Origin of the sequence: Amycolatopsis pittospori, from assembly GCF_013870525.1 — a bacterium.
Lineage (GTDB): Bacteria > Actinomycetota > Actinomycetes > Mycobacteriales > Pseudonocardiaceae > Amycolatopsis > Amycolatopsis pittospori.
Genome location: NZ_JACBXD010000051.1, coordinates 1 through 55,989 on the forward strand (window position 1 = coordinate 1; position 55,989 = coordinate 55,989).

55 protein-coding genes, 2 tRNA genes and 1 other RNA gene are annotated in these 55,989 nt (G+C 68.7%); 34 read left to right on the forward strand and 24 right to left on the reverse strand.

From position 1 onward, the window contains the following. Positions 1–1,300 (reverse strand): DNA polymerase III subunit gamma and tau (locus H5J31_RS25585; protein ID WP_181775184.1); only part of this gene is annotated, 1,300 nt, incomplete at its 3' end. Between the two features lie 83 nt (positions 1,301–1,383). Between H5J31_RS25585 and H5J31_RS25590 the strand changes: the two genes are divergently transcribed. Next, entirely contained in the window at positions 1,384–2,217 is an 834-nt protein-coding gene (locus tag H5J31_RS25590; protein ID WP_181775185.1) for a spermidine synthase, read from the forward strand. A gap of 104 nt (positions 2,218–2,321) precedes the next feature. Here H5J31_RS25590 and ffs read toward each other — a convergent pair. Continuing rightward, an RNA gene (gene ffs, locus H5J31_RS25595) (signal recognition particle sRNA small type) lies at positions 2,322–2,416 on the reverse strand. Positions 2,417–2,461: 45 nt separating this feature from the next. On the opposite strand from ffs, the gene H5J31_RS25600 reads away from it, so the two are divergent. Then, complete coding sequence (locus H5J31_RS25600) at positions 2,462–3,364, forward strand: serine/threonine dehydratase (protein WP_181775186.1); 903 nt, start codon at positions 2,462–2,464, stop codon at positions 3,362–3,364. A 3-nt stretch (positions 3,365–3,367) separates the two neighbouring features. On the opposite strand, the gene H5J31_RS25605 is transcribed toward H5J31_RS25600, so the two are convergent. Together H5J31_RS25605 and H5J31_RS25610 are read right to left on the reverse strand one after the other, a co-directional pair. Next, positions 3,368–4,843: a sensor histidine kinase gene (locus H5J31_RS25605; protein WP_207898779.1), complete on the reverse strand. Its 1,476-nt coding sequence runs from the start codon at positions 4,841–4,843 to the stop codon at positions 3,368–3,370. Next, positions 4,821–5,570 carry a response regulator transcription factor gene (locus H5J31_RS25610; RefSeq protein WP_236005386.1) on the reverse strand — a complete coding sequence of 250 codons (750 nt, stop codon included), beginning with the start codon at positions 5,568–5,570 and terminating at the stop codon, positions 4,821–4,823. Before H5J31_RS25610 ends, H5J31_RS25605 begins: the two co-directional genes overlap by 23 nt. Before the next feature lie 173 nt (positions 5,571–5,743). Here H5J31_RS25610 and H5J31_RS25615 point away from each other — a divergent pair, with 173 nt between their 5' ends. The 4 genes from H5J31_RS25615 (at position 5,744) to H5J31_RS25630 (ending at position 9,055) form a co-directional block, all read left to right on the forward strand. Continuing rightward, positions 5,744–6,385 (forward strand): hypothetical protein, encoded by a 642-nt coding sequence (locus H5J31_RS25615; protein WP_181775187.1) that lies wholly within the window; start codon positions 5,744–5,746, stop codon positions 6,383–6,385. Positions 6,386–6,946: 561 nt separating this feature from the next. After that, entirely contained in the window at positions 6,947–8,122 is a 1,176-nt protein-coding gene (locus H5J31_RS25620) for a sensor histidine kinase (RefSeq protein ID WP_181775188.1), read from the forward strand. Next, entirely contained in the window at positions 8,119–8,772 is a 654-nt protein-coding gene (locus H5J31_RS25625) for a response regulator (RefSeq protein WP_181775189.1), read from the forward strand. Before H5J31_RS25620 ends, H5J31_RS25625 begins: the two co-directional genes overlap by 4 nt. A gap of 67 nt (positions 8,773–8,839) precedes the next feature. Next, positions 8,840–9,055, forward strand: a complete 216-nt coding sequence (locus H5J31_RS25630) for a hypothetical protein (RefSeq protein WP_181775190.1) — start codon at positions 8,840–8,842, stop codon at positions 9,053–9,055. On the opposite strand, the gene H5J31_RS25635 is transcribed toward H5J31_RS25630, so the two are convergent. Continuing rightward, positions 9,048–9,518 carry a nitroreductase family deazaflavin-dependent oxidoreductase gene (locus tag H5J31_RS25635; RefSeq protein ID WP_181775191.1) on the reverse strand — a complete coding sequence of 157 codons (471 nt, stop codon included), beginning with the start codon at positions 9,516–9,518 and terminating at the stop codon, positions 9,048–9,050. The two genes, H5J31_RS25630 and H5J31_RS25635, sit on opposite strands and share 8 nt — an antisense overlap. Before the next feature lie 117 nt (positions 9,519–9,635). Between H5J31_RS25635 and H5J31_RS25640 the strand changes: the two genes are divergently transcribed. Continuing rightward, positions 9,636–10,325: a TetR/AcrR family transcriptional regulator gene (locus H5J31_RS25640; RefSeq protein ID WP_407925061.1), complete on the forward strand. Its 690-nt coding sequence runs from the start codon at positions 9,636–9,638 to the stop codon at positions 10,323–10,325. Here H5J31_RS25640 and H5J31_RS25645 read toward each other — a convergent pair. Together H5J31_RS25645 and H5J31_RS25650 are read right to left on the reverse strand one after the other, a co-directional pair. Then, positions 10,309–10,932 (reverse strand): TetR/AcrR family transcriptional regulator, encoded by a 624-nt coding sequence (locus H5J31_RS25645; RefSeq protein ID WP_181775193.1) that lies wholly within the window; start codon positions 10,930–10,932, stop codon positions 10,309–10,311. The two genes, H5J31_RS25640 and H5J31_RS25645, sit on opposite strands and share 17 nt — an antisense overlap. Positions 10,933–10,941: 9 nt before the next feature. After that, complete coding sequence (locus H5J31_RS25650) at positions 10,942–11,136, reverse strand: hypothetical protein (protein WP_181775194.1); 195 nt, start codon at positions 11,134–11,136, stop codon at positions 10,942–10,944. A gap of 168 nt (positions 11,137–11,304) precedes the next feature. On the opposite strand from H5J31_RS25650, the gene H5J31_RS25655 reads away from it, so the two are divergent. Continuing rightward, positions 11,305–12,828, forward strand: coding sequence for a 3-hydroxyacyl-CoA dehydrogenase (locus tag H5J31_RS25655; protein WP_181775195.1), 1,524 nt, complete (start codon positions 11,305–11,307; stop codon positions 12,826–12,828). Between the two features lie 59 nt (positions 12,829–12,887). Here the strand turns inward: H5J31_RS25655 and H5J31_RS25660 are convergent, their stop codons facing one another. The 5 genes from H5J31_RS25660 to H5J31_RS25680 form a co-directional block, all read right to left on the reverse strand. Beyond that, entirely contained in the window at positions 12,888–15,710 is a 2,823-nt protein-coding gene (locus H5J31_RS25660; RefSeq protein WP_181775196.1) for a PQQ-dependent sugar dehydrogenase, read from the reverse strand. A gap of 88 nt (positions 15,711–15,798) precedes the next feature. Further along, positions 15,799–18,453 (reverse strand): PQQ-dependent sugar dehydrogenase, encoded by a 2,655-nt coding sequence (locus H5J31_RS25665; protein ID WP_181775197.1) that lies wholly within the window; start codon positions 18,451–18,453, stop codon positions 15,799–15,801. A gap of 115 nt (positions 18,454–18,568) precedes the next feature. Next, on the reverse strand, positions 18,569–19,222 hold the full coding sequence (locus H5J31_RS25670) for a L,D-transpeptidase (protein WP_181775198.1): 654 nt from the start codon (positions 19,220–19,222) through the stop codon (positions 18,569–18,571). 117 nt (positions 19,223–19,339) lie between these two features. Further along, a complete protein-coding gene (locus tag H5J31_RS25675) occupies positions 19,340–20,224 on the reverse strand; it encodes a serine/threonine-protein kinase (protein WP_181775199.1) in 885 nt (294 codons plus the stop codon). Then, positions 20,225–21,883 carry an N-6 DNA methylase gene (locus H5J31_RS25680; RefSeq protein WP_181775200.1) on the reverse strand — a complete coding sequence of 553 codons (1,659 nt, stop codon included), beginning with the start codon at positions 21,881–21,883 and terminating at the stop codon, positions 20,225–20,227. A gap of 77 nt (positions 21,884–21,960) precedes the next feature. Here H5J31_RS25680 and H5J31_RS25685 point away from each other — a divergent pair, with 77 nt between their 5' ends. From H5J31_RS25685 to H5J31_RS25710, 6 genes are all read left to right on the forward strand, one after another. Further along, positions 21,961–22,707 (forward strand): PP2C family protein-serine/threonine phosphatase, encoded by a 747-nt coding sequence (locus H5J31_RS25685; protein ID WP_181775201.1) that lies wholly within the window; start codon positions 21,961–21,963, stop codon positions 22,705–22,707. A 72-nt stretch (positions 22,708–22,779) separates the two neighbouring features. After that, a tRNA-Ser gene (locus tag H5J31_RS25690) sits at positions 22,780–22,867 on the forward strand. A 137-nt stretch (positions 22,868–23,004) separates the two neighbouring features. Next, on the forward strand, positions 23,005–23,265 hold the full coding sequence (locus H5J31_RS25695) for a hypothetical protein (RefSeq protein ID WP_181775202.1): 261 nt from the start codon (positions 23,005–23,007) through the stop codon (positions 23,263–23,265). Between the two features lie 3 nt (positions 23,266–23,268). Further along, positions 23,269–23,514 carry a hypothetical protein gene (locus H5J31_RS25700; protein ID WP_181775203.1) on the forward strand — a complete coding sequence of 82 codons (246 nt, stop codon included), beginning with the start codon at positions 23,269–23,271 and terminating at the stop codon, positions 23,512–23,514. A 12-nt stretch (positions 23,515–23,526) separates the two neighbouring features. After that, complete coding sequence (locus H5J31_RS25705) at positions 23,527–26,268, forward strand: FtsK/SpoIIIE domain-containing protein (protein WP_181775204.1); 2,742 nt, start codon at positions 23,527–23,529, stop codon at positions 26,266–26,268. Then, a complete protein-coding gene (locus H5J31_RS25710) occupies positions 26,261–26,632 on the forward strand; it encodes a hypothetical protein (RefSeq protein WP_181775205.1) in 372 nt (123 codons plus the stop codon). Before H5J31_RS25705 ends, H5J31_RS25710 begins: the two co-directional genes overlap by 8 nt. A gap of 71 nt (positions 26,633–26,703) precedes the next feature. Here H5J31_RS25710 and H5J31_RS25715 read toward each other — a convergent pair whose 3' ends face one another. After that, positions 26,704–29,184: an endonuclease/exonuclease/phosphatase family protein gene (locus H5J31_RS25715; RefSeq protein ID WP_328701606.1), complete on the reverse strand. Its 2,481-nt coding sequence runs from the start codon at positions 29,182–29,184 to the stop codon at positions 26,704–26,706. Between the two features lie 195 nt (positions 29,185–29,379). Here H5J31_RS25715 and H5J31_RS25720 point away from each other — a divergent pair, with 195 nt between their 5' ends. Both H5J31_RS25720 and H5J31_RS25725 read left to right on the forward strand, forming a co-directional pair. Then, positions 29,380–30,717 carry a BNR-4 repeat-containing protein gene (locus tag H5J31_RS25720; protein WP_181775206.1) on the forward strand — a complete coding sequence of 446 codons (1,338 nt, stop codon included), beginning with the start codon at positions 29,380–29,382 and terminating at the stop codon, positions 30,715–30,717. 125 nt (positions 30,718–30,842) lie between these two features. Beyond that, positions 30,843–31,025, forward strand: a complete 183-nt coding sequence (locus H5J31_RS25725) for a hypothetical protein (protein WP_181775207.1) — start codon at positions 30,843–30,845, stop codon at positions 31,023–31,025. 186 nt (positions 31,026–31,211) lie between these two features. Here the strand turns inward: H5J31_RS25725 and H5J31_RS25730 are convergent, their stop codons facing one another. Then, on the reverse strand, positions 31,212–31,664 hold the full coding sequence (locus H5J31_RS25730) for a limonene-1,2-epoxide hydrolase family protein (protein WP_181775208.1): 453 nt from the start codon (positions 31,662–31,664) through the stop codon (positions 31,212–31,214). Positions 31,665–31,757: 93 nt separating this feature from the next. On the opposite strand from H5J31_RS25730, the gene H5J31_RS25735 reads away from it, so the two are divergent. Then, complete coding sequence (locus H5J31_RS25735; RefSeq protein WP_181775209.1) at positions 31,758–32,312, forward strand: DUF305 domain-containing protein; 555 nt, start codon at positions 31,758–31,760, stop codon at positions 32,310–32,312. A gap of 42 nt (positions 32,313–32,354) precedes the next feature. Beyond that, positions 32,355–32,442 (forward strand) — tRNA-Ser (locus H5J31_RS25740). A 49-nt stretch (positions 32,443–32,491) separates the two neighbouring features. Here H5J31_RS25740 and H5J31_RS25745 read toward each other — a convergent pair. The 3 genes from H5J31_RS25745 to H5J31_RS25755 form a co-directional block, all read right to left on the reverse strand. Further along, complete coding sequence (locus H5J31_RS25745) at positions 32,492–32,698, reverse strand: CsbD family protein (protein ID WP_181775210.1); 207 nt, start codon at positions 32,696–32,698, stop codon at positions 32,492–32,494. Between the two features lie 84 nt (positions 32,699–32,782). Further along, on the reverse strand, positions 32,783–33,235 hold the full coding sequence (locus H5J31_RS25750) for a nucleoside deaminase (protein ID WP_181775238.1): 453 nt from the start codon (positions 33,233–33,235) through the stop codon (positions 32,783–32,785). A gap of 23 nt (positions 33,236–33,258) precedes the next feature. After that, complete coding sequence (locus H5J31_RS25755) at positions 33,259–33,741, reverse strand: tRNA adenosine deaminase-associated protein (protein ID WP_207898780.1); 483 nt, start codon at positions 33,739–33,741, stop codon at positions 33,259–33,261. A 76-nt stretch (positions 33,742–33,817) separates the two neighbouring features. Here H5J31_RS25755 and H5J31_RS25760 point away from each other — a divergent pair, with 76 nt between their 5' ends. From H5J31_RS25760 to H5J31_RS25800, 9 genes are all read left to right on the forward strand, one after another. Beyond that, positions 33,818–35,047 carry a M20 metallopeptidase family protein gene (locus H5J31_RS25760; protein ID WP_181775212.1) on the forward strand — a complete coding sequence of 410 codons (1,230 nt, stop codon included), beginning with the start codon at positions 33,818–33,820 and terminating at the stop codon, positions 35,045–35,047. 33 nt (positions 35,048–35,080) lie between these two features. Then, positions 35,081–35,551 carry a heme-degrading domain-containing protein gene (locus H5J31_RS25765; RefSeq protein WP_181775213.1) on the forward strand — a complete coding sequence of 157 codons (471 nt, stop codon included), beginning with the start codon at positions 35,081–35,083 and terminating at the stop codon, positions 35,549–35,551. A gap of 156 nt (positions 35,552–35,707) precedes the next feature. Continuing rightward, on the forward strand, positions 35,708–36,796 hold the full coding sequence (locus tag H5J31_RS25770; protein ID WP_181775214.1) for a chitinase: 1,089 nt from the start codon (positions 35,708–35,710) through the stop codon (positions 36,794–36,796). Between the two features lie 198 nt (positions 36,797–36,994). Next, on the forward strand, positions 36,995–37,918 hold the full coding sequence (locus tag H5J31_RS25775) for a dihydrodipicolinate synthase family protein (protein WP_181775215.1): 924 nt from the start codon (positions 36,995–36,997) through the stop codon (positions 37,916–37,918). 451 nt (positions 37,919–38,369) lie between these two features. Beyond that, entirely contained in the window at positions 38,370–39,398 is a 1,029-nt protein-coding gene (locus H5J31_RS25780; RefSeq protein ID WP_181775216.1) for a fatty acid desaturase family protein, read from the forward strand. Beyond that, complete coding sequence (locus tag H5J31_RS25785) at positions 39,395–39,574, forward strand: RGCVC family protein (RefSeq protein WP_181775217.1); 180 nt, start codon at positions 39,395–39,397, stop codon at positions 39,572–39,574. Before H5J31_RS25780 ends, H5J31_RS25785 begins: the two co-directional genes overlap by 4 nt. A 9-nt stretch (positions 39,575–39,583) precedes the next feature. Beyond that, positions 39,584–39,742 (forward strand): DUF6307 family protein, encoded by a 159-nt coding sequence (locus H5J31_RS25790; protein WP_181775218.1) that lies wholly within the window; start codon positions 39,584–39,586, stop codon positions 39,740–39,742. A gap of 156 nt (positions 39,743–39,898) precedes the next feature. Then, the gene (gene lysA, locus H5J31_RS25795; protein ID WP_181775219.1) at positions 39,899–41,242 is read left to right on the forward strand and encodes a diaminopimelate decarboxylase; all 1,344 of its coding nucleotides are present in this window, start codon (positions 39,899–39,901) and stop codon (positions 41,240–41,242) included. Between the two features lie 168 nt (positions 41,243–41,410). Next, positions 41,411–41,905 carry an Lrp/AsnC family transcriptional regulator gene (locus H5J31_RS25800; RefSeq protein ID WP_181775220.1) on the forward strand — a complete coding sequence of 165 codons (495 nt, stop codon included), beginning with the start codon at positions 41,411–41,413 and terminating at the stop codon, positions 41,903–41,905. Positions 41,906–41,985: 80 nt separating this feature from the next. Here H5J31_RS25800 and helR read toward each other — a convergent pair whose 3' ends face one another. Both helR and H5J31_RS25810 read right to left on the reverse strand, forming a co-directional pair. Further along, a complete protein-coding gene (helR, locus tag H5J31_RS25805) occupies positions 41,986–44,190 on the reverse strand; it encodes an RNA polymerase recycling motor ATPase HelR (RefSeq protein ID WP_268880662.1) in 2,205 nt (734 codons plus the stop codon). Positions 44,191–44,370: 180 nt separating this feature from the next. Further along, complete coding sequence (locus tag H5J31_RS25810; protein ID WP_181775221.1) at positions 44,371–46,185, reverse strand: LamG-like jellyroll fold domain-containing protein; 1,815 nt, start codon at positions 46,183–46,185, stop codon at positions 44,371–44,373. A 77-nt stretch (positions 46,186–46,262) separates the two neighbouring features. Between H5J31_RS25810 and H5J31_RS25815 the strand changes: the two genes are divergently transcribed. Beyond that, complete coding sequence (locus tag H5J31_RS25815; RefSeq protein ID WP_181775222.1) at positions 46,263–46,823, forward strand: hypothetical protein; 561 nt, start codon at positions 46,263–46,265, stop codon at positions 46,821–46,823. Between the two features lie 28 nt (positions 46,824–46,851). On the opposite strand, the gene H5J31_RS25820 is transcribed toward H5J31_RS25815, so the two are convergent. Further along, a complete protein-coding gene (locus H5J31_RS25820) occupies positions 46,852–47,325 on the reverse strand; it encodes a DUF6328 family protein (protein ID WP_181775223.1) in 474 nt (157 codons plus the stop codon). Continuing rightward, positions 47,270–48,232, reverse strand: coding sequence for a DMT family transporter (locus tag H5J31_RS25825; RefSeq protein ID WP_181775224.1), 963 nt, complete (start codon positions 48,230–48,232; stop codon positions 47,270–47,272). The genes H5J31_RS25820 and H5J31_RS25825 overlap by 56 nt, the downstream gene beginning before the upstream one ends. A gap of 139 nt (positions 48,233–48,371) precedes the next feature. Between H5J31_RS25825 and H5J31_RS25830 the strand changes: the two genes are divergently transcribed. Beyond that, on the forward strand, positions 48,372–48,923 hold the full coding sequence (locus H5J31_RS25830) for a superoxide dismutase family protein (RefSeq protein ID WP_181775225.1): 552 nt from the start codon (positions 48,372–48,374) through the stop codon (positions 48,921–48,923). Here H5J31_RS25830 and H5J31_RS25835 read toward each other — a convergent pair. Together H5J31_RS25835 and H5J31_RS25840 are read right to left on the reverse strand one after the other, a co-directional pair. Then, complete coding sequence (locus H5J31_RS25835) at positions 48,920–49,321, reverse strand: TIGR03667 family PPOX class F420-dependent oxidoreductase (RefSeq protein WP_181775226.1); 402 nt, start codon at positions 49,319–49,321, stop codon at positions 48,920–48,922. The genes H5J31_RS25830 and H5J31_RS25835 overlap by 4 nt on opposite strands. A 44-nt stretch (positions 49,322–49,365) precedes the next feature. After that, positions 49,366–51,375, reverse strand: a complete 2,010-nt coding sequence (locus H5J31_RS25840) for a DUF2339 domain-containing protein (RefSeq protein WP_181775227.1) — start codon at positions 51,373–51,375, stop codon at positions 49,366–49,368. A 484-nt stretch (positions 51,376–51,859) separates the two neighbouring features. Between H5J31_RS25840 and H5J31_RS25845 the strand changes: the two genes are divergently transcribed. From H5J31_RS25845 to H5J31_RS25855, 3 genes are all read left to right on the forward strand, one after another. Continuing rightward, complete coding sequence (locus H5J31_RS25845; RefSeq protein ID WP_181775228.1) at positions 51,860–52,237, forward strand: HicB family toxin-antitoxin system; 378 nt, start codon at positions 51,860–51,862, stop codon at positions 52,235–52,237. Between the two features lie 37 nt (positions 52,238–52,274). After that, positions 52,275–53,420, forward strand: coding sequence for a tRNA dihydrouridine synthase DusB (dusB, locus tag H5J31_RS25850; protein ID WP_181775229.1), 1,146 nt, complete (start codon positions 52,275–52,277; stop codon positions 53,418–53,420). Positions 53,421–53,500: 80 nt separating this feature from the next. Next, positions 53,501–53,992: a DUF4232 domain-containing protein gene (locus H5J31_RS25855; RefSeq protein ID WP_181775230.1), complete on the forward strand. Its 492-nt coding sequence runs from the start codon at positions 53,501–53,503 to the stop codon at positions 53,990–53,992. Between the two features lie 46 nt (positions 53,993–54,038). Here H5J31_RS25855 and H5J31_RS25860 read toward each other — a convergent pair whose 3' ends face one another. Beyond that, positions 54,039–54,338: a DUF6355 family natural product biosynthesis protein gene (locus H5J31_RS25860; protein ID WP_181775231.1), complete on the reverse strand. Its 300-nt coding sequence runs from the start codon at positions 54,336–54,338 to the stop codon at positions 54,039–54,041. A gap of 119 nt (positions 54,339–54,457) precedes the next feature. Between H5J31_RS25860 and H5J31_RS25865 the strand changes: the two genes are divergently transcribed. Continuing rightward, positions 54,458–55,291 (forward strand): alpha/beta fold hydrolase, encoded by an 834-nt coding sequence (locus tag H5J31_RS25865; RefSeq protein WP_181775232.1) that lies wholly within the window; start codon positions 54,458–54,460, stop codon positions 55,289–55,291. A gap of 67 nt (positions 55,292–55,358) precedes the next feature. Continuing rightward, complete coding sequence (gene idi, locus H5J31_RS25870) at positions 55,359–55,961, forward strand: isopentenyl-diphosphate Delta-isomerase (protein ID WP_207898784.1); 603 nt, start codon at positions 55,359–55,361, stop codon at positions 55,959–55,961. Positions 55,962–55,989: the final 28 nt, after the last annotated feature.

Here is a 55,989-nt window from a genome sequence, read left to right on the forward strand (position 1 = left end):
GTTGCGAGGGCCGCTGGAACTCGCGGACGGGTTCACCCGACGGAGCGACCTGAGCCGGAGCCGGAGCGGCCTGGGCCGTCTGGACGTTCTGTACGGGCGGCGCGGCCTGAACGGCGCCACCGGCAACGGGCGCCGGAGCCGAAGCGGCACGACGCTCAAGTCGTTCGAGACGGGCCAGCAACGCGTCGGCGCCTTCGGCGACCGACGGCAGCAACATGCGCGCCGTCAGCAGTTCCAGCACCAGCCGCGGCGAGGTCGCGCCGCGCATCTCCAAGAGTCCATTGTGGACGATGTCGGCGTAGCGGGAGAGCGTGGCCGGCTCCAGTTTGCCCGCCTGCTCCTTCATCTTCTTGAGCTCGTCGTCCGGCGCGGAGACCAGTCCGCGCTCACCCGCGTCGGGCACCGAACGCAGCATCACCAGGTCGCGCAGGCGGTCGAGCAGGTCGGTGGCGAACCGGCGCGGGTCGTGCCCGGCCTCGGCGAGCCGCTCGACGGTGCCGAACACCCCGGCCGCGTCGTCCGCGGCCAGCGCGTCGACCATGCCGTCGATGAGCGCGACGTCGGTGACACCCAGCAGGGACACCGCCCGCGAGTAGTCGACGCCGTCCGGCCCGGCGCCGGCCAGCAGCTGGTCCAGTACCGACTGCGTGTCACGCGCCGAACCGCCGCCCGCGCGAATGACCAGCGGATACACCGCGGGCTCGACCTTCGCGCCTTCGTCGGCGACGTTGCGTTCGAGCAGCTCCCGCATCGAGCTCGGCGGGATCAGCCGGAAGGGGTAGTGGTGCGTCCGCGACCGGATGGTGGGCAGCACCTTGTCCGGTTCGGTGGTCGCGAAGATGAAGATCAGATGCTCGGGCGGCTCTTCCACGATCTTCAGCAGGGCGTTGAAACCCTGCGTGGTGACCATGTGCGCCTCGTCGATGATGAAGACGCGGTAGCGCGAGTCGGCCGGGGCGTAGAAGGCCCTGTCCCGCAGCTCACGGGCGTCGTCGACACCACCGTGGCTGGCCGCGTCGAGTTCGGTGACGTCGACGCTGCCCGGCCCCTCGGGCGCGAGGTTGCGGCACGAGTTGCACTCGCCGCACGGGTCCGGCGTCGGACCCTTCGCGCAGTTCAGTGACCGCGCCATGATGCGCGCGCTCGACGTCTTTCCGCAGCCGCGAGGGCCGGAGAAGAGGTAGGCGTGGTTGATACGACCGGCGGCCAGCGCGATGCGCAGCGGGTCGGTCACATGCTCCTGCCCGACGACCTCGGCGAAGGTAGCCGGACGGTACTTTCGGTATAGAGCTAGAGCCACGGCGTTGAATCTAACAGTGGTGCGAAGCGCCTCCTTTGAGGGCGGCGGTGGGGGCACGGATGGATACCGGGAGGGCACGACAGGTGAGACCAGCACCGACCCCCGGCAGGTATCCGGTCCGCTTCGGCATGGCCGAACTGCTCCGCGACGCCGACCGCCCCAACGCCTGGATGATCACCGTCGACGGCGTCGCGCAGTCGCACGTCAACCTCGACGACCCCACGGATCTCGAGTTCGACTACATCCGCCGGATCGCCGACGTCATCGACTGCCTCGGCGAAGGACCACTCGACGCGCTGCACGTCGGTGGCGCGGCCTGCACGCTCCCCCGCTACGTCGCCGCGTCGCGGCCACGCTCGCGCCAGCTGGTCTTCGACGCCGACGGCGAACTCGTCGCGCTGATCCGCGAGCATCTGGGTCTGAAGGGACTGAAGGTCCGTGTCGGCGACGGCCGTGAAGGCGTCTCCGCGAGGTACGACGCGTCGGCTGACCTGGTCGTCGTGGACGCTTTCGAGCGCGGAGTCTTCGCCGGTGGGCTCGCGACGGTGGAGTTCACGAACGAGGTCGCCCGGGTGCTGCGACCGGCCGGTACCTACCTCGCGAACGTCTCGGACGGCCCCAACCTGCCGTTCCTTCGCCGCTTCCTGGCGACACTGGCGACGTCGTTCCCGCATATCGCCCTGCTCGCGGAACCCGGCGTCCTGCGAGGCCGCCGCTTCGGGAACGTCGTGGTCGCCGCGTCGCGGATCGAACTGCCGGTCGTGGCCCTGACTCGCCGGGCCGCGTCGTCGCCCTACCCGGCGCGCTGCGTGGCGGGCGAGGACCTGCGGGAACTTCAGGGGAAGGCCAAACCGATCACCGACGCGGTTCCGATGCCCTCACCGGTGCCCCCGAAAGACGTCTTCGGGGTCTTTTAGCAACGCCCCAGAACCCGGTCACCTGGGCACCCGAGCCACCCAACGGCGGGGGTCCGGGGGGGGCGAAGCCCCGCCGGGCGGGTTTGGGGTTGCACCCCAAAAAATTGAGGGGACCCCGCGCACCCGTCAGAGCTTGCTTATCCTTGCTGCCTTCCGGCCCTGGGGAGGTTCACAAGATGGACGCCGCGCGGGGTCCGAGGACCAGTGTAGTCACTCCTGCTCCGGGGTGGAGGACAGTGGGGGTATGAGTAGTTCGTTCACGGCTCCGACCTGGGCCGATGTCCGTAAAGCCGCCGAAGCCGTCCGCCCGTTCGTGCGACGGACGCCACTGTTGCGCGCCGAGGTCGACGGGCGGCCGCTGGTCCTCAAACTGGAGCATCTGCAGCGGAGCGGGTCGTTCAAACTGCGGGGCGCGGTGAACGCGCTGGTGAGCGGGCAGTTGCCGGAGCGGGTACTGACGGCGTCCGGCGGCAACCACGGGTTGGGAGTGGCGACGGCGGCTTCGCTGCTGAATCTGCCTGCGACGGTGTACGTGCCGGAGTCGGCTCCGCTGGCGAAGGCCCAGAGGATCGAAGCCGCGGGCGCGAAGCTGATCCGGCACGGAGCGACCTACGCCGAGGCGGCCGCGAAGGCGCTCGAAGCGGCATCTGAGCCGGGTACGCGGTACCTACCCGCGTACGACGATCCGACCGTCGTCGCCGGTCAGGGGACCGTGGCGGCGGAGATCGTCGAGGACGCGCCGGACGTCGACGCGATCCTGGTCGCGGTCGGCGGTGGTGGTCTGGTCGCCGGGACGTCGCTGGCCGGGGTGCCGACGTTCGCCGTCGAACCGAACCGGTGCCGCGCGCTCAACGCCGCGCTGGAGGCGGGTGAGCCGGTGGACGTCGAGATCGACTCGGTGGCCGCGTCCGCGTTGGGCGCGACCAGGATCGGGAGCGTCCCGTTCGGGGTTCTCCGGGATCGGGTGACGTCCGTGCTGGTCAGCGACGCGGAGCTGCTCGCCGCGCGAGACCGGCTCTGGGAGGAGTTCCGCCTCGCCGTCGAGCCGGCCGCCGCGGTGCCGTTCGCCGCGTGGCTGGCCGGGCGGACCGAGGGTGACCTGCCTTGCGTGATCCTGTGCGGCGCGAACAGCGAGTGGACCCCCTGAGCCTCAAGCGGCCCGGAACCGGACCTGGAACTCCGTCCGCCCCGGACGGCTGGTCACCCCGACCTGACCGCCGTGCGCGGCGACGACGGCCGCGACGATCGCCAGCCCGAGGCCGGTACTGCCCGCCGCCCGCGACCGCGAATCGTCGCCGCGGGCGAACCGTTCGAAGACGTCCGGGAGGATCCGCGGCGGGATCCCCGGCCCAGTATCGACAATGGACAGTGTCACCACCGAGTCCATGATGGACAGAGAGGTGGTGACCTCGGTGCCTGCCGGGGTGTGCGTGCGAGCGTTGCCCAGGAGGTTGATCACCACCTGGTGCAGCTGGTCCGCATCGCCGGTGACGGTGATCGGTTCGGGCGGAACCTCCAGCAGCCATTTGTGCTCGGGGCCAGCGACGTGCGCGTCGGCGACGGCGTCCGCCACCAGCCGCGAAAGATCGACCGGTTCGTGCACCACCGGACGTCCGGAGTCGAGCCGCGCGAGCAGCAGCAGATCCTCGACCAGACCGGTCATCCGCGTCGATTCCGATTCCACCCGGCCCATCGCGAAGGCGATGTCCGGCGGCACCTCGGAACCGGACCGCCGGGTGAGTTCCGCGTAGCCGCGGATGGCCGCCAGCGGCGTCCTCAGTTCGTGACTGGCGTCCGCGACGAACCGTCGTACCCGGCTTTCACTGGCCTGGCGCGCGGAAAGCGCGTGGGAAATGTGGCCGAGCATGCGGTTGAGCGCGAAGCCGACCTTGCCGACCTCGGTCCGCGGATCGGTGTCCACTTCGGACACTCGTTCGGACAGCGCGACCTCGCCGCGGTCCAGCGGGAGTTCCGCGACCCTGGTCGCGGTGGCGGCCAGGCGGTCGAGGGGTTTCATGGTGCGCCGCACGGTCACCGCGCCGAGCGCGCCCGCGACCAGGATGCCGCCGATCGCGACGCCGCCGAAGATGAAACCCAGGTTCCACAACGTATCCGTGACGTCCTTGGTGGGCAGTCCGGTGATCGCGACCCCGCCGCCCGATGTCGTCTTCGCCACCACACGGTATTCCCCGAGCGAGGGGCCGAGGTCCACGCTGCGCGGTTTGTCGTCGAGCCCCGAACGCAGCAGGGTGCCGACCTGTACGGGGCTGATCTCGTCGTGCGGGAACGGATCGGTGATCTTGGCGTCGTAACTGGACCTCAGCACCGCCGCGAGCACCCGCCCGTCCGGGAACACGTTCACGAACAGCGATCCGGTGCTCTGCCCGTACGCGCGCAGGCCCTCCGGTACGCGGTCGCCGCCCGGACGGCCCGGGGGCGGCGGACGGCTGCCGCGTTCGCTGGTCTCGGCGATCCGCGCGTCGAGCTGGCCCATCAGGAAGTCCCGCAGCGCCAGTTCGGTCACCACGCCCACGACCAGGCAGACGAGCGCCAGCAGGCCCGCGACCTGCGCGATCAGCCGCCGTCGCAGGGACCACGGCCGCCTACCCCGCGGGCTTGAGGACATACCCGGCGCCCCGCATCGTGTGGATCATCGGCTCCCTGTCGGCGTCGATCTTCTTGCGGAGATAGGAGATGTACAGCTCGACGATGTTGGCCTGGCCGCCGAAGTCGTAGCTCCACACACGATCCAGGATCTGCGCCTTCGACAGCACACGCTTCGGGTTGCGCATGAGATAGCGCAGCAGTTCGAACTCGGTCGCGGTCAGCGGCACGAGATCGCCGCCGCGGTGCACCTCGCGGCTGTCCTCGTCCAGGGTGAGGTCGCCGACGACCAGCGTCGACCCGCTCGGCCCGGCCACCCCGCCCGCGCGCCGCAACAGCGCGCGCAGCCGCAGCGCGACCTCCTCCAGGCTGAACGGTTTGGTGACGTAGTCGTCGCCGCCCGCGGTGAGTCCGGCGATGCGGTCCTCCACCGCGTCCTTCGCGGTCAGGAACAGCACCGGCAGGTTCGGCACCTCGGACCGCATGCGGCGCAGCACCTCCAGGCCGCTCATATCCGGCAACATGACGTCCAGGACCACCGCGTCCGGCCGGAATTCCCGCGACACGCGGACCGCTTCGGTGCCGTCGGCCGCCGTGCGGATGTCCCAGCCCTCCATCCGCAAGGCCATCGACACGAGTTCGGACAAGGTCGACTCGTCGTCGACGACCAGCACCCGCACGGGGCTGCCGTCGGCACGGCGCAGGCCGGCCTTCGCGGAACCGGACGAAGGGACGCTCACACTGGTCATGCTGCCATCTTGGGCGGCGGCGTTGAGCCTTCCCTGTGTCCCTCCTGTGCGTTTCCTGTGAACGATCACCCGGCCGGGGAAGGTCACAGCCCGTGCCCACCAGCGGCACAGCTTCCGCACAGCGACGGCGCCGAGCATGGCCGCATCGAGCAGGAGCACACGGAGGCGACCAGATGACCGAACCGACCAAACCCGGAGAGCCGGCCGGCCCCGCCGAGCCCGCGACGGGAGAAAGCGCCACCTGGGGCGCGCCCGCCCCGGCCGACGCCCCGAAGAAGTCCTGGTCCGGCCGCAAGACCGCGGTCGCGGCCGGGGTGGCGGTGGTGATCGCCGCCGGTGGCGGTGCCGCGATCTGGGCCGGGACCGCCGCGAACGGCGCCGAACAGGGCCAGGGCGGGATGATGATGGGCGGCCCGGGCGGCGGCCGGATGATGGTCGGCGGCTTCCCCCGCGACGCGCTGCACGGCGATTTCGTCGTCTCCGACGGCAACGGCGGCTACAGCACCCAGCGGCTGCAGACCGGCGAGGTCACCGAGATCAGCGCGACGTCCGTAAGCCTGACCAGCAAGGACGGCTACAAGCAGGTGTACACGATCGACTCGTCGACGAAGAAGACCGGCGACCCCAAGACCGGCGAAACGGTGACGGTGACCGCGAAGGTCTCCGGGGACACCGCGACGGCGACGACGATCGGGCAGGCCGGGCAGATGCAGCAGCGCGGCCAGAACGGCGGACAGCCGGGGCAAGGCGGCCAGGGCGGGCCGCCGGGGCAAGACGGGCAGGGCGGTCAGGGTGGTCCTCGCCGCGGTTACTGACGTGATCGCAGGGACGGCACACGTGACTGGACGGACGACAAGCGTGACTGGACGGACGGCACGCGTGATCGGGCGGACGGCGGACACGACGATTTGCCCGCCTTGATCGCGTGCGAGGCGTCGCCACCGCCGCCCGCTTCCGCGACCCGGTCGTACAAACCCCAGGCGGTGGTCGATTTCCCGGTACCGGCGCTCCGGTCGTCCGGAGCATGATGGGAGGAAGGCGAACGTGTCGTGTCTCGAGCGAGGCGGTGGCCCGCGCGGCGTACTCGCGTGCTCGAAGACGGATCTCGCGTGCCGGAAGACGGATCTCGCGTGCTCGAAGCCGTAAACCCCAAGTGCGGTGACCAAGCACGCGAGTCACGTCTCCAAGCACACGAGATCCGGCCCCGAGCACACGAGACACGCGCCCGCGCCCACCCTCACCCCGGCGAACGGGCCCGCCCACGACCCCGTCACCCACCGGGCCCATCGGGTGTTGCGACCGAAGCCGACCACCCCACCCTTGCCTAACCGACCAAGGAAAACCCCTGTCCACCGAAATAGGGCAGAGTTGAGCGGGTGCGGGACATCAGTGGTTCGCTGGCGAGGCAGGCCTGGGCGGTCGCGGCCGTCTGCCTGGTCGCCGACGCCGGGCTGTTCCTCATCGCCGGGCCACCGCTCTCGGCGGGCTGGCAGGCGTGGGTGCTCCTGATCGGCGGCGTCCTCGCCAACGCCGCGCTCGCCGGGCCGTCGCGGTACTCCGGCTGGGTTTCGGGCGCGCACGGCGCACTGCTCATCGCCGCGCCGATCCTGTTGTTCCCCTTCGACCACTACCTGCAGCCCACCAACGCGGGGGTGCTGATCGCCGGCTATCGCGCGGGTGCCTGGCTGGCGACCAGACCCGCGCTCGCCGCGCTGGCCGCGATGATCGTCGGGCTCTTCGGCTGCAACATCATCCCCGCCGACCGCGGGGACCGGGACTGGCGGCTGCTGCTCATCGACGTCGGCGTCAGCGGACTGCTGCCGTGGATGGTCGGCCGGTACACGACCGCCCGGCGCGCGTACATCGCCGATCTCCAGCGCGCGGAGGAGCAACGGCGGCAACACGAAGCCGAGGCCGTGCGCCGCGCCGTCGCCGAGGAGCGGACCACGATCGCGCGCGACCTGCACGACGTGATCTCCCACCACGTCAGCGCGATCGGCGTGCACGCCGGCGCCGCGCGACTCGGCCTGCCGGACGGCGAACCCGCCGCGCGGCGTTCACTCTCGGCCGTCGAGTCGTCCAGCCGGGCCGCGATGGCCGACCTGCGGCGCCTGCTGGACCTGTTGCACGGCAAGGAGAACGGGGACGCGCAGCGACAACCGGGGCTGGACAACCTCGACGAACTGCTCGACAACCTCCGCACCGCCGGACTTCCCGCGCGGCTGACGAGTCACGGCGGACAGCGGGATCTGCCGGGCTCGGTGGACATCGCGCTCTACCGCATCGCCCAGGAGGCGCTGACGAACGCGCTCCGGCACGGTTCCGGCGGGACCGTGGAGATCGACCTCGCCTATCGGCAGACCGAGGTCGTCCTCGCGATCACGAACGAGATCGGCCGCCTGCCCCGGAAGGCGCCCGGCGAATCGACGAAACGCGGTCTCGCCGGGATCCGCCAGCGGGTGGCGTTGTTCGGCGGGCAGGCGGAATGCGGACCGCTCGACGACGGGCGGCACTGGCGGGTTCGAGTCGGATTTCCCTTGGAGGCCGAGTGATCCGGGTTCTGCTGGCGGACGACCACGCGATGTTCCGGTCCGGGATGCGCGCGGTACTGGACACCCAGGCCGACTTCGAATGCGTCGGCGAAGCGGCGGACGGCCGGGAAGCGGTGGCCCAGGCGGCCGCCCTGCGCCCGGACGTCGCCGTCCTCGACGTCCGGATGCCCAAATTGGACGGTCTGGCCGCCACCGAGGCGATCATGTCCGCGCCGGGCAATGACACCCGCATCCTCGTGCTGACGACCTACGACTCCGACGAGTACGTCTACCGCGCCCTTCGGGCCGGGGCGAGCGGGTTCCTTCTGAAGAGCCTCGCACCCGAGGAACTCGTTTCCGCCATGCGGGTGGCCGCGCGCGGCGACGCGCTGATCGACCCGTCGGTGACCCGGCGACTGGTGTCGACCTTCGCGACCAGCATCGAACCCCTCGACGAACCGGCCGATCTGAGCAGGCTCACCTCACGCGAACGCGAAGTCCTCCTGCTGGTCGCGGACGCCTCCAGCAACGCGGAGATCGCCGCGCATCTGCACGTGGGCGAAGAGACCGTGAAGACCCACGTTTCCCGGATCCTGGCGAAGCTCGGACTGCGTGACAGGGTGCACGCCGTCGTCTACGCCTACCGCAACGGCTTGGTCGGCGGCCGATGATCGGTTCGCCGGACGGGCCCACCGGTGCCAGAATCCCCGGAGAGCACGTCGAGGCGGGGAGCTGCGGATGAAGCGCTGGGTCACGCTCACGATCGGTCTGGTCTTCCTGCTGGTGGGCGGCGTCTGGGTACTCCAGGGCGCCGGCGTGCTGACCGGCAGCTTCATGACCGGGCAGAAGCTGTGGTTCCTGATCGGGCTCGTCGCGTTCCTGGTCGGGGTGGTGCTGGTGGCGGCCACCGCACGCCGGTCCCGGCGGACGCCTTCGGACGAAGACGTCAGCTGATCTTGAAGATCGGGTAGCCGGGCGCGATCTCCAGAAGCTTCTCGTCGGACGCCTTCGCGTCGACACCGTCGAAGAACACGCCGACCTCGAACTTCCAGCGCTTGAGGTAGGCGCGCAGGATCTCGGGCTTCTCGGCGTCGGCGAGTTCGGTGTAGGTGAACGTCTCCGTGCGGCGTCCGACGCTCAGCTGCCCCTCGCCGGCGGCGCGCAGGTTGCGCACCCACTGCGTGACGCCGCGCGGCGCCACCAGGTAGCGCTCGCCGTTCAGCTTCAGCAGGTTGACCGGGACCGACCGCAGCTCACCGCTCTTGCGGCCGCGGACCGAGAGCACCCGGCTGCCCATGACGCTGACCCCGAGCTTCGTCAGTTTGAGCACCATCTCGTTGAACGCGTTCGTCGCCTTCGCGGGCTTGATGTAGCGCGTGGTGGCGGGGGTCGTGGCGGTCGTGTCGATGGTGGTCATCTCGTCTCCTCGAGCTCCGGGAGAGCAGTGCTCTCTGTTAAGAGCAGTGAACACCAGAGCGGCGCACACTGTCAAGAGCAGTGCTCTCATTTAGGTGCGATGCTCTATAGTGAGAGCGTGCCCGCCACCCAGACCGCACGTGAACGCGCCCGTGCCGAGCTCACCCGCGAGATCAAGGACGAAGCCCGCCGACAGCTCGCCGAGGTCGGCGCGCTCGGCCTTTCACTCCGCGCCGTCGCGCGGGAGCTGGGCATGGTCTCGTCGGCGCTCTACCGCTACTTCTCCAGTCGCGAGCAGCTGCTGACCGCCTTGATCGTCGACGCCTACAACGCGGTCGGCGAGGCCGCGGAGAAGGCGGACGACCCGAAGAAGACCCCGCTGGAACGGTGGGAGTCGATCTGGCACGCGGTCCGCGCCTGGGCGAAGGCGTACCCGCACGAGTACGCGCTGATCTACGGCTCGCCGATCCCCGGCTACCAGGCACCGCAGGACACCGTCACCCCCGCGAGCCGGGTCGCTTTCGCTCTCGTCGCGGTCCTGCGCGACGCCGATCTCCACGTCGAGACCGAGGTCGGCGAGATGCCGGTCGAGCTGCTGCATCAGCTCGACGCCGTCACCGGGATCCTCAAGGTGAACCTGGCCCCCGAGACGGCGTCCCGGCTGATCATGGCCTGGACGCAGCTGTTCGGGATGATCAATTTCGAGCTGTTCGGGCAGTACGTCGGCTCGGTCGACCCGCCGGGCGCGTTCTTCGCGCACGGGGCGCGTCAGATGGCCGAGTTCACCGGGATCAGGATGACCGGCTGAGCGCGGTCCAGGAGCGCATCAGCAGTTGGACGGCGTCCACCACGTCCTCGTCGCCGGTCCCCTCGGGACTGAGGAAACGCTGAAGCAGGAGTCCGTCCTCGAGCGCGTGCAGGATCAGCGCGAGGAAGGCCGGGTCAGCGGGCGGCTCCACGCCCCGCGCGGCGAGTTCGCCCCTGACCGACGTCTCCAGCAACGCCCTTGTCGACTTCTCCCCTGCACCGACGAGCGGCCGTGCCTCGGGATTCCGGAGGGCGTAAAGGGCCAGCTCGGTACGCAGCGTCAGCCAGCCTTCGAGGTGTTCGGCGCGTTCGACGTTCCACGCGCGCAGCCGGTCCATCATCTCGGCGAAGGAGCCCACGCCTTCCCTCAGCGCCGTGACCTCCTCGGCCTCGCGCTGGGTCCGGCGTCGCAGCAGCTCGACGACGAGCTCGTGCTTGCCGTCGAAATTGCCGTAGAAGGCGCCGCGCGTGAAGCCGGCCCGTTCGGCGATCTGCTCGACGGACGTGCCGTTGACGCCGCGTTCGGCGAACAGCTCGGCGGCCGCCGTGAGCAGGCGCTGCCTGGTCTGCTCGCGGCTTTCTTCCCGCGTCAAGCGTTTCGCCGTCACATGGCGATCCTAAAGTTCGCGGCTGCTCTTACGTCCGCTCACCCACACTCCGCCCGCGAGGACGGCGACGGCGACCACGACGGCCAGCGCGGCGAGCGGCCACAGCGCCTGGCTCGCGAAGAAGGCGGCGACGGCACCGAAGAGCACTGCGACGAGGAGCAACGGCGTGGTCCGGACGGCTGCGGCGGCGGGGACGGTGGCCATGGGAGGTTTCCCTTCGAGGGTGGTGCGCGGAACACTCGGTTTTCGCGAGTGGGACAGCGCCGGATCGGTGGCCTTACGCCGAGTAGGGCACGGATCACCCTTCCGGGCGAGAAACCCACGTGACGGCTAACGTCACGCCGGACGACATCGAAGGAAAGGCGGCTCGCGGTGGAGAAGTGGGCGGAGCAGGTCGGCAGGATCCGGGTCATCGGCACCGGGGTGATGGGCCGGGGCATCGTCCAGCTCGCCGTGACGGCGGGGCTCGAAGTCGAACTCGCCGACGCCCAGCCCGAAGCGGTCGGCAAGGCCATCGATCACGTCGGCGCGATGCTCGGGAAGCTCGCTTCGAAGGGCAAGATCACCGAGGAGGCCGCCGCTTCCGCGAAGGAACGGCTGATCGCGGTCGACGGCCCGCTGGCTCCGGCCGACGGCGTGGACCTCGTCGTCGAAGCGGTCCGCGAGGATCTGGAGATCAAGCGCGCGCTGTTCGCCGAACTGGAACGCGTCTGCGGGCCGGACACCGTGTTCGCGACCAACACCAGTTCGCTTTCGGTCACCGAGATCGCCGCCGCGCTGACCGACCCCGGCAGGCTGCTCGGCCTCCACTTCTTCAACCCGGTCCCGCTCATGCGCCTGGTCGAGATCGTGCCCGGCGCGCGGACCGTCGGCTGGCTGCCGCCCGCGATGACCGAACTCGTCCGCGGCTGGGGGCACGAACCCGTGCTCGCCCGCGACGCGCCGGGCTTCCTCGTCAACCACGCCGGCCGTGGGCTGGGCACCGAAGCACTGCAGATCCTCTCCGAAGGGATCGCGAGCCCGGCCGAGGTGGACCGCATCGCGCGTGACGTGCTCGGCCTGAAACTCGGCCCGTTCGAACTGCTCGACCTCACCGGTCTCGACGTCTCGCACGCCGTCCTGGAGAGCATCTGGAGCGGCTTCCACGGCGAACCCCGGCTGCGGCCGTCGTGGCTGACGCGGCCCCGCGTCGCGGCCGGCCTCTTCGGACGCAAGAACGGCGAGGGCTTCTACGAGTACGTCGACGGCGCGCAGCGGGCCGAGCCGGAGCCGTCGGCGCCGGAAGCACCCACGACGCCGGTGTGGGTCGACGACGAACGTCTCGGCGCGCTGCTGTCGTCGGCGGGGATCCAGGTCGTGCACACGGCCTACCCGGACGCCGTCCTGATCGTGAGCCCGATCGGTGCGTCCACTGTGGACACCGCGCTGGCCGCGGGACTCCCGGCGGAACGGGTCGTCGGTGTCGATCCCTTCGGCGGCTACGCGAAACGCCTGACGCTTTCGGTCCACCCCGCACTCGACCCGGCCGCCGGCCGCACCGCCTGGGGCGCGCTCGCCGCGACCGGCCTGCCGGTGACCGTCGTCCGTGACGGACCCGCGCCGATCGCGCAGCGACTGCTCGCGTCGATCGTCAACACCGCCTGCTTCATCGCCGGGCAACGGCTCGCGACGCCGGAGGACATCGACACCGCCGTCCGGCTCGGCCTCGGCTACCCGCGCGGCCCGCTGACCTGGGGCGAGGAGGCGGGCGCGGAACTCGTGCTGCGAGTCCTGCGAGGACTCGTCGCGAGCACCGGCGACCAGCGCTACCGGCCGAGCGGCTGGCTCACCGAGCGGGTCGCGCTCGGCCTGCCGCTCACCTCCGCGGGCACCTCACCGGCCGATCTCCTTCGGTAGCAACGCCGAAAGGCCCCGTTCCCCAACCGGGAACGGGGCCTTTCGCCTATCGCGTCCGCTTACCAGGGCCGGTCGGTCACCGAGCCGTTGGAGGCGTTCCAGAACACGTAGCCGCCCTGGAAGTTGTTCTGTCTGCCGCCGTTGACGACCATTTCGGAGCTGGTCGGGTAGCGCAGGTACGAACGCTCCCAGCCGAGAGCGGCCCAGCGCTTCCGGATCTCACCCCATACGCCGTGCGCGTCGGTCGCCATGGACCAGTAGATGGAACCGGCCTTGGTGAAGTGGGTGTACCGGCCGACGTTGTCCGGTGTCGCCTGCTCGTCCGTGGTCGGGTAGCCCATGGGGCCGGCCTCCCAGCCGAGCGCCTCCCACCTCGCGCGGATCCGGCCGAAGATCGCCCTCGCGTCCGTCTGGACGGTGTAGTAGATCGACGCGGCCTTGCTGAAGTGGTTGTACCGGCCGAGGCCGTCCGGCGTGCCGCCCTCATCGGTGCTCGGGTAGCCCAGCGGTCCCCGCTCCCAATCGAGCGACGCCCACTTCTGCCGGATCCGGCCGTAGATCGGGTGTGCCCCGGTGTTCACCGTGTAGTAGATCGACGTCTGCAGGACGCCGGGCCAGACCGGGAAGTGGTTGAACCGGCCGACACCGTCCGGAGTGGACTGTTCATCGGTCGCCGGCGGCCCGAACTTCGCGTGCCCGCCCGCCGCGAGGTACTTCTTGAGGATCTCGCCCTCGATCTGCTTGACGCCCGTGTCCTTGGACCAGTACAGACGGCCGCGTTCGTAGGTGCGGAAACGGACCGTGCCGTCGACGGCCTCGGGTGCCGTCGGCGCGCCGAGTCGTTGTGCCACAGCGGGTTCGTCGCGGTAGCGCTTGTCGATCGGCGTGATGTAGTTCGCCGTGAGCGTCAGGTCGGTCGTGCCCATGGTGACCTCGGTCAGCCGCCCGGTCGCTCCGTTCGACCAGCCGGTGAACGTCGACGCGCCGTCCGACGCGACCTCGGCCGCCTGGATCTCCACCTTCGCGCCCTCGACCACCATCGCCGACGCGGCGCCGCCTTCCGGCGTGATGCCGAGTGCCGCGGCCACGGTGCTGGTCAGCGTGAGGCGGTGCTCACGCGGCTTCGCGATGTAGGTCTTGGACACGGTGACACCGGCGCTGTCGGTCGCCGACGCGGTGATCTCCAGGTTGGAGTCCGTGTGGTCGGTGAACGGCATGGCGAACTCGGGGCCGGTGGCGCCGTGGTCCGGATGCGCGTGGCAGACCGCGTTCTCCGGGCAGTGCCGGATCAGCGTGGTCCAGGTGACCGGCAGGTCGCCGTCCTCGGTGTCGGTGATGGTCGCACCGACCTTGACCTCCTCGCCGACCGCGAACAGGCGGTCGACAGGGTGGGTCAGGGTGAGCTTCGGCGAGTGGTTTCCGGGTGCCACGGCGATGTCCGTGCTCCCGGCGGCCTGCAGGGTGTCCTTCACCGTCAGCTTGGCGGTGAACTTCTCGGTGCCCGCCGCGTAGGTGTGGCTGACCTTCGCCCCGGTGCCGGTGGTGCCGTCGCCGAAGTCCCACGTGTAGGTCAGCGGGTCGTTGTCGAAGTCGTACGAACCGGTGCCGTCGAAGGAAACGGTCCGGGTCTCCGGGTTGGTCTCCGAGGTCGCGACCGCGACCGGGGCCTTGTTCCCGGTGGTGTAGCTGAGCCGGCGCAGCGAACCGCTGTAGAGGTCGGCGTACACGATGTCGCCGTTGGCCGCGGCCGCGAACTTGACCGGACCGCCGATGTCGGTGAACTTCGGCGGCGACTCCGGCTGGCGGACGACGCGGCCCTGCGTGTCGTACTTGGCCGTCCACAGCTTCTTCATGGCGTAGTCACCGAAGAAGTACGCGCCCCGGTATTCCTCGGGGTACGACTCTCCATTGTAGACAATGCCGGCGGTGATGCTGTTGCCGTTGTCGGCGCCCTCGCCGTGGCGGACGGCCAGCATCGGCGGGGTGTTCACGGCCGACGCGCACTGCGCCATCGTGGAGAAACCGTCGGTGGGCTGGTTGCCCTCGAAGCAGGGCCAGCCGAGGTTCCCGCCCTTCTGGACGAAGTTGATCTCTTCCCAGGTGCCCCACCCGACGTCGCCGACCACCGGGAGGCCGGTACTCGCGTCGAGGCTGAACCGGAACGGGCTGCGGAAACCGCTCGCGAACACCTTCGAGCGCAGGGAGTTCGGGTTCCCGGCGGCGTAGTACGGGTTGCCCGGCACACCGGCGCCGTCCGCGGTGATGTGGAAGACCTTGCCGTAGATCTTGTCGAGGTCGTACACGTTCAGCGCGAACGGGTCCGCCGCGCCCTGGAAGCGGGAGCTGTCCCCGGTGGAGACCCACACCGTGCCGTCGGGGGCGGCGACCACACCGGTGATGCCGTGGATGTCGGTGTTGGCGGGGCCCTCGATGAGCACCTTCTCGCCGGTCAGTCCGGTCGGCTGCGCGGTGCCGGACACCGTCCAGCGCGAGGCTCGCAGGGCGATACCGCCGGCGACGTTCACCGCGCGGGCGGTGTAGATCTGCCGCGAGGTGGCGTAGTCGGGTGCGATCGCGATACCGACCAGCCCCAGGTCACCGGTGCTGCGGGTGTCGGTCAGGTTCGCGACGGTCTGGACCTGTCCGGTGGTCGAGACCCAGGCGACCTTGCCACCCTTCCCGGTGGTCAGGATCGAGCCGTCGGGCAGGTAGGCGAAGTCGGTCAGGTCGAGTGCGGCCTGGCCGCTCGGCTGGTCCCGAAGGACGAAGCCGGGTGGCAGCGTCGGCGCCGCGGAGGCGGCGGTGGACATCAAAGGTACGAGCAACGTCGCCACCATCAACGCCACGACGGCGTGACAGAGCGCACGGAATCTCGAAGGCATGCAGAGGGCCCCTTTCCCCAGTCGAACGTCTCATCGACGGGGTCTAGGTGGGCATTTCACTCCTTCGAGTGCCTTTATCGAATTGTGATCACCACCGCCGGTCGATCACCTGCCCCGTGGTCCGGTTCCAGGTGATGTATCCGGCCTGGAAGCTGCTCTGCCGTCCGATCTGGATGCTGAACTCGTCCGTCGCCGGATACCGCAGGTAGGACCGCTCCCAGCCGAGGGCGGCCCAGCGCTGCCGGATGGCGCCGTAGATCGCATGGGAGTCGGTGGCCACCGTGTAGTAGACGGAACCCGCCTTGCTGAAGTGGTTGTAGCGGCCGACCCCGTCGGGCGTCCCGAGTTCGTCGGTCGTCGGGTAGCCCAGCGGCCCGTTCTCCCAGCCCAGCGCCGCCCACTTCACCCGGATCCGGCCGTACACCGGATGCGCGCCGGTCGCCGGGGTCCAGTAGATCGACGACTGCAGCATGCCGGGCCAGTTCGGGAAGTGGTTGTAGCGGCCGACGCCGTCCGGGGTGGACGTTTCGTCGGTCGCGGGCGGGCCGAACTTCCGGTGCCCGCCCAGCGCGAGGTACTTCGCCAGGATCTGGCCCTCGATCTGCTTCACGCCGGTCTCGGCGCTCCAGTACAGCCTGCCGCCCGTGTAGGGCCGGTAGCGCACGGTCCCGTCGGCGACCTCGGGTCCGGTCGGCGCGCCGAGTCGTTGTCGCAGGGCGGGTTCCGCCTGGTAGCGCTTGTCGATCGGGGTGAGGTAGGTCGCCGTGAGCGTCAGGTCGGCCGTGCCCATGGTGAGGGTGGTCAGCCGCCCGGTGGCTCCGTTCGACCAGTTCGCGAACGTCGAAACGCCGTCCGCGGCGACCTCGTCCGCCACCACCTCGAAGGTCGCGCCCTCGGTCACCATCGCGGTGCCGCCCCCGCCCTCGGCCGGGATGCCGAGCGCCGCCGGAACGTTCGCGGTCAGCGTCAGCCGGTGTTCGCGCGGCCTCGCGACGTAGGTCCTGCTCGCCTGGACGCCGGCGCTGTCGTTCACCGTCGCGGTGATCTCGACCCGGGAGTCCTGGTGATCGGTGAACGGCATGGTGAACGACGGCCCGGCGCCCGACGAGCCGGGATGCGCGTGGCAGGTCGCTTCCTCCGGGCAGTGCCGGATCAGCGTCGTCCAGGTGACCGGCAGAACGCCGTCCTCGGTGTCGGTGGCCGTCGCGCCGACGACGACCGGTTCCCCGACCGCGAAGGTCCGCGCGCCGAGATCCGTCATACCCAGTTCCGGCGAGTGGTTTCCCGGTACCACCACGACATCGGCGACGCCGATGGCACCGAGGCGGTCCGTGACGGTCAGCCGTGCGGTCACCCGGCCCACGCCCTCGGCGTAGGCGTGGGTCACCCGGGAACCGGTCTGACTCGTGCCGTCACCGAAATCCCAGTGGTGGGTGAGGAGATCGCCGTCGAAGTCGTAGGAGCCGGTGCCGTCGAAGGTCACCGTCCTCGTGGACGGCTCGGTACTCGACGTCGCCACCGCGACCGGTTCCGCGTTCGTCCCCGGATAGCTGAGCCGCCGCAGGTTCCCGGTGTAGATGTCGGCGTACACGATGTCGCCGTTGGCCGCGGCCGCGAACTTGACCGGACCGCCGACGGCGGTGAACTTCGGCGGTCGTTGCGGCGCCTGGACGAGCCGACCCTGGCCGTCGTACGTCATCGTCCAGATCTTCTGCGTGACGTAGTCGCCGAAGAAGAAGGCGCCGCGGTATTCGTCCGGATAGGAAGATCCACTGTAGACGATTCCCGCGGTGACACTGTTCCCTTCGTCCACCCCGGAACCGTGGTGGTACGCGGTGATCGGCGGGGTGTTGACGACACCGGCGCATCCGGCGAGGCCGGAGTAGCCCGGCGTCGGGGCGTTCCCTTCCCAGCACGGCCAAGCGTGATTCGCGCCCGGCCGCACGACGTTCACCTCTTCCCAGGTGTTCCAGCCGACGTCGCCGACGACCGGCAGACCGGTGCGCGGGTCGAGGGAGAAACGGAACGGACTCCGGTAGCCGCTGGAGAAGACCTTGGAGCGATTGGCATTCGGTGCCGCTGCCGAGTAGTACGGGTTACCCGGGACACCGACGCCGTCCGATGTGACGTGCAGGATCTTGCCGTAGAGCTGATCGAGATCGAGCGCGCGCAACGCTCCCGGATCCATCCTGGTGAAGTCGGCGGCGTCGCCGATGGAGATCCACAAAGTACCGTCGTCGGCCGCGATGAGCCCGGTGATGCCGTGGACGTCGTGGAAACCGGGGAGGTCGACGAGCACGCGTTCGTTCGCGAGTCCGATCGGGGCTTCAGTGCCGGTCACCGTCCAGCGTGCGACCCGCATCGTGAAGCCGCCTGGAGCATTGAACGATCTCGCGAGGTAGATCTGGCGCGACGTCGCGAAATCCGGGGCGACGGCGAGGCCGACGAGACCGAGGTCACCGTTGTCGTGAACCGGCAACGTCGCGATCGTCCGCGCCTGACCGGTCGTGGACACCCAGGCGACCTTGCCGCTCTTACCGGTGCTGAGCACGGAACCGTCTGGCAGATAAGCGAAATCCGTCAGATCGAAGGCCGCCTGACCACTCGGTTGGTCACGCAGGACGAACCCGGACGGCAGAGTGGGCGCCCCGGTCGCTTCCGGAGCGCCCACCCATCCCGGGAGAAGCAGGATTGAAACCGACAATGCCACGAGTGCGCGAGTGAGTCCCCGGCGTCTGATCATCGGTACTTCCCCATTTCCGGCGTGTCATGGCACGTCGCCGGAAACGGGGAAGTCATTGCCTGCCGGGGCTTTCATTTATCTCAAAGCAACCGAACCGCAACCTTCGCGGGAAGCGTCAGGCCACGACCTGCACCACGTCGCCGCTCCGCAGGGTCGTGAAGTACTTCTGCGAAGCCGCCGCGGCCAGGTGGATGCAGCCGTGCGAGTACACCGAGAGGCTGCCGGTGTGGAAGGCGATGCCCGGCAGGAAGAACACCGAGTTCGGCATCGGCGCGTCGAACTGCTTCGAGTGGTAGTTCTTGACCTTGGCCGAAACGTGGAAGACACCGGTCGGCGTCGCGTGGCCCTTCTTGCCGGGCAGCTGCTTGACGGGACCGTAGATGACCTTGCCGTCCTGCAGAAGCCAGGTCTTCAGAGCCGAGAGGTCCACGCACGCGCTCACGCCCGCCGAGGCCAGCGCGGCCTTGCACGGCACGTCCGCGGCGTTCGCCGCCGGTTTGGCCGCCGGCTTCGGAGTGGGCTTCGGCGTCGCCTTGGGCTTCGACGAAGTCGGCTTCGGCGTGGAACTGCTGCTGCTCGGCGTGGGCGTCGGTGTCGGCGACTCCGAAGAGGTGCTGGGTGCCGCAGACGTCGTCGGGAGATTCCCCGTCGTCGGGTCACCTTGCGCGACGGCGCCACCACCGGGCGCACCGCTGCCCGCGCCGCCGGAACACGCTGTCAGCACCAGCGCCGTGGCCAGTGCGGTCACCCCCACCAGGAACTTCTTCACGACCCTTACCCCCGAATGTCCGTAGTCCGTCTGACATGGGTAAAGACGGAGATCACCCGTCAGGGGTTGTTGGACGGAAGGTCACGATCCCGTCTCAAGGCCGTTGACCTGCGGAGATCAGCTCACGCGGCCGACGACGCGCGCGTACATCCTGCCCGGATTCGCCCCTTCGTCCAGATATCCGGGCAGCGGCGGCAGTTCCTTCACGAACACGTCCAGCCGCTCGTACAGCGCGTTCGCGTCCGCGGGGCGGCGTTCCGGGTCCTTCTCCAGCAGATCCGCGAGCAGGACGTTGAGTTCGCCCGGCACACCGTCCACTTCGGCCGGACTCTCCTTGACCTGTTTCTCGAACACCGCGTACGCCGTCGGACCGGTGAACAACTGCCTCCCGGTCAGCATTTCGTGCAGGACACAGCCGAGCGCGTACAGATCGCTGCGCGCCCCCGCGATCCCGCGCTGGATCTGTTCGGGCGCCATGTACGCGGGTGTGCCGAGGATCTGCCCGGCGCGGGTGAACTGGGCGACGTCGGTCTCGCGCAGCATCGCGAGGCCGAAATCGAGCACCTTCACACTGCCGTCGGGACACAGCATCAGGTTGGTGGGCTTGAGATCGCGGTGACAGATCGAAAGCGCGTGCGCGGCGGACAGTACGGCGCACGCCTGCGCCGCGATCGCGGCCGCCCACGGCACCGGCAGCGGACCGTGTTCGGCGGCGAGATCGGCCACCGTCACGCCCTCGATGAACTGCATGACCTGGTACAACCGCTCGTCGTAGGTGCCGAAGTCGTACAACGTCGGCGCGCCCGCGTGTTCCAGGGTGGCGAGGATCCGCGCCTCACGGATGAACCGCTGTTCCAGTTCGGGGTCCGGACCACCGGGGAGCCCGAGGAACTTCACCGCCACGCGACGGCCGAGATGCCGGTCGTGGCCCGCGTAGACCGCGCCCATCCCACCCCGGCCGAGCGGCAGCTCGTCGAGTTCGTAGCGGTCCGCGATAAGCACTTAGGTCTCCGGGATGAGCTGGCCTTCGGTAAGCCCGGCCAAGCCTAGCCTCACCAGCTCCAGGCCCGATTCCGCCGCCTCGCGCAAGGCGTCCTCGAAGGCCGCGAGACGCGTGAACGCCTCCCCGCGGGCACGTTGCGCCTCGATCGGGAGACGCGGGATCCGGGTGCGTTTGAGGTCGATCCTGGTCGAGGTGCCCGGCGTGATCTGCCCGGCGGCGCGCAGGCAGCCGGCCAGGAAGGCGGCGTCCATCCGGTCGGGATCGGTGCGGTACTTGGACATCGACGGCTCCACGACGACAGTCTCTCCACTGTGGACATACGCCGGAACGGCCGGTGACGCGACGACGTCCCCCTCCTCGACCTCGTCGGGCACGCTGAGCACACCGGACTTCAGCAACTCGCCGATGGTGGTGAACGCGGGCTTCTCGTCCGACACCTTCAGCGACGGCAGATCGAGCCGGACGTCCTCGAAGTGACGGCGAACCTCCATGAACGCCTCGCCGGCGTGTTCGTCCCGTGCCTGATGCCGCGCCGGGGAGAGGTCGATCTCCTCGTCGAGCAGGTCGATGATCCGGACGGCGCCGGGCACTTCGGCGCCACGCAGGTGTTCCCGCCACTGTTCCTCCACAGTGGACGGATCGGTCAGCAGGAGCAGCCGGGACGGCGGACGCTCACCCGGCTCCGGCCGCCGCAGCAGCCACAGGTCCGAACCACCGACCGTCACCACGGCGCGCAAAGCCCCGGCCCGCAACAGATTCCCGCGGATCCGGCGGCCGGTCCGGCGGCCGGCGGCGGCCAGCGGCATGAGGATCGCGACCAGTCCGCCGGGCTTCACATGCGCGAGACAATGCTGCACCCAGGCCAGTTCCGGTTCGCCGCGTGGCGGCTGGCCGTACTCCCAGCGCGGGTCTCCGACGAGTTCGTCGTAACCCCATTCCCGTTCGTTGAACGGCGGATCGCAGACGACGGCGTCCGCGAGCCGCCCTTCGAAGGAGTCCATCGGCAACGCGTCGGCGCCGTACATCTCCATGTCCGCGCCCGCGAGCAGCAGCCGGTGCGCGGCGATGCACGAGACGGTCGGGTCGGCGTCCTGGCCGAGCAGCCGGGTGCCCCCGGAGGCGAGCAGCAGCGTCCCGAGCCCGCACGCGGGGTCGAGGACGACGCCGGGTTCGGGGCCGATGAGCCGGGACATCAACCCGGCGACCGGTTCCGGCGTGACGGACAGCTGCCGTGAGTGCGCCTCGACGTAGCGCTCGCACAGGAACTCGTACGCCTCACGCGCCCCTTGCTCGTCGGCGAAGCGGTCCACGAGCGCGAGCAGGTCAGGATCGTCGTAGCGAGCGGAGAAACCCCAATCCTCGGAGCCCCGCCGCGACAGGAACGTGCCCACCCGGCCGACCCGAAGGCCGAGCGACAGGTCGTCACCGAGGTTCCGCAGCCGCTGCCAGATACGGTCACCGAGCGAGACCTCGAACGGCTTCCCGCGCTCGCGCAGCCAGCTTTCGACGTCGGGCAGTGAAAAGAGGGGGCTCGACGCGGTGCCGCCGACGGGCACCGGAAAATCCCCGTAACGTCGGCGCCAGTTGCTCACCGCGGCGCGGCCGACGCCGGCGATGCGTGCGATGTCCGCCGCGCTGACGGTGGCTTGCTCCTCCATCACCGCATCGTAACCGACAGCTGACCATTCCAGCCCTATGTTTGTGAACTCAGTACACAGATGCTTTACTGGGTTCCATGACGTACACCCTTCGGTACGCCGCCGGCTCCGATGTCGGGCGACGCCGTCAGGTCAACCAGGACTCGGTCTACGCCAGCGCCAGGATGCTGGCGGTCGCCGACGGTATCGGCGGCCAGCCGCACGGCGAGGTGGCGAGCGCCGAAGCGATCGGCGTCCTGTCCCGGCTCGACGCGGACCTCCGCGGCTTCGACCTCGCGGACGTCGACCTGATCGAGGTCCTCTCCGGCGGCGTCCGCGCGATCGACGACCGGCTGGTCGCGACGGCCGAGCGCGAACCGGAGACCCGTGGCATGGGCACCACCCTGACGACGGTGGTGTTCGACGGCGCGCAGTTCGCCGCCGCGCATATCGGCGACTCCCGCGGGTATCTCCTGCGCGACGGCACGCTTCAGCGCTTCACACGCGACCACACCCTCGCGCAGGCCCTCGCGGACGACGGGCGCATCGAGGCTTCAGAGGTCGAGGGACACCCTCGCGGCTCCCTGCTCATGAAGGCGCTTCTGAGCACCGGAAGCGGCGAAGCGGACATCTGGACCTTCGAGGCAGCCCCCGGGGACCGTCTTCTCCTGTGCTCAGACGGGTTAACGGCAACGGTTGTCGAAACCGTTATCAAGGACGTCCTGGGCGCCTTCCAAGATCCCGACGAGACCGTCCCGCGACTGATCCACCTGGCCAACGAGGGCGGCGGACCGGACAACATCACCTGCGTCGTCGCCGACGTCCTGGCCTCAACGGCGGCCTGACGCCCTCAACCCGGAAACCCAGGTCAGACCCACCTTCGAAAGGGTGAAAGGGCATCCGGTAAAGTTCCCCACGGAGGATTGGCCGAGCGGCCTAAGGCGCACGCTTGGAAAGCGTGTTGGGTTCACGCCCTCGCAGGTTCGAATCCTGTATCCTCCGCCATCAGCAAGGCCCCGGACGTTCCGACGTCCGGGGCCTTGTTGATTACTTAGCAAGACCTTCACTTAACAGAGTCAGATGATCACGCTAAGTTTAGTAGTGGTCGTTCCAGCCCCCGACGTCCCAAGGAGTCCGCCAAAATGGCCGGAGTCGAAGAGATCCGCGCTGGTATCGCGCTCGCGAACGAGAAGGCATCCGCGAGCATTCACGCACTTCAGCAGGCAGCGCAGTCTCTCGAAGAAGCCCAGCTTTCGCTTTCCCAGGCCACCCAGGGCAGCAGCCAGCACGAGGTGAGCCAGGCGCACGGGCTTCTCGCCGAGGCCCTGCAGGGCATCACCGGCATGCAGAGCACCATCCAGGCGGGCATTTCGTCGGCCGAGTCGTACTCGACCCGCCTCTAGAACATGTACCTCGAGGAACTGCACCAGCTGCTGACGGCCGTCCAAAGCGGCCTCGCCGACGGACGCGCTCATACCGAGCAGGCCAGGAGCCTGCTCGAAGAGGCCCGTCGCGCCATCGTGGATCCACAGGCCCAAGCCGTCCCCTGGGTGCCGTCGCAGCTGGCACAGGCCGATGAGGGAATAGAAAACCTCCTGACGCGCCTTTCCGCCGCTGACGACCTTGTCAGCGGTTACCAGTCCCGCCTCTAGATTGGCGCCGGTATGGGCAGCAAAGCGAGTGAACAGCGCAATCGCGTCGTCACGGCGCTGGAACGGGTCCGGCATCAGATCGGGCTCGTTCTCGGCGCCGCGGCGGGCGCCCGCCAGGCCGCCGAGGCGGAGCTGGCCAAATTGGAGCTGGAACGGCACATAGTCCGGGTGGGGATGAACAACTCCACCGCGGACCAGCACGCCGAATGGTCGCGGCATCCCGCCGCGGGCGAGGTGTTCGGCCTGCTCGGAAGCGTGCGGGGCCAGTTCTACGCGGACTGGGAAGCGGGGCCGAACGCGCTGCGCGAACTGGTCGCGAACAACGCGCCGGGTCCCGCCGGCCAGCCACCGGGCAACTGGCTCGGCCGCGTCGGCGGCAACCCCGGCATCACCGCGCCGGGGTTGTGGCGCGTCGGTTCGGCGACTGTGGCGGGCAAGGACGTCGCGCGCACGTTCGACGTCGCGATGCCCCTGCTCGACGAGTCGCATCTGTCCATCACGTCGGCGCCGAAGACCAGGGCCACCGTGGACGGCATCGTGCAGAACCTGCTGATGCGGGTGCTGAGCACGTTCGAGCCCGGCGCGGTCCGCATCCACCTGTGGGACGTCGGGCAGCTGACCGCGATCCTGCCGGACCTCTACCCGCTGAGCCGCACGAGCGCGCTCACGCTGTACGACCCAGGGCGGCTCGAAGACCTCCTCGACGAGCTGGCCGGGCACATCCGCCGCATCCACGCGACCGGGATGCAGGCGGGCCACACGTCACTGCGGGAGATCCGGCAGGCGAGCGGCCAGCGCGGCGAACCGTTCCGCGTCGCGGTGCTCTACGGCAACGGGGAAACCCTCGAACCGGAGCGCGCCCGGGAACTGAAACGCGTCGCCACCGGCGCGCTCGCGGCCGGGATCTGCCTGATCATGATCGACGTGCCGACCACGCTTTCGACGTCGGTGGAGACGTTGAGCCTGCTCGACGACCGTCGCGCGATCAGCAGCATGACCGGCACGGACCTGGTCGTCGACCTCGATCCGCCGATGCCGTCCGGGCAGGTCATCCGCGCCGCCGGACGGATCGCCGAGGCGCTCATCGCGAAGCAGGGCGGGCCTCGCTCGTTCGCGGACCTCCTGCCGACCGAGCTGGGCAAGGAGAGTTCGGCTCGCGAACTGCGGGCGCCCGTCGGGTTCTTCGAGGGCGAGGCGGTGGAGGTCGTCATCGGCGACGCCAGCCCGCACGCGCTCATCGGCGGGCCGAGCGGCTCCGGCAAGACGAACTTCCTGTACTCGCTGCTGGGAAGTCTCGCGGCGCGGTACTCGCCGGACGAACTCGCGCTGTACCTGTTGGACTTCAAGGAAGGCGTGTCGTTCGCCGGGCTCGCGCCGGGGCGACGGGACGCCAGCTGGCTACCGCACGCCAAACTGATCGGGGTCAACGTCAACACCGACCGCGAGTTCGGCCTGGCGTTGTTGCGGTTCCTCGCCGACGAACTGCGGCGCCGGTCGACGGCGGCGAAACTGCACGAGGTCACCAACCTCGCCGACCTGCGCGAGCAGGATCCCGGCGGGCACTGGCCGCGGATCGTCGCGGTGATCGACGAATTCCAGTACCTGTTCGCGGGCCGCGACGGCGTCACGGCGACGGCGACCCAGCTGCTGGAGGACATCGCGCGGCGTGGCCGGTCGCAGGGCATCCACCTGGTGCTGGCGAGTCAGGACGTCGCCGGCATCGAGGCGTTCTGGGGCAAACCGGCGGTGTTCGAGCAGTGCACCCTGCGGATCGCGATGCCCAAGGCGCGGCGCGTGCTCTCCGAGACGAACAACGCGGCGGTGTCGGCGCCGAAGTGGCATGCGGTGATCAACCACGATTCCGGTGTCGCGCACGGGAACCAGCTGGCACACGTACCGGACGCGAGCAGCAAGGACGTCTTCGTCAAACTGCAGCACCGGTTGTGGGAGCGGTACTCGGAAGCGTTCAAGCGGCCGCGGCTGTTCGACGGGGCGCATTCGCCGATCCTGGAGCAGTTCCCGGCGTTCAACGACCTGAAGCCGACCAGCAAACCGCGCGCCCTGTTGGGGCAGTCGATCGACGTCGACGAGGCCGCTTGCGGGGTCGAGCTGCCGAAGTCGCCGGGACGGAACGTCGCCGTACTGGGCGCGGCGACGGCGGAGGCACTGTCCATCATGGACTCCGCCGCGCGGTCACTGGCACGTCAGCATCCGCACGGGTCGGTGGAATTCGTGCTTTCGTGCCCGATCGAAGCGTCCGTCCCAGCGGTGACCGAGCTCGTCGAGCGGCTTGAAGCGGATGGTCACCGCGCGTCCCTGGTCGACGATCTTCCCGCCCGGGTAATCGATATCGCGGAAAACCTGTCCTCTTTGGACAGCGCGAAAGTGCTCCTGCTCTACGGCGTCGACGCTTCGATCCCTTCGCTGGAAGCGAAGGCTCCAGGGCAGCTGAAGAGTGGTTTGGATCAGCTGCGGGTCCTGCTGAAGCAAGGCCCGACGCACGGCGTCCACACCATCGGCTGGTGGCGCAGCATCGCGCGGCTGAAGGACACCCTCGGCTTCGCGGGCACCGACGACATCGGCACCTGGGCGGCCCTGGACGTCCAGGGCAACGAGCTGTCGCCGTTCGCCGCCGGACAGGTCGTGCACTGGTCACCGCGGCCGGGCCGCGCGCTGTTCTTCGACCGCACCACACACGGCGCCCCCGAGGTGATCATCCCGTTCCAGCGTCCGGAAGGGCTTCTCGATGGATGACGGCATCACCGCGGCCATGCGGTACAAGGAGATCGTCGGCCTCGCGCGCGCTTCGGCGGAGAACCTTCGCAACTGGGAGATCGGCCGCGCGGACGAACTCGAAGCGAAGCTCGCCGAGGCGCACCAAGCCGTCGCGGACGCCGCCGAACGCGAGCAGCGAGCCGTCGACAGGGCTTCGCGATGGTGGAAGATGGCCCAGCACAACGTCGAAGGCCTCAACTGGCTTCCGGACGACGAGGACCCGCAACCGGTGTCGACGGCGCGCGCCGGCTATCTGGAGCGGTACCTGGAAGAGGTCAAGCCGAGTTACCAGGAACTCGTGCAGGCCGTCCTCTCCCTGGGGTGGCGCGCGAAACGTTCCTGATCACCCGCATTTCGTCCTCTGGATGCGGTAGTTGCACGCGCAAGTACCGCATCCAGAGGACTAATCGCGCATCAGGGCTTAGGGAAGTACGGGCCCAGGATCTTCTCCAGGTAGTCGGCCAGGTCGTAGATCGCGTCCTGGACGGCGTTGCCCGCGCTCGGCCGGAACCGCAGCACCTGCGGGTCGTGGTCGCTCGCCTGCTGCGCGAACTCGGCGTTCAGGTGCACGACGTCGTAGTCGACCCCGCGCGGCGCCTTCGACGCGAGGATGTGGTCCAGCACCTGCGACTGGCCCTCGAACACGTAGCTGTACCGCTCGTTCTCCGGCAGCGAAGCGATGAGGTCCTTCAGTGCGCCACCGGCGGTCAGGGTCTTCACCGCGGGCGAGAACGGGTAGTCGTTCAGGTCGCCGGCCACGACGATGTTCGCGTTCTTGTCGGACGCGAGCACCTTGTCGACGAAGCCGCGGAGCACGGTCGCCTGCTTGGCCCGCTGCACCTCGGAACTCCGGACCGGCGGCTGGTTGCGGCCGTGGGTCGGCTGGTCGCCGCCCTTGGAGTTGAAGTGGTTCGCGATGACGAACACGGTGCGGCCCTGGAAGACGAACTCGCCGACAAGCGGTTTACGGCTGGCTTCCCACGCTTCGTTCGCTGGGTCGACCCGGCCGGGCGAAGCGGTCAGGTGGGTCTTGCCGCGTTCCTTGACCACGTCGACCGGAGTCGTCGCGTCGCCGCCCTTTCGGTCCACAAAGGACACCCGGGCCGGGTTGAACAGGAAGCCGACGCGGATGTTGCCGCCCGGCTGGCCGCCGTCCTTGCCGTTCTCCGGGTCGATCTGGCGCCACTCGTAACGCGGGCCGCCGGCGGCGACGATCGCGTCGACGAACTTCTGCAGCGTCTGGTCCGCGGCGACGACGCCGTCGTTCGCCGGGCCGGTGTTGTCCTGGATCTCTTCCAGGTTCAGGATGTCCGGCTTCGCCAGGTTGGTGGCGATGGCCTTGGCCAGCTCGCCGAACTTCTCCGCACCGTCCAAAGCGGACAGGTTCTCGACGTTGTAGGTCGCCACCGAAAGCTCGCCGCCGCGCTGCTTGCGGGTGCTCTCGCGCTGCAGACCGTTGTCCTTGGTCGCGCCCAGCTTCGTCGCGAACAGCGTGTACCCGCCGAAGTTGCTGTACTCGACCGGGCCGGAGGTCTCGCCGGTGAGCACGTCACCGGTGTTGACCTTCGGGAACGGTACCTCGGCGAACGGGATCAGCGACGCGACCTTGAGGACGCCGGTGTTGAGCCGGTCGTAGTCCAGGTACACCGCGCCACCGTGGACGCTCGGGTTCTGCTTCGGCTTGGTGGTCACGTAAAGCTCGTTGAACGACGACGTCGGGCCGACGACGCGCGCGTCGGAGACGCTGACGATCTCGCTCTCGTGCGTCTCCCAGAAGTCCAGCGAGTACTTCGCGGGCTCGAGCGGGAGCGGTTCGATGCTGCCGCCCGGCGCGGGGGCGACGGTGTCCGGGACCGAGTCCGGCGTGACGACCGTCGGCGCCGGCAGGGCGTTGCCGCTGGAGCCGACCGTCCACTGTGCACTCGTCAGCTCGGTGAGCGACTGGTACGGCGAGGTCGCGGGCGCGTCCGGGTAGAACTCGCGGACTGTGCCGGAGGCGGTCACGGCGTCACCGACGGCCACGGCGGGCGTGGTCGAGCCGGTGAAGACGAACAGGCCCTCGCTCGTCCGCGGGTCGGCGTCGGGAGCGGGGTCGGTGATCCAGAACCCGCGAGCCGAACCGAAGCTCCGGATCGCGGTGACGACCCCGGTGACCCCGGCGACCTTCCGGTCCTTGAACGGTGAGATCCGGGTGGTGCCCTGGATTTCGTGGATCTTGGCGTCGACCGGCGGCGGACCGGTCTCGCCCGGCGTCTCGCCCTTGCCGTTGGTCGGCGTGGGCGCGCCCGAGGTGAAGTCGGCGGCGTTGTCGTCCGTGTCCGCGAGCGCCGTCCCCCTGGCGACGGACGCGGTGTTGGACGGCGCGGCGGCCGCGGCACCCTCACGGATGGTGGCACCGCCGAAGCCGACCAGATCCTTGATCCGCACGTCGGCCGCGCAGTCGGCGGCGGTCTTGCAGGTCAGCGCCGTCGTGCCCTGGACGAGCGCGATGGTGCCGGCGGTCGCGGACAGCGGGATCGAGCCGGTGGCGTCCGGCGTCGGCAGCGCGACGGTTCCGCCCGCGCCCTTCGCCTGCGCGACGAGGTACCGCGCGCCCGGCGCGACACCGCCGGTCAGCGGCGTGACCTGCCAGCTGTTCCCCGACGCGGGCGCGTACTGCACGCTGAAACCGTCGAGGCTCACGGCGACCGTGCCGCGGTTGGCGAGTTCGACGAAGTCGTTGCTCAGCGTGGCGCCCGAGTTGCCGCCACCGCCGTAGACCTCGGCGATCACGGCGTCGGCACTGGGCGCGGCGAGCGCGGCCGGAGCGGCTGCGATGGCAGTACCGCTCACGACCAGGCCGGAGGCGACGGCCACGGTCAGGGCCCGCCTAGCAGCACGTCGGGATGTGGTCACGCTGAGTCCCCTCTTCGCAAGATCGGTCGAGGAATACTCCCCCGAACAAGTGAAATGAGGAAGTCGACGAGACAACGATTCGTGACCGCTGGGCCGTTCGGACCCACTCTTTCGTCGTTTTCAGGGCTGGTTTTGCCGTGTTCTTACGTGAGAGGATCAAGGTCCGCCGCCTGCCACACATCAGGAGGCGTCTTCATGCGCGGACTTCTTTGCGCGCTCATCCCACTCCTCGCGGCAGGTCTCGTGACTCCCGCTTCCCAGGCGGCCACCGAGCCACCGGAGAAACCAGCGTTCGAGGTGATGACCCCGGCGAGCACGGTCGCGTCCCGCACCGACCGGCGGCCGAACGCCGGCGGGGTCTACGACCCGGCCGCGCGCAAGACCTTCATCTCGTGGTCCGGCAAGGCCGCGGACACCTACGTCCAGGCCTACGACCACCGCACCGGTGTCTGGACGACGCCGAAGAAGATCGCCGACGGCGAGTCCGATCCGCACAACTACCCGACGATGCTGCTCGCCGGCGACGGCCACCTGCTGATCTTCCGCGGCATGCACAACACCCGCACCGTGATCAGCCGCGCGCCGCAGGCCCATTCGCTCGACGGCACCTGGACCGGCACGGAGGTCGGCGCGGGTGATTCGGCGAGCTATCCGATGCCGGTCAAGACGGTCGACGGCACGCTGTTCATGTTCTACCGCGAGACGACGAACGAGCTCGATCCGACGGCGAACACCGACTTCCGCCCGATGAAGTACATCGTGTCCCGCGACAACGGGAAGACGTGGAAGAACTCGGTGCAGCTGACCGGGAACCCGTGGGCGTTCGGTTCACTCGGGCGCGCCGACCACATGGACGAGATCTACGTCGGCCAGCTGCGGTACCTGCCGTCGTCCGGGAAGATCCAGTTCGTCTACACGCTGGCCGGCGGCGGGCCGACGCAGCACAAACACGACGTGTACCACCGGAACGTCTACTACCTGTCGTTCGACGTGCGGACCCTGCGCTTCTCCTCCGCGGCGGGCCGCGATCTCGGCACGCAGGTCGACGACGCCGAACAGGAGCGCCACCTCGAGGTCGCCGAAACCCCGCTCGAACTGCCCGGCGGGCTCAAGTCGCCGGACTACATCCTGCAGGTCGGCACGCAGCGCGACGGAAAGCCGTTCGTCACCTGGTTCCAGTTCGACGCGGCGGGCTCGCCGCGCGATTTCGCGGGCGCGTGGAACGGACGGAACTGGGAGATCCGCGAAGTCGCGAACGGGCTCCGATTGCGCGAGATCGAACCGATCAATGGCGGCACTTGGCGCGTTTACGGCACCCGGGACGGACAACCGAACATCGAAACGTTCTTGCTCGAGAACGGACGCGGGTGGAAGCCGGAAACCGTGATCACCACACCGAAACCGGTCCAGCGCGTCGAGGTGATCGGCGGATTCCGGGACCCCGCGCGCATTCTCGCGACCGGAGCATCCAGTGCGCGTGACGTCTCGGTGGCCGACGGTGACATTTATGTGGCGGGAACGCCACGGAAATAGACCATTGGTGTTCCCCTGCCTTAAATGAACCTCAAGTCCGGGTACAACCCGGCATTCCCGGAGTTACCTTGGGCGACGTGAGGGAGGCCACACAATCCCCCTCACGTCGCCGGAGGAGGTGTCCGATGGGCTGGCTCATCGCAGGTACGGCACTCGTTCTGCTGCTGGGAATCGCCTTGGCGACCGATCTGCGCGACCGGAAACGCGGCGGACGGACGGCGCCCTATTTCGGCGGGGCGCGACTCGACGTCGTGCTGCGGGAAGCCGACATGGGCGATCGGTTTTCCGCTCGGCATATGACCTTCTGACGTTCGCCGAGGGGGGCGAACGGGGGAACTGGGGGTGCACCGCCGGTGTACGGGATCCGTCGGGGGAGGCGGAACCCGTACACCGGCGGTGTATCACGTCCGGGGTTGCAGGGACGGGGTTGCGAAAGCCACTTTCGCAACCTTCAACGTTGCGAAAGTGGCTTTCGCAACACCCCGCTTCACGGCTCAGCGGCCGTGCTCGATCTCCTGCCGCGATCGGTACTTCCCGATGAGCGACTTCGCGCCGGCGACCGCCGCCTTGCCCGCGCCCTTAGCGCTCGCGGCCAGGAACGTCGTCCAGTCGAAGTAGTCGCGCCACAGCATGATGCGGCCGTCGCGCACCTCGAACGTGCCGCACACCCAGAACTCGGCCTCCCAGGAGCCACGGCGCAGGACGTCGGTGCGTTCGGTGAGCACGATCGGGCCGTCGGCGGCGATGTGGTGGGTGCGCGCCTCGAACCCGCTGCCGTAGCGGGCCATGGCGCGCAACTGTTTCTCCACCGCCGCGAGGCCGCGCGCCGGGGGAAGCGGGACGTTCTGATAGACGATGTCGATCGCCACGAACGTGAGCGCGCGGTCGATGTCGAGCTCTTCGAGGGCCTGAAGGAAACCGGTCACCACGGTCTTCGGATCCGTCATGCCCACCGAGGCTAATCCGTTTTTGAACCGCCCGAAGGTCACAGCCGTATCACAAGGCGGAGGGGCCGGTTCACCATGACTACGGAGGTCTCAATGCGACGGCGACTGCCGATGGCACTGTTCGGGCTGGTCGTCTGGGTGCTCGCGGGCTGCTCGACGGCCACGGGCGCCGCACCGGCGGCCCAGGGCACCCCGGGCGCCAACCAGGCCGACATCACGTTCTCCCAGCAGATGGTCCCGCATCACCAGCAATCGATCCAGGTCGCGAACCTGGCCTCGGAACGGTCGGCTTCCGAGTACGTCAAGGCCACCGCGGCCAAGATCATCAAGGCCGAGTCGGCCGAGGTGCAGACGATGACCGGCTGGCTGCAGTCGTGGAACGCCGCCGTGCTCCCCGCGGCGGGCCACGCCGGGCACTCGATGCCCGGGATGATCACTTCGGGGCAGGTCGCCTCGCTGCAGAACATGACCGGCGCCGAGTTCGACAAGACGTGGCTCCCGCTGATGGCCGAACACCTGCGCAACGGCGTCACGATGGCCAAGACCGTGCTGTCGTCGGGCGAGCACGCCGAGACGAAGGCGCTGGCCCAGGAGATCGTCGAGAACCAGACGGCGGCGATCGACGAGATCACCGCACAGATTTCTTGACCCCCTGAAGGGTCGGAAAGGCCCTCCGGTATTGTTCTCGGCGGTGGCGTGTCCGAGCGGCCGAAGGAGCACGACTCGAAATCGTGTGACGGCTAATAACCGTCCGTGGGTTCAAATCCCACCGCCACCGCAGCGAAGAGCCGGTCTCCCCTGGGAGACCGGCTCTTCTGCTTGAGGCCCTACTTGTTGAACTTGTCCTTGAGGTCCTGCACGCCGCCTTCGGCGCGATCACGCAGGTCGTGCCCGGTTTCCTTGACCTGACCTTCGGTCTGGTCGGCGCGGCCGGAGTTCGCGAGGTCCTGGTTGTCGGTCTTCTCGCCGAGCTTCTCCTTGGCGGCGCCGATGGCCTGCTCGGCCTTGTCCTTCGCCTTGTCGAAAATGCTCATGGCGGATGTTCCTCCTTCGACTGCGGCCACCGATTGCGACCGCCTGCCGACGGGGTACCCGGGGAGCGGGGTCCGACACATCTGTCACCCGGTGCGGTTACCCCGTTGCCCGTGGAAGAAGTCTTCGAGCAGGGCCGCGCACTCGGTCTCCAGCACGCCGCCGACGACCTCCGCGCGATGGCTGAGCCGTCGGTCGCGGACGACGTCCCACAGCGACCCCACGGCGCCCGTCTTGGGCTCCCAGGCGCCGAACACGAGCTTCGCGACGCGCGCCATCACCAACGCGCCGGCGCACATCGTGCAGGGCTCCAGTGTGACGGCGAGCGTGCAGCCTTCGAGCCGCCAGCCGTCGCCGTAGATCTTGGACGCGGCTCGCAGCGCGAGGATCTCCGCGTGCGCTGTCGGGTCTCCGAGCTCTTCGCGGGCGTTGCGCGCGGAAGCCAGCGGAGTGCCGTCCGGTGCCAGGACGACGGCGCCGATCGGGACGTCGTCACCCGCACCCCGCGCCGCTTCGATCGCCGCACGGACGGCGGCGATGTCGGCGGAGGCGGCGAAGGAGCTCAGATCTCGTCCAGGATCTTGGCGAACTCCGCGGCGAATCCACACCGCTGGGCGACCATCTGGAGTTGTTCGTCGGGGTAGAGGTCGACCTCGCCGACGATCACCTCGAGTTCGGCCCCCGGCAGTCCGAGATCGGTCAGGATCTCCAGATCGCCTTCCGGCCAGACCGCGTCGTCGTCCTCGTCCGGGGGATCGACTCTCAGCACGTCGAGCACGTCGGCTGCGATGTCGTAGTCGAGTGCCGCGGCGGCGTCGGACAGCAGCAGCGAAGGGCCTCTGGGACTCGGCCGGACGATCACGAAGAACTCGTCGTCGATCGCCAGGAGGCCGAACGCGGCACCGGTCGAACGCAGTTTCCCCAGCTCGGTGATCGCAGCGTCGAGTTCGGCGAGCGCCCCTGGATCAAGGGAGCTGCACCGCCACCGACCGTCCTCCCGCACCACGGCCACCGCGAACCCCGTGATCGGCTCTTGCACCGCCATGCGCACACCGTATTCCGCCCGTGTTCGGAACGCACGCACGGTGCGCCCGAAGCGCCTCATGCGCCACTATCGAGACATGACCGGACCGACCGACCTGCCCACCCTCCCCGATGCGCGCTTCGCCGGATTGCTGGAAGAAGCCCGCGCGCTCCAAGCGAAAACCGTAGAGCTCCGCCGGGAGATCCACCGGAATCCGGAGCTCGGACTCCATCTGCCGAAGACCCAGGCGTCGATCAAAGCGGCCCTCGAAGGCCTGCCGCTGGAGATCACCGAGGGCAAGTCGACCACTTCGCTGACCGCCGTCCTGCGGGGTGGGAAGCCCGGACCGGCGATCCTGCTGCGCGGAGACATGGACGCGCTGCCGCTGCGGGAGGACACCGGCCTCGACTTCGCCTCCGAAGACGACGGCGTGATGCACGCGTGCGGGCACGACACCCATGTCGCGATGCTGGCGTCGGCGGCGCGGTTGCTCAGCGAGCACGTCGACGAGCTGGCCGGGTCGGTGGTGTTCATGTTCCAGCCCGGCGAGGAGGGCGAGCACGGCGCACGCCACATGATCCACGAAGGTGTGCTCGACGCCGCCGGCGAACGCGTCGAAAAGGCCTTCGGCCTGCACATCTTCACGCAGGTCGAGTCCGGCATCGTGCAGACGCGACCGGGTCCGATCATGGCGTCGGCGAACAGCTTCCACGTGAAGGTCACCGGCCGGGGCGGCCACGGCTCGGCGCCGCATCAGGCGATCGACCCGGTGCCCGCGGCGGCCGCGATGGTCTCCGCGTTGCAGACGATGGTGACCCGCAAGGTCAGTGTGTTCGAACCCGCGGTGGTCTCCGTCACCCGCATCGAGACCGGGACGACGACGAACATCATCCCGGAGACGGCGTTCCTGGAGGGCACGATCCGCACGCTGTCCGAGCGGACGCAGGCGTTCGTGCGCGAGGAACTGCCGAAGGTGTGCGAGGCGGTCGGCGCCGCGCACGGTGTCCGCGTATCCGCCGAGGTCACCCCCGGCTACCCGGTCACGGTCAACGATCCGCAGGTCGCCGGGCGGGTGCTGGAGCTGGCGGCCGAGGTCCTCGGCGCCCGCAACGCCGAGGTCATGGAGAACCCGGTGATGGGCGCGGAGGACTTCTCCTATGTCCTGCAACGCGTTCCGGGCGCGTTCGCCTTCCTCGGCGCCTGTCCGCCCGAGGCCGACCTGGCCACGGTCGAGGCGAACCACTCGAACCGCGTGGTCTTCGACGAGGACGCCATGGCCAACGGCGTCGCGATGTACGCCGCGTTCGCCCTGGACGCGCTGCGATAGCCATTAGACAACAGCGTTGATTTAATAGGTGTCATGAGCGATGACACCTTGGCCGTGCTGGCCGCGCAGGAGGAGCGCCTGGCCTTCCGCCGATTCGACAACGAAACGGCACTGGAACTGGGCCTCCACCTGCTCGCGGCGGCACGGGACCGCGCCCTTCCGGTGACGGTCTCCGTACGCCGCGGCGGGCAGCGGCTGTTCCACGCGGCACTGCCGGGCACCTCCGCCGACAACGACGCGTGGATCGACCGCAAGAGCCGGGTCGTCGACCGCTACGGACACAGCTCGTTCCTCATCGGCGAGCAGTTCCGCGCGAAGGGCACGACCTTCGAGGCCGACTCACGTCTCGACCCGGATCTGTACGCCGCGCACGGCGGCGTGTTCCCGGTGATCGTCGAGGGCGTCGGCCCGGTCGGCACCGTCGGCGTCTCGGGCCTGCCCCAGGCCGACGACCACGCGTTCGTCGTGGAGCAACTGGAAGTCTTCCTCGACAGACTGTCCTAAATAGACTATCCACGGAGTTGTCCACAGGTTGTTCACGTGTGGACAACTCCGTACGACGGCGACAAAACCGGACGAGTTCCGGTTATTTCTTGACAAAGACCGTAGTGGTCTAGTCCAATCTCTGGTGTGAGGTGAACCACACCCGAGGGAGTCCCCATGCGCCGGAAAGCCGCCGTCGGCATCGTTTTTCTCTTACTGGGCCTACTGATGCCCGCCACCGCGCGGGCCGCCATCCCGGCGCACGCCCTGGTCGGTTACCTGCACGCGAGCTTCGCGAACGGCTCCGGTTACACACGCATCGCCGACGTCCCCGACGACTGGGACATCATCGACCTCGCCTTCGCCGAGCCGACTTCCGTGACGTCGGGCGAACTCCGGTTCGGCCTGTGCCCGGCCGCCGAATGCCCGAACGTCGAATCCGAGGCCGAGTTCATCGCCGGGATCAAGGCGCAGCGGGAGAAGGGCAAGAAGGTCGTCATCTCCGTCGGCGGCCAGAACGGCCAGGTGCAGCTGACCACCGAGGCCGCGCGAGACGCTTTCGTCAGCTCGGCGAGCGCGATCATCGACAAGTACGGACTCGACGGCATCGACATCGACTTCGAGGGTCACTCGCTTTCGCTGAACGCCGGCGACACCGACTTCAAGAACCCGAAGACTCCCGTAGTGGTCAACCTGATCTCCGCACTGAAGACGTTGAGGGCCAAGTACGGCGACGGCTTCGTGCTGACGATGGCGCCCGAAACGTTCTTCGTCCAACTCGGCTACCAGTTCTACGGCCCCGGCCCGAACGGCAGCGCCGACCCGCGGGCGGGCGCGTACCTGCCGGTGATCCACGCGCTGCGGGACTCGCTCACCGTGCTGCACGTCCAGGACTACAACTCCGGTCCGATCATGGGACTCGACGATCAGTACCACACCATGGGGACCGCGGACTTCCATACGGCGATGACCGACATGGTGCTCACCGGCTTCCCCGTCGCCGGCGACGCCGCGAACGTCTTCCCCGCGCTGAAGCCGGAACAGGTCGCGATCGGCCTCCCCGCGGCGCCGTCGGCGGGTAACGGGCACACGACACCCGCGGACGTGCGCGCGTCGCTGGACTGCCTGACCAAGGGCAGCGGCTGCGGCACCTACGAACCGCACGGCACGTTCCCGGCACTGCGCGGGCTGATGACCTGGTCGATCAACTGGGACAAGTTCAACGCCTGGGAGTTCTCGAAGAACTTCACGTCGTACTTCGGCTGACGCGAGCGGTCCGCGTGTTCGGCGGGACGGCACGCGTGACTGGACGGACGGCACGCGTGATTGGAGAGACGTCACGCGTGTTCAGACGGACGGCAAAGCACAAGGGGCCATCAGTCCATACATCCTGACTTTCAGGACATCCGGCCCATTGACGCCACCGTGCTAACGTGACATGTCACATCATATATCAGATCGGACATGTCAGTGGCGCCTCTTCCTAGCTTCGACCAGCGGAAACGACGGCTGTCCGGGGTCGTGGCCATCCCGGTGACCCCGTTCGACGTCCACGGCGCCGTGGAGCCGGAGGCCTACGCGAAGCTCGTGGACCGGTTGATCACCGGCGGCGTCGACGTCGTGACGCCGAACGGGAACACCGGCGAGTTCTACGCGCTGGACGAGGCCGAGGCCCGGCATTGCCTCGAACTGACGGTCAGGGCCGCGGCGGGGCGGGCGACTGTGGTCGCCGGCGTCGGCCACGACGTCTCGACGGCGATCCGCGCGGCGCGGCACGCGCGGGAGACCGGCGCCGATCTGCTCATGATCCACCAGCCGGTGCATCCGTACGTCTCCGCGGACGGCTGGGTCGAGTACCACCGCGCCATCGCGGCGGCGGTCCCGGAGCTGGGTGTCGTGCTGTACGTGCGTGACGCGAGGATCACGGGTGAGCAGCTCGCCCGGCTCGGCGACGCGGCGCCGAACGTCATCGGCGTGAAGTACGCGGTCGCGGATCCGGTGCGGTTCGCGTCGGTGGCGCGGGACGCCGGGATCGAGCGGTTCGTGTGGATCGCCGGGCTGGCGGAGCTGTCGGCGCCGGGCTACTTCGCCGTCGGCGCGACCGGGTTCACGTCGGGTCTGGTGAACGTCGCCCCGGAGCTCTCGCTGGAGATGTTCCGCACACTGCGGGACGGGGACTTCGGTGCGGCGATGGCCGTCTGGGAGCGCATCCGCCCCTTCGAGGAACTGCGGGCCGCGGACGGGAACGCCAACAACGTCAGTGTGGTCAAGGAAGCCTTGGCACAGCTGGGTTCGTGCCGTCCGGACGTACGCCCGCCGAGCCGCGCGCTGACAACCGGTGAACGCGAAAAAATCGCCGGGCTGCTCAGGAATTGGGGGCTCGTGTAGAGCTTTTCTGACCGTGTTCACGCCCGCCGAGGTGGGCGTGAACACGGTGACAGGTCAGAGGTCGTGGCCATCGACGATCGCGGCTTGGCCCTTATGGGCGCCTCGGAGCGCGCCGTGAGGCGCGGCGGGCGGCTGCTCACCGGGCAAAGCCGGCGGGACCATGAACGCGAGGGAAACGATGTCTGGCCGGTGCTCCTGTCCCCGGTCGAACCTCGCGACCGGACGGAACCGGGGGAAGTTTCCCTCGATGCCTTTGACTGTACGCCAGATCGTGCTGGTTTGGTGAATTGCTTCCACCGGTCTCGCATGGGACGCTGGGAGAAGACCACGGAGCGCCCGTGGCGTGTTGTGGGCCCCAGTGTCTTTCTCGCCCCGAACCAGACCCCTTCGGTGTTCCGAAACCCGTTGCTGGACTGACCACTCTCACGAAACCAGAACGGTGTGATCTCCCATGACCTCCACACAGACGAGGCAGGGAAGCGACTTCGCGGAACTGTCCAAATTGGTCAAGGACGCGGGGCTGCTCGAACGGCGTCGCGGCTACTACGCGTTGAAGATCTCCTTGAACCTCCTCGCTTTCGCGGGTGGCTGGGTGGCGTTCGCGCATCTCGGGGACTCCTGGTGGCAGCTGTTCCTCGCCGCCTTCTTCGCGATGATGTTCACGCAGCTGTCCTTCATCGGCCACGACGCCGGGCACAAGCAGATCTTCCGCAGTCGCAAGGCGAACGACGCCACCGGATTCGTCCACGGCGGACTGACCGGGTTGAGCTACGGCTGGTGGATCGGGACGCACACCCGGCACCACGCCAATCCCAACCACGAGGACGAGGACCCGGACGTCAACCTCGGGGCGCTGATCTTCACCAAGGCCCAGGGCTCCGAACGGCGCGGCTTCCTGCGCTGGATGGCGAAGTACCAGGCGTTCCTGTTCTTCCCGCTGTTGCTGCTGGAAGGCCTGAACCTGCACGTGTCGAGCGTGACGGCGATCTTCCAGCGCGGCTTCAAACGACGGAAGCTCGAATCCGCGCTGATGCTGGCCCACATCGCCGCGTACCTGACGGCGGTCTTCGTGGTCCTCTCGCCGGGCGTCGGCTTCGCGTTCATCGCGGTGCACCAATGCCTCTGGGGTGTCTACATGGGCTGCTCGTTCGCCCCGAACCACAAGGGCATGCCGACGCTGTCGGCCGGGCACACGCTCGACTTCCTCCGCAAGCAGGTGCTCACCTCGCGCAACGTGCGCGGCGGCCCGGTCGTCGACTTCGCCCTCGGCGGGCTCAACTACCAGATCGAACACCACCTCTTCCCGAGCATGGCGCGGCCGAACCTCAAGCACGCGCAGGTGATCGTGCGCGACTTCTGCGCGAAGCGCGGTATCGACTACGCACAGTGCGGCTGGGCGGCGTCCTACGGCTTCGTGCTGCGACACCTCCACGAAGTCGGGGCACCGTTGCGCGCCCCGGCGACCGCGGGTGCGCGATGACCGCCGCCCGTTCTCTCGGCGACGTGGCCGCACCGGCCGCCGACGACCGCTGCTCGAGCTGCCCGCATCCGCTGTCCGCGCACGACGCGATCGCCCGCCGGTTCTGCACCGCGACCGCGGCCGGCGGGTTCAGCCGGGGCTGCACCTGCGCCACGAAGCCCGAAACAACCGAATAGAGGATCACCATGAACGCCGACACCGTCCCCGTCTCCCGCTACGAGATCCGGGTCGACACCGTGAAGAAGATCGTCAACGAACACACCGACCTCGACAACGAGGCGGCGTTCTCCCTGGCCGTGCACATGGTGCGGGCACTGGACACCGTCCCGGAGCCGGTCCGCTGACACCGGCCTCCCGAACACTGTGGCCGGGGTTACTCGCGCGTTAACAACGCGTCAGCGAGAACCCTGAAGGCGTCAGGGAGGTGTTGGCGGAACGGCCGGGCCGGGTCGATCGGAGTTGTGCTGGCAGAGCACTGACCGATCGACGCGGAGGTAACCGTGACGCTCAGCGAGCTCCTGCCCAGCCTCGGTTGCGAGGCCGCCGACCATCTCGAACCCGGCGTCTGGCCCCGGAGCACCCGGCTCGGACCGGGCGGGGAACTGTTGTTCGCCGGCGCGCCGGTGTCCCACCTCGCCGCGAGGTTCGGGACACCGGCGTACTTGCTCGACGAGGACGAGGTCCGGCAGAACGCCCGCACCTACCGGCGGGCACTGCCGGACGCCGAAGTGGCGTACGCGAGCAAGGCGCTGTGCACCCGCGCCGTCCTGCGCTGGGTCGCCGAGGAAGGCCTCTCCCTCGACACCTGCTCGGCAGGCGAGATCGCCGTGGCGCGGTCGGTCGGCTTCCCCGCCGAGCGGATCCTGCTGCACGGCAACGCGAAGACCCCCGAAGACCTCAAGGCCGCGCTGTCCTACGGCGTCCGCCGGATCGTGGTGGACTCGCTCGACGAGATCGAGCAGCTCGGCGCGCTCGCCACCGGCGCGCAGCAGGTGCTGATCCGCGTGACGCCGGACGTCGCGGCGGGCACGCACGCGGCGATCACCACCGGGACCGAAGGGCAGAAGTTCGGGTTCTCGCTGCGCGAAGAGGTCCGCGACAACCTGGACCGCGCCGTCTCCGCCGTCCTCGCCCAGCCCGGTCTCCGCCTGGCCGGGCTGCACTGTCACATCGGCTCGCAGGTGTCGCGTGTGGACTTCTACGAACTGGCCGCCCGCAAGATGATCGGCGTCCTCGTCCGGCTCCGGGAGACTCACGGCATCACCCTGCGTGAGCTGGACCTCGGCGGTGGCCACGCCGTTCGCTATCTGCCCGGCGACACCGGTTTCGACATCGACGGCTACGTGCGTCGCCTACGTGTCGCGCTCGCCTACGAATGCACCTCGCACGGCTTCCCGCTGCCGAAGCTGACGATCGAACCCGGCCGCGCGATCGTCGGCCCGGCCGGTATCACCGTGTACCGGGTCTGCGCGGTGAAACGCGGCTCGCGCACGTTCGTCGCCGTCGACGGCGGCATGAGCGACAACGCCCGCCCCGCGCTCTACGGGGCCGCGTACACCGCGCGGCTGGTCGGCAGGCGCAGCCGTGCGGCACGCCGGCCGATGACGGTGGTCGGGCGGCACTGCGAATCGGGCGACGTCCTCGCCGACGGACTCGCACTGCCCGACGACGTCCACCCCGGCGATCTGCTCGCCGTGCCGTGCACGGGTGCCTATCACCACTCTCTCGCGTCGAACTACAACCTTGTCGGCAGGCCGCCCGTCGTCGGCGTCTCCCGGGGTACGGCGACCCTGCTCGTGAGGCGCGAAACCGAGGAGGACCTGCTGAAACGCGACCTCGGCTGATCCGCCTTCCGAAAACCTCGGCGCATGCGCCTCCGCTCGGCAGAATCCTTCGCAAGGAACCGTTGAGAAAGAGAATCGCGACAAACAACTTAACGGCGGTAGCATTCTGGACATTGATCGATACGCTGCGCGACAAGAATCGCATGCCGAAACAAAGGGAGGGACGGCATGGGTGACGAACCACGCGCGCAGATGGAGCAGCGCACACCTAGAGGTTTGGACAATACCGATCGCACTCTGATCGCCCTGTTGCAAGTCGACGGGCGGGCTTCGTTCACGGCGCTCGCCAAGGCCGTCGGCCTGTCGGAGGGCGCCGTGCGGCAGCGCGTCCAACGGCTGCTGCGGGACGAGACGATGCAGATCGTCGCGGTCACGGATCCGACGAACGTCGGACTCGGCCGCCAGGCGATGGTCGGGATCAAGGTCCAAGGCGATCCACGAGCGGTCTCCGACCAGCTCACCGGATTGCCGGACGTCCATTACGTCGTTCTCACGGCCGGAACCTACGACCTGCTCGCCGAGGTCGCCTGCCGGGACGACGAACACCTCTTGAGTGTGCTGAATGACGACATCCGGCCCATCCCGGGTGTCATCAGCACCGAGACCTTTGTGTACCTGAAGCTCGCAAAGCAGACATATGCCTGGGGCAACCTGACCCGATAACGCCCCCGGCCCAGTGACACGAACGGCCCGTTACTCGCGAAATTCGCGAGTAACGGGCCGTTCCTGTCACGACGGGAAGGCTAGACGCAGCGCAGGTACGCGTCCGGGGTTCGCCGCCTGGCGTCGAGGCCGCGGAGCACCCGGGGCAACGGGCCGCGGTGCAGGACACCGAGCCGCTGCGTCGCCCGCGTCAGCGCGACGTACAGCTCCGCCTCCCCGCTGGGCCCTTCCGCGAGGATCCGCTCCGGCTCCACCACCAGGACGGCGTCGTACTCCAGCCCCTTGGCCGCGGACGGCGCGATCGCACCCGGTACCCCCGGCGGCCCGATGACCACCGAGGTCCCCTCGCGTCCCGATTCCTCGCGGACGAACTCCGCGATGGCGTCCTCGATGTCCACTTCGGACAGTTGACGCGCCCACGGCCTTACGCCACAGGAACGTACCGAATCCGGTGGCACCGCATCCGGCTCGAAGCTCGCGAGCAGCGAGGCCGCCACCGTCATGATCTCCGACGGCGTCCGGTAGTTGACGGTCAGCTTCCGGTACACCCACCGGTCGGCGACGTACCGGGAGAGCATCACGTCCCACGACCGTGCGCCCGCCGGTGACCGGCGTTGCGCGAGATCCCCGACCACCGTGAACGACCGGCTGGGACAGCGCCGCATCAGTACCCGCCAGTCCATTTCGGACAGTTCCTGTGCCTCGTCGACCACGACGTGGCCGTAGGTCCATTCCCGGTCCGCGGCCGCGCGTTCGGCCAGATCCCGTTCATCGCGCTGGGCGAAACGGTCGGCCAGGTCCTCCGCCTTCAGCACGTCCGTCGGGCGGAGCGCGAACTCGTAGTCGTCGTGGTCCTCCTCGACCTCGATGAGTTCCAGGACGCGCTCCGCGTACTCCTTCTGCTCCAGCTGACGCCGTTCCTTCGCGAGGCGCTCGGCTGTGCGGTCCCAGCCGAGCAGCTCGACCGCCTCGTCCAGCAGCGGCACGTCCGACACCGTCCACGCCGCCGCGTCCTCGCGGTACAGCGCCGGATCCGCCCCGGCCGCCTTCAGCCGCTCCGGAGAGGCGTAGAGGTCGGCGAGCAGCCGCTGCGGTGTCAGCACCGGCCACAACCGGTCGAGCACCGTGCCGAGCACCACGCTGCCTTCGAGGTCGCGCCGGACGTTCTTCAGCATCTCCGGGCGGGTGTTCTTGTCGTCCTTCGGCAGCCAGCCCTCACCGATCAGGTCGACCGCTCGCACGGTGAGCGCCGTGATCACCTCGCGTTCGAAGACGGCCTTCGCCTCGTTGTGCAGCAGGCCGGTGTCCCTGGCCACCCGCCTCGCGGCCGCCGCGACCTCGGCGTCGAACGGCACGGTGACGTCGTCGAGTTCGATCCGCTCCGGTTCCGCGGGCAGTTCCTGCCGGTCCGTCACCGCCGCCGCGAGCACGTCCAGGATCGCCAGCGCGCCCTTGAGCCGCTGGACCTCGGGCGCGTCCTCACGTTCGGCGTGCAGGCCGGCGACGAGGCCGCCAGGCGTCGCGAAGACGGCACTGGTCTCGCCGAGCGACGGCAGGACGCGGCCGATGTGGTCGAGGAAGCCGCTGCTCGGCCCGACCACGAGCACACCGCGGCGCTCCATCCGCTCCCGTTTCGTGTACAGCAGATAGGCCACCCGGTGCAGCGCGACCGCCGTCTTGCCGGTGCCCGGGCCGCCCTCGACGACCACCACCCCCGGATGCTCCAGGCGGATGATCTCGTCCTGCTCGGCCTGGATCGTCGCGACGATGTCCCGCATACCCTCGCCACGCGGCGCGTTGACCGCGGCCAGCAGCGCCGCGTCGCCCCGTTCCTCACCCCATTCCGGACGCCCGAAGACCTCGTCGGTGAAATCGAGCACCTTGCGGCCGAGCGTGCGGAACTGCCGCCGCCTCGACATTCCTTCCGGCGATGCACCCGTCGCGCAATAGAACGCGCGCGACGCCGGCGCCCGCCAATCCAGCACCAGCGGTTCGTAGTCGTTCTCGTCGTCGAAAAGGCCGATCCGGCCGACGTACGCCCGTTCTCCCGAAAGGGCGTCCAAACGGCCGAAACAAAGACCCTCGTCGGCGATCTTCAGCCGGGCCATCTCCCGGGCCTTGGCGCCGACGGAGACTTCCCGGTCCGAGAGCGCGAACCCTTCTCCCCGCAGTGCACCGGCATACGCCTCGTTCACCCGTGCGCGTTCGGCGTCCAGCCGACCGTAGAGCGACGCGATGTACTCCCGTTCGGATCGCAATTCCTCGTCGTACCCCTGATTTGACAAGTTCCCCTCACAGCGTTTAGACTGCTAACAGGTTCGGCGTAGTGATCAGGCATTTTCCTGATTGCACGCCGATTTTTTATTGTCCACCACCTGTCAAGGGGAACCCGGTATTCCACCGGATACGACCGTGCGCGATAATGGGGACGAAGATCCACCATTACCGCGCACGATCAGGGCGACTCAACCGAGCATGAACTCGCGCGGATCCAGCGCCCTTCCCACCACGCGCACGTCACCCAGCCAGCCGTGGAAGGCCTGCTCGACGATCGAGTCGTAGGCGTAGGCACCGATCAGCCAAGGGCCACCGGGGTTCGCGATCCCCGACGCCGTCGTCTTCGGGTTCCGCAGCACCGGGCACCCGTCGACATACAACGTCGTCCGCCTGCCGTCGTTGACCGCGGCCACGTGGATCCACTCCCGTAGCGCCAGTTCGTGGCTCCAGCAGGTGGAGATCCCGTTCTGGTTCACCGGGAACACCGCCCACTGGAACGCCGCACCGTCCGAAAGGGACAGTGTCGCCGCGGGCTCGCCGGGATCGTCACCGGTCTTGCCCGCCTTGCCGCCGGAGCCCTGCCTGCCGAAGAGCGCGGCCCAGGAATGCTTGCCGTCCTTGAAATCCTCGGGCAGCTTCACGAACGCCTCGACCGTGTAACCGCGTGAGAACGTCTCCGCGTTCATCGGCGCGGAGTCCGCCGTGCGCAAGTACGCGCCGCGCGCCGGTTTCTTGCCGCCCTCGAACCGGAGACTCGACCTCGACGGCTGCCGCGAGGAGAACTCACCGGAGAACCGCAACGCCTCGTCGGGACCGCCGGGCAGGGTCACGCGGACCAGGTCGTTGCCCCGGCCGGACAGATCCCGGACACCGGAGACCGGCGCGCCGTCCCGCCCCTCGAACCGCCAGTACGCGACGGTTCCGCGGATCACCTGCCGCTCGGCGGGTCGGGCCGGCGGAACCGGGATCGGCGCGAACCCGGCGAACCTCGCGTCGAAGTCGACCTCCAGGCTGAAGTAGTCCGCCGGGCCGGTGCGCTCGATCTCCCGCCGCTGCAGCTCGTTCAGCCGCGGCGCCTGTCCGGCCAGCCACGGCGAGACGGTGCGGACGTCGATCACGTTCCGTGCGAGGTCGAACCGGTAGAGCCGGATCATCGCGCTGCCGCCGTAGTAGCGGTCCTGGTAGTTCGTGATGTGCAGGTGGACGTCGTGGCCGGCCTTGTTCTTCTTCACCGCGCGGCCTGGCGGCCAGTAGTGCCCGTTGAGTGTCAGGAAGATCTGGTCGTTCCCGTCGATCAGTTCGTCCCACACCTTCTGCCCGAACTCGGACAGCTGCGCCTGACCGGCCTCGTCGGCCCACACCAGTTCGTGGATGGTCAGGATCGCCGGGAGACGCGGATACCGCTCGAGCACCGACCGCGCCCAGTCCAGCCCGCCCGCGGACGGCCGCCAGTCCAGCGCCAGCAGCAGCCATTCGCGGCCGCCCGCACGGAACACGTGATGGCTGTTGTAGCCGTCCGGGCTCGCGCCGCGGAAGGTCCGCGAACCCCGTTGCCGTTGCGGGCCGAACGCGTCGAGGTACGGCGTGCGGCCACGCTGGTCGTCGGTCGAGGACTCGATGTCGTGGTTGCCCGCGAGCGTGCTGTACGGGAACCGGCGCCGGTCCAGGTGCTGGAAGGAACGGCTGATCTGGTCGAACTCGCCCTGCTGCCCGTTCTCGGTGAGGTCGCCCAGATGCGCGAGGAAGACGATGTTCTCGTCGCCGCCGGTGACGTACCGCAGCGTGGCGTCCAACGGCGCGGGGTCGCCGCGGTCGGCGTCGAAGAGGTACTGGGTGTCGGGCAGGACCGCGAGGGTGAAGCGGCCGTCTTCGGCGTCCGGGCCGTGATGGCCGAGGGTCGCCGAAGCCGCCGGGGCACCGAGCGCGGGCAACGCGGACACCGCCGCACCGGCGCCGAGCAGGCCGGCGCCGCGCAGGAAGGTCCGTCTGGAGGAGTCGTTCACGGCCGAAACCTACGGTCGCGGAGGCAACGTGTCCCGAACCGCGGGTGAACACTTGCCCCGCTCGGTAACTTCGTCTCATGGGGGAAACCGAAGCGCCCGTACGGGTCAAGCGGTGGCCGGTGCTCGCCGCCGTCGGTGTGGTGGTGGCCGCGGCCGCCTGGTGGATCGTGGACGAGATGCCGACGGTGGACGACGCCGTCGTGCGCGACGCGCTGCCGTCGATCGACGAGCACCTTCGAGGCAACACCTGGACCGGCGTACTCGCCGATTCCGGCCTGTCCGGCGTCCGCTGGGTGTGCACGCGGAAGGTGATCGAGACCCGGCCGGACGGTGACAGGGTCAAGGTCGGCCTGGTCGCGAACTGCGACGAGATCGCGCCGCAGGGCGGCGGGCTCGTCACGGGCAGCGGATTCCGGCAGCCGATGGTCTACCTCGTCGAACACGCCCGAGACGGCTACCGCGTGCTCGACCGGGAACTCGCGAAGGACGGTGCGGCCTACTCGCCGTCGGTCAAGGCGATGTTCTCGTGGATGGGCGCCCGGCGCGTACTCGACGGCCCGGGTCCGGACGACCCGGCGACGATCGCGCCCGCCGCGTTCGGCATGCCGGAGGGCACTCCCGTCCGCGCCTGGCGCTAGTCAGCGTCGTCGCTAGTCAGTGTCGTCGCTAGTCAGTGTCGTCGTCGTCGCGGACGATCCGTTTCGGTACGACGAACCACATCACGACGAACAGCAGTCCCGACACCACGCCGAGGACCACCATCGCGGCCGGGCCGAAGACGACCTTCGCGATGAGCGCGACGGTCGTCGTGATCGCGGCGGCGAGGCAACCGAGTCCGATGAGGACGGACCGGTTGCCGACGGTGAGGATCCGCTCACGATTCCCGGTGCGGAACAGCAACCGGTGCCACGCGGCCGGCGCCGTCAGCAGCACCGTCGAGGTCACGGTGAGCAGGACCGCCGTCAGGTGAACGGACTTCTCGAAGCCGCTCGCCTCGTGGAACTCGTCGGTGAAGACCACCGTGAGCAGGAAACCGAAGAGGATCTGGACCCCGGCTTGAGCGACCCGGAGCTCTTGCAGGAGCTCATTGACGTTGCGGGTCAGGCGTTCGTTCTTCGTCTCTCCGGTGTGCTCGACCACTGGGCGGCTCCAAGACCATCGGTTGACGCCTGACTTTTTCATGCCAGCCGAGCGAAGTCACCGAGACGACCACGACGGCGAGGCCCAGCCACTGGGTACCCGACAAATCGGCGTTCAAGCACAATACGCCGATAATCGCCGCCGTGACGGGAAAAGCCAGCTCCGCCAAGGTCGCCCTGGCCGCCGGGGTCGACCGCAGACCGAGGTAGTAGAGGCTCAACGCCAGCAAACCCGGTACCAGCGCGAGAAGTCCGAGTCCGAGCGCGTTGTCCCAGCCGACCGCGAACGCGCCGCCCTGGAACGCCACGATCCCCGCCGCGACCGGAAGGCCGACGGTGAACCGGAGCGTGGTCACCTCCTTCGGCGCGAGTTCGGTGGACAGCAACCGTCCGAGCACCGTGCCCGCCGCCCACAACGCGGCGGCCCCGATCGCGAGCAGCGCCGCCTTCGCCGCGGCGAGCTGGATGTTCAGCGGATCCTTGAACGCCAGCAGCCAAGCGCCCAGCAGAGCCGGGATCGCGAAGAAGGCGTATCCGGCACGCACCCGCTCACTGAGGACGAAGAACGCCGCGAGGACCGCGAACACCGGCTGGAGTTTCTGCAGCACCAACGGAGTCACCGGATCGCCCAGTTTGAAGGCGGCGGTGAACATCGCCGTCGCCAGCGCGGACGACCCGCCGCCGATCGCGAGCACGGCCAGCCATTCCCGCGGGCCGCACCGGCGCAGCGCCCGGAACGCGCCCGGGATGAGCGGGCTCAGCACGAGCACCACGAGCAGGTGCTCCCAGAAGACGACCGTGGCCGCCGGGAGCGCCTCGGCGAGCGGGAGACGCAGAAGTCCGTCGGTGCCCCAGAGCGCCGCGGCGACCGCGACCAGCCAGGTGCGATCCGGAGGGTTGGTGCTCACTTGACCCGCAATCCATGCCACACCACCGCCCGCAGGGACGGTATGGAAGGCACTTATAGTTCCATCGGTTTGAAATTCCTACACCCGTTCGAGTGGTCGTTCTGGCGGGACCGCCGTCGCGCAGGCTAGGCAGAAGGACATGCGCCCCGTCCCCGCACTCGCCCTCGCTCTGTCCGCCGCCGCCCTGGCCGTCACCGCCGGCTCCGCGTCGGCCGCCCCCACTCCCGGATCCCGGGTACACGTCATCACCGCCAAGAGCGGCCTTACCAGCTACAAACCGGAGTTGGTCCCACCCGGCGCCCGCGCGCACGTCTTCGGGCTCACCTCGAAGGCCTCCGGAACCTCGGTCGCGGTCCTCGTGACCGGTCTGCTGCCCGGCCGCGAATACGGCGCGCACGCGCATACGAACCCCTGTGGTGCCACCGGAGACCTCGCCGGCCCGCACTACCAGAACGTCGAAGACCCGGTGAAGCCGTCGGTGGATCCGGCCTATGCCAACCCCCGCAACGAGATCTGGCTGGACCTCACCGCCGACGCCACCGGCCGCGGCGTCGCCGTGTCCAAAGTGGACTGGACGTTCGGCGCGCGGCGGGCGAACTCGATCGTGATCCACGAAACGCATACGCACACCGACCCCGGCCACGCCGGGACCGCGGGAGCCCGGCTGGCCTGCGTGACCGTCGGGTTCTAGAACCCCCAGGTGCGTTCCGGCCGGATCCTGATGCGGACGTTGTACTCCCGGTCGAACTTCGGGGTGTCGTAGTCGATCGCCGGATAGTCCTCTTCGTACTTGGCGAGGAAACCCGGCTGCTCCGAAGCGACACCGTCCGGCAGGATCTCGGCCTTGCCGCCGAGCACCAGGATCGAGCCGCCGTGCTCGTCACTGTTGAAGTGGAGGCTGACTTCGGGGTTCGCCTCGATGTGCCGGGTCTTGGCGGTGTCGGGCTGGCTGAAGACGATGACGTCGTCGCCGTCGAGCACGAACCACACCGGGCGGGGAGAAGGCCTGCCCTTCGGGCTGATCGTGGTCAGCCAGGCGACCTTCTCCTTCGCCCGTTCGGCCAGCCGCGGGTCGGGTTGATAGCTCATGAAAGCGACCAACCACGACCCGCGGGTTTTTCTTCCTGTCCTGCTCAGCGAGACGCGACGAGCTTCGCGTAGCGGGTCCCAGCGCCCAGGAGCACCAGGCCGGCCAGGAGGAAGGCCGCGACCCGGGCCAGGCCGTCGAGCGCGCCGAGGTCGAACAGGACCAGCTTCAGCACCGCCGCGCCGACCAGCACCAGACCGATCACGCGCAGGCCGACCACCGAGATACCTCGGATGAGGAGGATGAGCGCGGCGACCGTCCAGGACACCGTGATCACCACGTGCCCGAGCAGGAAGCCCGAGCGGCCCGGGACGGCCAGCAGGGCGCCGCACAGGACCAGCGCACCCGCGCCGTAGAGGGCGCAGACGCCGGCGAAGAGCCACGGCACCAGGTTCTCCGACGCCGCCTTGAACAGTCCGAGCCGGTGCGCGACCCACGGAAGCGTGATCGAGACGGCCAGGATCGCGACGGCCACCAGCAAGGCGGCGGCGAGGTCGGCGTCCGGACGGTTCTTGACCAGGAAGAAGAGCGTCGGCGGCACGTCGAAGACCAGCGCGATGATCCCGCCGATGACCGCGAAGCCCAGCCCACCGAAGAGCGCGACGTGCTTCTTCGTCCACAGCGCGACCAGTGCCAGCAAGACACCTTCGCCGAGCAGGATCGCCGACTGGGCGCTGCCGTCGAAGAGCGTCATCGTCGTCTGAAGGGCCGCGAGGAGACCCGCGGCACCCGCGAGTTCACCCGTCCAGCCGTCGAGCCACTGCCCGGCCGCCCATACCGCGAGGAGCACCAGCGCCACCGAAGCGGTGACGATCACGGCCGACGTCTTCGGCAGGAACAAGGCGGCGAGCAGCGACGGCAACGGCGCGACACCGAGCAGGGCGAGCGCGGCGGCGTCCTTGGTCCGTTTGGTGGTGACGAGCACGGCGAGCACGAGACCGGCACCGCTCGCGGCCAGCGCGGCGGCGGTGTTCGCGGTGCTGCCGCCGAGACCGGCGAACGCGGTGCTGAAGACCGACGCGACCAGCGGCGGGATCCCCGCGGCGACCGCGACCGACGGCCACGACTGACGCAACTGCACCGGCGTCGAGGCGACCTGGACCACCAGCAGGAACGCGACCAGTTCCGGCTTGAAACCCTGCGTGATCAGCGGAGCGCACACCACACAACCGAGCACGACGGCCGTCGCGAGCAGCGACGACTTCCACCGCACGGCCAGCAACAGCCCGCCGACCGCGATCAGCAACCCGAGCGCGAGACCGGCGTAGGCCGGGAGGAACTCGTACATCGTCGTCGCGGCGATCGCGTCGAGGTACAACGTCCCGATGCCGGTCGCCGCGAGTGCGAACGCACCCGTGCGGCCCGCCGGCGTGCGGTGCAGCCGGAGCCCGATCCCGACCAGCGCCAGCCCGAGCACGGCGCCGCCGATCACCCTCGGCCCCGGACCGAACCAGCCGCGCTGGATCGCCAGGACGAGGAACAACACGATGCCGAGCAACGTGACCGCGCCACCGATCCAGGCCAGCAGCCTGCTGCCCGCGCCTTCCTTGCTCAGCTTCTGGGCGAGCGTCACCTTGGGGACGGGCCGGTACGGCTGGTGAGGCTGCTGCGGCGGCCCCGGCTGCTGGTACTGCTGCTGATATCCCTGGCGATAGTGCTGCTGGTACTGCTGCCATTGCCGCTGCGCCTGGGCTTGGGCTTGGGCGTACTGGGCCTGCTGGTACTGGGCGTGCTGGGGGTACGGGTACGCCTGCTGCGGCTGGGCCTGCGGCGGTGGGGTCTGCTGCGGGATCTGGGGTGTCGGCTGCTGGGCCTGCGGCTGCTGCTCGGCCTGCGGCTGCGTCGGCTGCTCGGCGGTCGGCAGCGGCGCCTCCTGAGCGGCGGTCTCCGGCCGCGCTTCGGGTGCCTGCTGAGGCGCTTCGGCCTGCGCGGGCGCCGCGTCGGCCTGGACGGTCCGCAGCTCGGTCCCGACCCGCGCGAGGCGGGCCCCAAGATCGTCGATCTCCCCGGCGAGCCTGAGGAGCACATCCCCATCGGTGGTCATGGCGAACAGCATGGATCCTTCCGGCCCCAGTCGGATCCGTAGCACTACTCAATCGTGATGACGATGTGGTCGCGACCTGCAAGATCATCACCGCTGGGACCGGTTCCGGCGCTCCTCCGAGCATGAATGGACGGGATGGGTGAGCGCGTGATCACTGTGTGGATTTCGGGACATCTGACGTCCCGAAATCCACACAGTCGCTCCCTACGAGGTCGTCTTCTTGGCCGCGTAGACGCGGAGCGCCCTTAGAAGATCCATTTCGCGAACCGTCTAGCCCGGCATTGACGGTTGCGTCTACCCAACCCTAGACATAAGCTGGTGAAGAGACGAGAAGTCATCAAGAAGATCGCGGTCGCCGCCAGGAGACAACATGCGGTGTGGGCCTTGGAGCGCGAAGGCGCCAACCCATTCCGCGCCATACCGAGTTGGGGGAGATCTTCGCCGTTGACATCTTCAAGGAGTGCGAGGACGTCCTCGGGAAAGGATGGTGGAGGAAGTGAAGACCTACCACGCCGAAGTCACCCGTGACGGCAGGTTTTGGCTCGTCCGCGTTCGCGAGATCGACCGCTCGACCCAGGCTCTCCGCTACAAGGACGTCGTGACGATGGCGAGTGAGCTCATCGAGATCATGGAGGACGTCCGCGGCGACGAGTACGACCTTCACCTCGAAGTGCACCTGCCGAATTCGGTGACGGATCATCAGGCGCGCGCCGAAGTCCTGCGCGAGGAGGCTCAGCGCAAGCAAGCCGAGGCGGCGGCCGAACATCGCGCGGCGGTGCAGGAGCTCCTCGCACTCGGAGTCTCGCAGCGCGAAGCGGGCGAGGTTCTCGGAATGTCGTTCCAGCGCGTCAGCCAGTTGGCGAAGTCGTCCTGACCGGCCCACCTGCGAGTGACAGACACCACAGGCGACAATGGAGGACGTGACAGCCACCCTGAGCAAGCCCAGCCTGAAGATCGGCCCCTACGAGGTCGATCCCCCGGTCGTGCTCGCTCCGATGGCCGGCATCACCAACGTCGCCTTCCGGCAGCTGTGCCAGGAGTACGGCGCGGGCATCTACGTCTGCGAGATGATCACCGCCCGCGCGGTGGTCGAACGCCACCCCGGCACGATGCACATGATGACCTTCGGCGAGAACGAAAAGCCCAGGTCCATGCAGCTTTACGGGGTCGATCCCAAGACGATGGCCGAAGCCGTCCGCATCATCACCGGTGAAGGTCTCGCCGACCATATCGACAGCAACTTCGGCTGCCCGGTGGCGAAGGTGACGCGCAAGGGCGGCGGGGCGGCGTTGCCGTTCAAGCGGAAGCTGTTCGCCGACATCGTGCGCGAGTCGGCGAAGGCGGCGGCCGAGGCGGGCGTGCCGTTCACGGTCAAGTTCCGCGTGGGCATCGACGACGACCACCTGACCTATCTCGACGCCGGGCGTATCGCGGAGGCGGAGGGGGCGGCCGCGGTCAGTCTGCACGCGCGCACCGCCGCGCAGCGGTACTCCGGTCAGGCCGACTGGACGAAGATCGCGGCGCTCAAGGAGGCCGTCACCAGCATCCCGGTCCTCGGCAACGGCGACATCTTCTCGGCCGAAGACGCGCTGCGCATGGTCGACGAGACCGGCTGCGACGGCGTCGTGGTCGGACGCGGCTGCCTGGGCAGGCCGTGGTTGTTCGGTGAGCTGGAAGCCGCCTTCGCCGGGCGCCCGCAGCCCACGCCGCCGAACCTCGGCGAGGTCGCGAAGGTCCTGCGCCGCCACACCGAACTGCTCGTCGAGCACGACGGCCACGACAAGGCCATGCGCGACATCCGCAAGCATATGGCCTGGTATTTCATGGGCTTCCCGGTCGGCTCGGAACTGCGCCGCGGCTTCGCGATGCTCTCCAGCCTGACCCAGCTGGACGACCTCATCGCGCAGCTCGACCACGACGCGCCGTTCCCGAGCGCCGCGACCGGGCCGCGTGGGCGGCAGGGTTCGCCGGGCAAGGTCACGTTGCCGCACGGCTGGCTCGACGACCCGGACGACGACTGCGTCCCCGAAGCCGAGGACATGCACTCCGGCGGGTAAGCCGTTTCCGGCGAAGAACAACTTCGCCGCCGGTCCCGCGTCTTCTTCCGAGAGGAAGACGAAAGGGGATCGAAATCCACATGACGACAACCACGCGCCGTTTCCTGGGTGGGGTGGCCGCCGCGGCCGCCACGTGCGCCTTGTTCGCCGTGCCCGCGACGGCGGCCGAAGTCTCGCCATGCGAGGCGAGCGACCTGTCCTACACGTTCGGACCGGTCGAGGCGGCCCTCGGCCACCGCTACGCGGATCTGAAGATCAGCCTGACGGACGGAAGCTGTTCTCTGCGGGGAGCGCCGTCCGACGTCACGTTCCTCGACGAGGAAGGCACGTCCCTCGGCACGGAACCACGCTACGAAGGCACTGAAACGCCGTACACGGTCTTGACCGCCGAGCAGCCCGCCGTCATCCATCTGCATTGGACGGTGGAGCACGGCTGGGAAGGCGGAGTCGTCCCGTCCGCGGTTTCCCTGAAACTGCCGGGATTCCCCGAAAGCACCGTGGTCGACTGGCCGGAGACGGAACTGATCGGCAACGTCCTCCGCTACACCGCGGTGGAACCGGCGACGGCCTGACCGAAAACGCTCCCGCCGGAAGATCCGGCGGGAGCGTTCGGACAGATCAGCAAGGGCTGTACTTGGCCCAGGCGTCATAGATCATCGGCCAGTCACCGAGCGGGATGATTCCGCCGGCGACGCATTGGTCGTGGTCTCGGATCCACGGCGGGGCGAGGTTCTCGTTGACCTCGACCCGGAGCATCACGGACGTGGCCCCGCCGCAGTGTCCGTAGAGCGCTTGGCCGTGTTCCGCGTAGAAGCCGCACGGGTAGGCGGCCGCCGGAGCGACCGTCACGGCGGAAACGCTCGCGGCCGTCGCCATCGTGGCCACGGCCAGCGCCAAGGCGCGAGCTGGTTTGCGCATGATTCTCCCCAGGTGATCGGATTCTTTGCTCCGAAGTGTCACTTCGTCATCGCGGGGCGGCAAGGTATTTCAAGGCTGCTTGAAACCGCCGCGAAAGCTCACAACGTAAAGTGCGGATCGTGATCGAGCAGCTGAGCATTCCCACCGAAGCCGGTTCCTTCGACGCCATCGCGGCGGGCCCCGAAGACGGCCGTCCGGTCCTGCTGCTGCACGGGTTTCCCGAAGCGGCGGTCGAATGGGAGCACCAGGTCGCGACGCTCGGCGTACTCGGTTATCGCGCGGTGGCACCGGATCAGCGCGGGTACTCGCCGGACGTCCGGCCGGAACAGGCGTCCGAGTACACCATCGACCACCTCGTGGGCGACGTCATCGCGATCGCGGATCGCTTGGGGTGGAAGGAATTCGACCTCGTCGGACATGACTGGGGCGGTGCGGTGGCGTGGTGGACGGCCGACGCGCATCCGACCAGGCTCCGCAGCCTCGCCGTCATTTCGACGCCGCATCCGGCCGCACTCGCGGAGGCCATGAAGACCGACGAGGACCAGCACCTCCGTTCGGGGTACATGACCGAATGGCGGCAGACCCGCGTCACCGAACGGCGGATGCTCGAGAACGACGCCGACGCGTTGCGGCGCATATTCGACTGGAAGGTGTCGCCGAGCAAGATCGACGAGTACGTCCGGCGACTGTCCGAACCGGGCGCGCTGACCGCCGCGCTCAACTGGTACCGCGCCGGCCGTCCCGGCGGGAAGATCGGGCCGATCGAGGTGCCGACGCTCTACATCTGGAGCACCGAGGACGCCGCCTTCGGTTCGACGGCCGCGCTCGACACCGGGAACCGGGTCACCGGCCCGTACCGCTTCGAAATGATCGAGGACGTCTCCCACTGGGTGGTGGAAGAGGCGCCCGAGGCCGTCACTTCTTTGCTCGTCGAGCACCTTTCGTCCCTCTAACAGGGGTAACTCTGGTCGCGGTACCGGTTACAGCGAGCCGTGTAGTTCAGTGGGTCCGGTGAACAACATGACCGAAGTGGACACCGAACGCATCGTCTATGTGACCGAGGACGGTGTGCCGACCGGGGAGACCGCGCCCAAACTGGCGAGCCACCACGAGAACACCCGACTGCACCTGGCGTTCTCCTGTTACCTGCTGCGCCGCAGTGACCAGGCCCTGCTGATCACCAGCCGCGCCGCGTCCAAAAAGGTGTGGCCGCGGGTATGGACCAACAGTGTCTGCGGGCATCCCGCGCCGGGGGAACCGATCGAAGAGGCCGTCCGGCGCCGCTCCGCGTTCGAACTCGGTCTGCCCCGGTTGGACGGACTCCGCTGCGTCCTTCCGGCGTACCGCTATCGGACGCCGCCGTTCGAGGGCATCGTCGAGAACGAGTTCTGCCCGGTCTTCGTCGCCTGGGTCGACGAAGATCCGCTGCCGCATCCCGACGAGGTGGGCGAGTGGCGCTGGATCGACTGGAATGATTACGCACTGTTGCTGAATGACGATGTGACTGACGTGAGTTACTGGGCAAAGGATCAGTTTGCGCAGCTCAAAGACGTCGAGCCGTTTTCAGCCTTACAGAACGGGACTTCGGTGCGTGACAAAGGTACGGAACCGTCGTCCACTTGAGCGATATTCACTTCCGACCGTACCGATA

Excerpts from the sequence above, each read along its gene's own strand:
- H5J31_RS25720 (WP_181775206.1), top strand. The coding sequence starts at position 29,380 with ATGCGCGGACTTCTTTGCGCGCTCATCCCACTCCTCGCGGCAGGTCTC.
- H5J31_RS25730 (WP_181775208.1), bottom strand. The coding sequence starts at position 31,664 with ATGACGGATCCGAAGACCGTGGTGACCGGTTTCCTTCAGGCCCTCGAA.
- H5J31_RS25665 (WP_181775197.1), bottom strand. The coding sequence starts at position 18,453 with ATGATCAGACGCCGGGGACTCACTCGCGCACTCGTGGCATTGTCGGTT.
- H5J31_RS25765 (WP_181775213.1), top strand. The coding sequence starts at position 35,081 with ATGAGCGATGACACCTTGGCCGTGCTGGCCGCGCAGGAGGAGCGCCTG.
- H5J31_RS25840 (WP_181775227.1), bottom strand. The coding sequence starts at position 51,375 with ATGCTGTTCGCCATGACCACCGATGGGGATGTGCTCCTCAGGCTCGCC.
- H5J31_RS25800 (WP_181775220.1), top strand. The coding sequence starts at position 41,411 with ATGGGTGACGAACCACGCGCGCAGATGGAGCAGCGCACACCTAGAGGT.
- H5J31_RS25760 (WP_181775212.1), top strand. The coding sequence starts at position 33,818 with ATGACCGGACCGACCGACCTGCCCACCCTCCCCGATGCGCGCTTCGCC.
- H5J31_RS25660 (WP_181775196.1), bottom strand. The coding sequence starts at position 15,710 with ATGCCTTCGAGATTCCGTGCGCTCTGTCACGCCGTCGTGGCGTTGATG.
- H5J31_RS25855 (WP_181775230.1), top strand. The coding sequence starts at position 53,501 with ATGACGACAACCACGCGCCGTTTCCTGGGTGGGGTGGCCGCCGCGGCC.
- H5J31_RS25635 (WP_181775191.1), bottom strand. The coding sequence starts at position 9,518 with ATGACCACCATCGACACGACCGCCACGACCCCCGCCACCACGCGCTAC.
- H5J31_RS25685 (WP_181775201.1), top strand. The coding sequence starts at position 21,961 with ATGACGTACACCCTTCGGTACGCCGCCGGCTCCGATGTCGGGCGACGC.
- H5J31_RS25605 (WP_207898779.1), bottom strand. The coding sequence starts at position 4,843 with ATGTCCTCAAGCCCGCGGGGTAGGCGGCCGTGGTCCCTGCGACGGCGG.
- H5J31_RS25710 (WP_181775205.1), top strand. The coding sequence starts at position 26,261 with ATGGATGACGGCATCACCGCGGCCATGCGGTACAAGGAGATCGTCGGC.
- H5J31_RS25745 (WP_181775210.1), bottom strand. The coding sequence starts at position 32,698 with ATGAGCATTTTCGACAAGGCGAAGGACAAGGCCGAGCAGGCCATCGGC.
- H5J31_RS25600 (WP_181775186.1), top strand. The coding sequence starts at position 2,462 with ATGAGTAGTTCGTTCACGGCTCCGACCTGGGCCGATGTCCGTAAAGCC.
- H5J31_RS25835 (WP_181775226.1), bottom strand. The coding sequence starts at position 49,321 with ATGAGCTATCAACCCGACCCGCGGCTGGCCGAACGGGCGAAGGAGAAG.
- H5J31_RS25830 (WP_181775225.1), top strand. The coding sequence starts at position 48,372 with ATGCGCCCCGTCCCCGCACTCGCCCTCGCTCTGTCCGCCGCCGCCCTG.
- H5J31_RS25780 (WP_181775216.1), top strand. The coding sequence starts at position 38,370 with ATGACCTCCACACAGACGAGGCAGGGAAGCGACTTCGCGGAACTGTCC.
- H5J31_RS25650 (WP_181775194.1), bottom strand. The coding sequence starts at position 11,136 with ATGGCCACCGTCCCCGCCGCCGCAGCCGTCCGGACCACGCCGTTGCTC.
- H5J31_RS25775 (WP_181775215.1), top strand. The coding sequence starts at position 36,995 with ATGTCAGTGGCGCCTCTTCCTAGCTTCGACCAGCGGAAACGACGGCTG.
- H5J31_RS25735 (WP_181775209.1), top strand. The coding sequence starts at position 31,758 with ATGCGACGGCGACTGCCGATGGCACTGTTCGGGCTGGTCGTCTGGGTG.
- H5J31_RS25770 (WP_181775214.1), top strand. The coding sequence starts at position 35,708 with ATGCGCCGGAAAGCCGCCGTCGGCATCGTTTTTCTCTTACTGGGCCTA.
- H5J31_RS25755 (WP_207898780.1), bottom strand. The coding sequence starts at position 33,741 with ATGGCGGTGCAAGAGCCGATCACGGGGTTCGCGGTGGCCGTGGTGCGG.
- idi (WP_207898784.1), top strand. The coding sequence starts at position 55,359 with ATGACCGAAGTGGACACCGAACGCATCGTCTATGTGACCGAGGACGGT.
- H5J31_RS25860 (WP_181775231.1), bottom strand. The coding sequence starts at position 54,338 with ATGCGCAAACCAGCTCGCGCCTTGGCGCTGGCCGTGGCCACGATGGCG.
- H5J31_RS25680 (WP_181775200.1), bottom strand. The coding sequence starts at position 21,883 with ATGGAGGAGCAAGCCACCGTCAGCGCGGCGGACATCGCACGCATCGCC.
- H5J31_RS25695 (WP_181775202.1), top strand. The coding sequence starts at position 23,005 with ATGGCCGGAGTCGAAGAGATCCGCGCTGGTATCGCGCTCGCGAACGAG.
- H5J31_RS25630 (WP_181775190.1), top strand. The coding sequence starts at position 8,840 with ATGAAGCGCTGGGTCACGCTCACGATCGGTCTGGTCTTCCTGCTGGTG.
- H5J31_RS25815 (WP_181775222.1), top strand. The coding sequence starts at position 46,263 with ATGGGGGAAACCGAAGCGCCCGTACGGGTCAAGCGGTGGCCGGTGCTC.
- H5J31_RS25725 (WP_181775207.1), top strand. The coding sequence starts at position 30,843 with ATGGGCTGGCTCATCGCAGGTACGGCACTCGTTCTGCTGCTGGGAATC.
- dusB (WP_181775229.1), top strand. The coding sequence starts at position 52,275 with ATGGAGGACGTGACAGCCACCCTGAGCAAGCCCAGCCTGAAGATCGGC.
- H5J31_RS25705 (WP_181775204.1), top strand. The coding sequence starts at position 23,527 with ATGGGCAGCAAAGCGAGTGAACAGCGCAATCGCGTCGTCACGGCGCTG.
- H5J31_RS25610 (WP_236005386.1), bottom strand. The coding sequence starts at position 5,570 with ATGACCAGTGTGAGCGTCCCTTCGTCCGGTTCCGCGAAGGCCGGCCTG.
- H5J31_RS25785 (WP_181775217.1), top strand. The coding sequence starts at position 39,395 with ATGACCGCCGCCCGTTCTCTCGGCGACGTGGCCGCACCGGCCGCCGAC.
- H5J31_RS25790 (WP_181775218.1), top strand. The coding sequence starts at position 39,584 with ATGAACGCCGACACCGTCCCCGTCTCCCGCTACGAGATCCGGGTCGAC.
- H5J31_RS25615 (WP_181775187.1), top strand. The coding sequence starts at position 5,744 with ATGACCGAACCGACCAAACCCGGAGAGCCGGCCGGCCCCGCCGAGCCC.
- H5J31_RS25700 (WP_181775203.1), top strand. The coding sequence starts at position 23,269 with ATGTACCTCGAGGAACTGCACCAGCTGCTGACGGCCGTCCAAAGCGGC.